45 protein-coding genes and 1 pseudogene are annotated in these 45,953 nt (G+C 35.1%); 21 read left to right on the plus strand and 25 right to left on the minus strand.

All coding sequences use genetic code 11. The features are described 5' to 3' along the window. Positions 1-487 precede the first annotated feature (487 nt). The 10 genes from ACU1LP_RS12795 to ACU1LP_RS12840 all read left to right on the plus strand — a co-directional run bounded on the left by ACU1LP_RS12795 (position 488) and on the right by ACU1LP_RS12840 (position 9,897). Positions 488-733: a ribbon-helix-helix domain-containing protein gene (locus ACU1LP_RS12795; RefSeq protein WP_445731575.1), complete on the plus strand. Its 246-nt coding sequence runs from the start codon at positions 488-490 to the stop codon at positions 731-733. After that, positions 730-1,062 (plus strand): type II toxin-antitoxin system PemK/MazF family toxin, encoded by a 333-nt coding sequence (locus tag ACU1LP_RS12800; RefSeq protein ID WP_445734185.1) that lies wholly within the window; start codon positions 730-732, stop codon positions 1,060-1,062. Before ACU1LP_RS12795 ends, ACU1LP_RS12800 begins: the two co-directional genes overlap by 4 nt. Before the next feature lie 147 nt (positions 1,063-1,209). Beyond that, positions 1,210-2,283 carry an oxygen-dependent tRNA uridine(34) hydroxylase TrhO gene (gene trhO, locus ACU1LP_RS12805; RefSeq protein ID WP_445734186.1) on the plus strand — a complete coding sequence of 358 codons (1,074 nt, stop codon included), beginning with the start codon at positions 1,210-1,212 and terminating at the stop codon, positions 2,281-2,283. 8 nt (positions 2,284-2,291) lie between these two features. Then, the gene (locus ACU1LP_RS12810) at positions 2,292-3,536 is read left to right on the plus strand and encodes a peptidase U32 family protein (RefSeq protein WP_445734189.1); all 1,245 of its coding nucleotides are present in this window, start codon (positions 2,292-2,294) and stop codon (positions 3,534-3,536) included. Further along, entirely contained in the window at positions 3,536-3,766 is a 231-nt protein-coding gene (locus ACU1LP_RS12815) for a ferredoxin (RefSeq protein WP_445731578.1), read from the plus strand. Before ACU1LP_RS12810 ends, ACU1LP_RS12815 begins: the two co-directional genes overlap by 1 nt. Positions 3,767-3,989: 223 nt before the next feature. Further along, positions 3,990-5,240, plus strand: coding sequence for a PSP1 domain-containing protein (locus ACU1LP_RS12820; protein WP_445731579.1), 1,251 nt, complete (start codon positions 3,990-3,992; stop codon positions 5,238-5,240). A gap of 1 nt (position 5,241) precedes the next feature. Then, positions 5,242-5,721 (plus strand): gliding motility lipoprotein GldH, encoded by a 480-nt coding sequence (locus ACU1LP_RS12825; protein ID WP_445731580.1) that lies wholly within the window; start codon positions 5,242-5,244, stop codon positions 5,719-5,721. 75 nt (positions 5,722-5,796) lie between these two features. Next, complete coding sequence (locus ACU1LP_RS12830; protein WP_445734188.1) at positions 5,797-8,124, plus strand: penicillin-binding protein 1A; 2,328 nt, start codon at positions 5,797-5,799, stop codon at positions 8,122-8,124. A 315-nt stretch (positions 8,125-8,439) separates the two neighbouring features. Further along, on the plus strand, positions 8,440-9,150 hold the full coding sequence (locus ACU1LP_RS12835) for a CoA transferase subunit A (RefSeq protein ID WP_445732555.1): 711 nt from the start codon (positions 8,440-8,442) through the stop codon (positions 9,148-9,150). Between the two features lie 93 nt (positions 9,151-9,243). After that, positions 9,244-9,897: a CoA transferase subunit B gene (locus ACU1LP_RS12840; RefSeq protein WP_445732556.1), complete on the plus strand. Its 654-nt coding sequence runs from the start codon at positions 9,244-9,246 to the stop codon at positions 9,895-9,897. A gap of 303 nt (positions 9,898-10,200) precedes the next feature. Here the strand turns inward: ACU1LP_RS12840 and ACU1LP_RS12845 are convergent, their stop codons facing one another. After that, the gene (locus tag ACU1LP_RS12845; protein ID WP_445734719.1) at positions 10,201-11,892 is read right to left on the minus strand and encodes an ABC transporter ATP-binding protein; all 1,692 of its coding nucleotides are present in this window, start codon (positions 11,890-11,892) and stop codon (positions 10,201-10,203) included. Between the two features lie 61 nt (positions 11,893-11,953). Next, the gene (locus tag ACU1LP_RS12850) at positions 11,954-13,108 is read right to left on the minus strand and encodes an OmpA family protein (RefSeq protein ID WP_445736442.1); all 1,155 of its coding nucleotides are present in this window, start codon (positions 13,106-13,108) and stop codon (positions 11,954-11,956) included. Between the two features lie 221 nt (positions 13,109-13,329). On the opposite strand from ACU1LP_RS12850, the gene ACU1LP_RS12855 reads away from it, so the two are divergent. The 5 genes from ACU1LP_RS12855 to ACU1LP_RS12875 all read left to right on the plus strand — a co-directional run bounded on the left by ACU1LP_RS12855 (position 13,330) and on the right by ACU1LP_RS12875 (position 17,941). Then, positions 13,330-14,319, plus strand: coding sequence for a hypothetical protein (locus ACU1LP_RS12855; RefSeq protein ID WP_445736443.1), 990 nt, complete (start codon positions 13,330-13,332; stop codon positions 14,317-14,319). Positions 14,320-14,322: 3 nt separating this feature from the next. Next, positions 14,323-14,769: a hypothetical protein gene (locus ACU1LP_RS12860; protein ID WP_445736444.1), complete on the plus strand. Its 447-nt coding sequence runs from the start codon at positions 14,323-14,325 to the stop codon at positions 14,767-14,769. Between the two features lie 142 nt (positions 14,770-14,911). Beyond that, positions 14,912-15,250: a hypothetical protein gene (locus tag ACU1LP_RS12865; RefSeq protein WP_445736445.1), complete on the plus strand. Its 339-nt coding sequence runs from the start codon at positions 14,912-14,914 to the stop codon at positions 15,248-15,250. 68 nt (positions 15,251-15,318) lie between these two features. Continuing rightward, positions 15,319-17,682, plus strand: a complete 2,364-nt coding sequence (locus ACU1LP_RS12870) for an outer membrane beta-barrel protein (protein WP_445734759.1) — start codon at positions 15,319-15,321, stop codon at positions 17,680-17,682. Positions 17,683-17,701: 19 nt separating this feature from the next. Then, a complete protein-coding gene (locus ACU1LP_RS12875; protein WP_445734760.1) occupies positions 17,702-17,941 on the plus strand; it encodes a hypothetical protein in 240 nt (79 codons plus the stop codon). Between the two features lie 70 nt (positions 17,942-18,011). On the opposite strand, the gene ACU1LP_RS12880 is transcribed toward ACU1LP_RS12875, so the two are convergent. The 14 genes and pseudogenes from ACU1LP_RS12880 to hemA form a co-directional block, all read right to left on the minus strand. Next, a complete protein-coding gene (locus tag ACU1LP_RS12880; protein ID WP_445736446.1) occupies positions 18,012-18,725 on the minus strand; it encodes a 3'-5' exonuclease in 714 nt (237 codons plus the stop codon). Further along, entirely contained in the window at positions 18,722-19,867 is a 1,146-nt protein-coding gene (locus ACU1LP_RS12885; protein WP_445736447.1) for a serine hydrolase domain-containing protein, read from the minus strand. Before ACU1LP_RS12885 ends, ACU1LP_RS12880 begins: the two co-directional genes overlap by 4 nt. Before the next feature lie 75 nt (positions 19,868-19,942). Next, positions 19,943-20,416: a methylated-DNA--[protein]-cysteine S-methyltransferase gene (locus ACU1LP_RS12890; protein ID WP_445736448.1), complete on the minus strand. Its 474-nt coding sequence runs from the start codon at positions 20,414-20,416 to the stop codon at positions 19,943-19,945. 45 nt (positions 20,417-20,461) lie between these two features. Next, on the minus strand, positions 20,462-21,751 hold the full coding sequence (locus tag ACU1LP_RS12895) for a serine hydrolase domain-containing protein (protein WP_445736449.1): 1,290 nt from the start codon (positions 21,749-21,751) through the stop codon (positions 20,462-20,464). A gap of 28 nt (positions 21,752-21,779) precedes the next feature. Continuing rightward, positions 21,780-22,769 carry a porphobilinogen synthase gene (gene hemB, locus ACU1LP_RS12900; RefSeq protein WP_445736450.1) on the minus strand — a complete coding sequence of 330 codons (990 nt, stop codon included), beginning with the start codon at positions 22,767-22,769 and terminating at the stop codon, positions 21,780-21,782. Positions 22,770-22,826: 57 nt separating this feature from the next. Continuing rightward, a complete protein-coding gene (hemF, locus tag ACU1LP_RS12905; protein WP_445736456.1) occupies positions 22,827-23,729 on the minus strand; it encodes an oxygen-dependent coproporphyrinogen oxidase in 903 nt (300 codons plus the stop codon). 243 nt (positions 23,730-23,972) lie between these two features. After that, positions 23,973-24,326 (minus strand): annotated as a pseudogene (locus ACU1LP_RS12910) (transposase); the annotation flags it as partial. A 46-nt stretch (positions 24,327-24,372) separates the two neighbouring features. Then, positions 24,373-25,113: an EI24 domain-containing protein gene (locus ACU1LP_RS12915; protein WP_445736451.1), complete on the minus strand. Its 741-nt coding sequence runs from the start codon at positions 25,111-25,113 to the stop codon at positions 24,373-24,375. A gap of 124 nt (positions 25,114-25,237) precedes the next feature. Continuing rightward, positions 25,238-26,269 (minus strand): uroporphyrinogen decarboxylase, encoded by a 1,032-nt coding sequence (gene hemE, locus ACU1LP_RS12920; protein WP_445736452.1) that lies wholly within the window; start codon positions 26,267-26,269, stop codon positions 25,238-25,240. 122 nt (positions 26,270-26,391) lie between these two features. Next, a complete protein-coding gene (locus tag ACU1LP_RS12925) occupies positions 26,392-27,108 on the minus strand; it encodes a potassium channel family protein (protein ID WP_445731859.1) in 717 nt (238 codons plus the stop codon). A gap of 10 nt (positions 27,109-27,118) precedes the next feature. After that, positions 27,119-28,861 (minus strand): TrkH family potassium uptake protein, encoded by a 1,743-nt coding sequence (locus ACU1LP_RS12930; RefSeq protein ID WP_445731858.1) that lies wholly within the window; start codon positions 28,859-28,861, stop codon positions 27,119-27,121. Positions 28,862-28,972: 111 nt separating this feature from the next. Beyond that, positions 28,973-29,434: a GNAT family N-acetyltransferase gene (locus tag ACU1LP_RS12935; RefSeq protein WP_445736453.1), complete on the minus strand. Its 462-nt coding sequence runs from the start codon at positions 29,432-29,434 to the stop codon at positions 28,973-28,975. A 39-nt stretch (positions 29,435-29,473) separates the two neighbouring features. Then, a complete protein-coding gene (hemC, locus tag ACU1LP_RS12940) occupies positions 29,474-31,051 on the minus strand; it encodes a hydroxymethylbilane synthase (protein WP_445731856.1) in 1,578 nt (525 codons plus the stop codon). After that, positions 31,044-32,303 carry a glutamyl-tRNA reductase gene (gene hemA / locus ACU1LP_RS12945; RefSeq protein ID WP_445731855.1) on the minus strand — a complete coding sequence of 420 codons (1,260 nt, stop codon included), beginning with the start codon at positions 32,301-32,303 and terminating at the stop codon, positions 31,044-31,046. Before hemA ends, hemC begins: the two co-directional genes overlap by 8 nt. A 184-nt stretch (positions 32,304-32,487) precedes the next feature. On the opposite strand from hemA, the gene ACU1LP_RS12950 reads away from it, so the two are divergent. The 5 genes from ACU1LP_RS12950 to ACU1LP_RS12970 all read left to right on the plus strand — a co-directional run bounded on the left by ACU1LP_RS12950 (position 32,488) and on the right by ACU1LP_RS12970 (position 35,735). Next, positions 32,488-33,393 carry a helix-turn-helix transcriptional regulator gene (locus ACU1LP_RS12950; protein WP_445731854.1) on the plus strand — a complete coding sequence of 302 codons (906 nt, stop codon included), beginning with the start codon at positions 32,488-32,490 and terminating at the stop codon, positions 33,391-33,393. 147 nt (positions 33,394-33,540) lie between these two features. Next, positions 33,541-33,984, plus strand: coding sequence for a DUF4199 domain-containing protein (locus ACU1LP_RS12955; RefSeq protein ID WP_445733691.1), 444 nt, complete (start codon positions 33,541-33,543; stop codon positions 33,982-33,984). 86 nt (positions 33,985-34,070) lie between these two features. Further along, entirely contained in the window at positions 34,071-34,862 is a 792-nt protein-coding gene (gene rplU, locus ACU1LP_RS12960) for a 50S ribosomal protein L21 (RefSeq protein ID WP_445733690.1), read from the plus strand. A gap of 29 nt (positions 34,863-34,891) precedes the next feature. After that, a complete protein-coding gene (gene rpmA / locus ACU1LP_RS12965; protein ID WP_445731851.1) occupies positions 34,892-35,152 on the plus strand; it encodes a 50S ribosomal protein L27 in 261 nt (86 codons plus the stop codon). A gap of 310 nt (positions 35,153-35,462) precedes the next feature. Further along, positions 35,463-35,735: a hypothetical protein gene (locus ACU1LP_RS12970; protein WP_445731850.1), complete on the plus strand. Its 273-nt coding sequence runs from the start codon at positions 35,463-35,465 to the stop codon at positions 35,733-35,735. Here the strand turns inward: ACU1LP_RS12970 and ACU1LP_RS12975 are convergent, their stop codons facing one another. Together ACU1LP_RS12975 and ACU1LP_RS12980 are read right to left on the minus strand one after the other, a co-directional pair. Then, entirely contained in the window at positions 35,736-36,200 is a 465-nt protein-coding gene (locus ACU1LP_RS12975; protein WP_445731860.1) for a very short patch repair endonuclease, read from the minus strand. A gap of 68 nt (positions 36,201-36,268) precedes the next feature. Next, a complete protein-coding gene (locus tag ACU1LP_RS12980) occupies positions 36,269-36,625 on the minus strand; it encodes a hypothetical protein (protein WP_445731849.1) in 357 nt (118 codons plus the stop codon). Between the two features lie 169 nt (positions 36,626-36,794). On the opposite strand from ACU1LP_RS12980, the gene ACU1LP_RS12985 reads away from it, so the two are divergent. Next, positions 36,795-37,346, plus strand: a complete 552-nt coding sequence (locus ACU1LP_RS12985) for a CvpA family protein (RefSeq protein WP_445731848.1) — start codon at positions 36,795-36,797, stop codon at positions 37,344-37,346. Positions 37,347-37,363: 17 nt separating this feature from the next. On the opposite strand, the gene ACU1LP_RS12990 is transcribed toward ACU1LP_RS12985, so the two are convergent. The 7 genes from ACU1LP_RS12990 to ACU1LP_RS13020 form a co-directional block, all read right to left on the minus strand. Beyond that, positions 37,364-37,990, minus strand: a complete 627-nt coding sequence (locus ACU1LP_RS12990; RefSeq protein WP_445731847.1) for a carbonic anhydrase — start codon at positions 37,988-37,990, stop codon at positions 37,364-37,366. A 35-nt stretch (positions 37,991-38,025) separates the two neighbouring features. Then, positions 38,026-38,775 (minus strand): tetratricopeptide repeat protein, encoded by a 750-nt coding sequence (locus ACU1LP_RS12995; protein WP_445731846.1) that lies wholly within the window; start codon positions 38,773-38,775, stop codon positions 38,026-38,028. Between the two features lies 1 nt (position 38,776). Further along, positions 38,777-40,534 (minus strand): BatD family protein, encoded by a 1,758-nt coding sequence (locus ACU1LP_RS13000; protein ID WP_445736454.1) that lies wholly within the window; start codon positions 40,532-40,534, stop codon positions 38,777-38,779. 83 nt (positions 40,535-40,617) lie between these two features. Continuing rightward, a complete protein-coding gene (locus ACU1LP_RS13005; RefSeq protein WP_445731844.1) occupies positions 40,618-41,460 on the minus strand; it encodes a tetratricopeptide repeat protein in 843 nt (280 codons plus the stop codon). Positions 41,461-41,918: 458 nt separating this feature from the next. Beyond that, a complete protein-coding gene (locus ACU1LP_RS13010; protein ID WP_445731843.1) occupies positions 41,919-42,956 on the minus strand; it encodes a vWA domain-containing protein in 1,038 nt (345 codons plus the stop codon). 177 nt (positions 42,957-43,133) lie between these two features. Continuing rightward, positions 43,134-44,141, minus strand: a complete 1,008-nt coding sequence (locus ACU1LP_RS13015; protein WP_445736455.1) for a vWA domain-containing protein — start codon at positions 44,139-44,141, stop codon at positions 43,134-43,136. Continuing rightward, complete coding sequence (locus ACU1LP_RS13020; protein WP_445733693.1) at positions 44,141-45,802, minus strand: BatD family protein; 1,662 nt, start codon at positions 45,800-45,802, stop codon at positions 44,141-44,143. The genes ACU1LP_RS13015 and ACU1LP_RS13020 overlap by 1 nt, the downstream gene beginning before the upstream one ends. Between the last annotated feature and the right edge of the window lie 151 nt (positions 45,803-45,953).

Here is a 45,953-nt window from a genome sequence, read left to right on the forward strand (position 1 = left end):
GAAAGTGAAAAGTCTTTAAAGCACTGGTTTTACTGACTTTTCAACTTTCTTTTCAACATTCGCTTGCGGATTTAAGGATCTACTAAATAATAGTGGGAAGATTTTGCTATGAAATGAGCTGTTTCCATTCTTGATTGTTATCAAAATGATTTATGGCGAATTGCATCTGACGAAAAATATAAATATTATAATCAGATGAAACTATCTTAAGTATACTTTTAAAAGTAGACTAACTCAAACTATTCTAGGAAAGCACTTATTGTTTAATAGGTGCTTTTTTTGTACATTGATTTCCACAAATTCATTATTGTTCCACCTCTACAACCGTCCTTTCATGTTGTTTCTTCAAACTAAACAATATGTTCGTAAAGTCTAAAATTTTATAAGGAACTAATAAAAACAGTTATGAGTAAAATTTATAAAATTCTGGATTTTAAATTAGGTTCAATTTCCAATATCTTTTATATTTCCAAAAAACAAATATAAAATGGCAACATTTACATCTAGCTTACCAGACAGTCTTCTTGAAAATTTATCAAAGACAGCAAAAGAGTTAAAAATGCCCAAAAATAAAATAATTGAGAAGGCGTTGGAATTTTATTTGGACGAACTTAAAAGAGCCCAATACATTAAGTCTTTTAAACGTGCATCGAAAGATGAAGAAACAATGGCAATAGCTGAGGAAGGAATGGCAGATTATTTTAGAATGCTGCAAGAATATGACGAAGAATGAAGCAGGGAGAAATTTGGAGTGTATATTTCGATCCAATAATTGGAAGTGAACATGGAGGAAACAGACCAGCTGTAATTATGAGTGGTAATGCAATGAATCAGCATTTGCGTGTAATAATTGTTTGTCCTATAACATCATCTATCCGAAATTATCAAGGTAACCCTATTATAGAAGCCGATGAAAACAATGGTCTTTCTTCCCCAAGTGAGATTATGGTTTTTCATATTAGGTCAATTTCCAAAGAAAGATTCAAAAAGAAAATAGGTTTTATTTCCAATGATAACGTAATAAAAATTAAAGAAACATTGGGCGATCTACTTCGTTTTTAAAAAAACAGCTCCACTTTTTTTTAATTTCAATCACAAATTAGTTTATTCAAGTTTCTCAAAAATCGTACTTTTGCACTTTAGTTTCATTTTTCCTTCCCTTTGGGAAGGTTAGGATGGGCTTCTTTAACCTTAAAACATTCGTATAGCATGCAACTGTACAATAAATTAAGCGCAAAAGAAAGAGCCACATTGATCGATCAAACAGGAAAAAGTCGATTAACACTTTCTTTTTACCAATACGCCAACATTGGCAATCCGCAAATTTTTAGGGACCATTTATTCCTCACTTGGAACGCATTGGACGTTTTAGGCAGAATTTATGTAGCCCATGAAGGTATTAACGGGCAACTTTCGTTACCTGCCGACCGCTTTAACGAATTCAAAGCACATTTGGATAGCATCGGTTTTTTAAAGCACATCCGATTGAACATTGCTGTTGAGCAAGACAATAAATCGTTTTTAAAACTGAAAGTAAAAGTGCGCCATAAAATTGTAGCCGATGGTTTAAATGATGATACGTTTGATGTTACCAATAAAGGCATTCATTTAGGTGCTGAACAATTCAATGATTTTATTGAAGATGAAAACACTGTTTTGGTGGATATGCGCAACCACTATGAAAGCGAAATTGGCCATTTTAAAAATGCGATAACGCCCGATGTTGACACGTTTCGAGATTCTTTGGATATTATTGAAGCAGATTTAAAAGACCATAAAGAAGATAAAAATCTGGTCATGTATTGCACCGGCGGCATTCGATGCGAAAAGGCCAGCGCCTATTTTAAACACAAAGGATTTAAAAATGTGTACCAACTTGAAGGAGGCATCATTGAATATACCAGGCAAGTAAACGAACAAAACCTAGAAAACAAATTCTTGGGAAAAAACTTTGTTTTTGACGACCGTAGAGCCGAAAAAATAAGTGATGATATTATAGCGCAATGCCACCAATGTGGAGACCCTTTTGATATACATACCAATTGTGCCAACGAAGCATGCCACCTATTATTCATCCAATGTCCAAAATGTAAAGAAGCCATGGATAACTGCTGTTCTTCAACTTGCATGGAAATAAACAGATTGCCTTACGAGGAGCAAAAAGAACTTAGAAAAGGACAAGGTAACAGCAACGACATCTTTAAAAAAGGACGTGCCGACCATCTTCCCCATAAAAAAGATTTAAGGAACATTTTTGAAGTTTTTCAATCTAAAAAACAGTAATGGGTATGATGCAGAAAATTGAATTAATGGCACCTGCCGGAAATTTTGAATCCATGCAAGCCGCTTTGGATAATGGCGCCAATTCCATCTATTTTGGGGTTGAACAATTAAATATGCGAGCTCGTGCTTCCATAAATTTCACTTTAGATGATTTGGAAGAAATTTCAAAACGTTGTAAAGCCAAAAATGCAAGAACCTATTTAACACTTAACACCATCATTTACGACCATGATTTATCTCTTGTAAAAACTTTAATAAATAAAGCGAAAGAAGCCGATATTACTGCGGTAATCGCCATGGATCAGGCGGTTATTATGGCGGCGAGAGAGGTTGGTATGGAAGTGCATATTTCCACCCAAATAAACATTACCAACATAGAAACCGTTAAGTTTTATGCTTTGTTTGCAGACACGATGGTGTTGAGCAGGGAGTTGAGTTTAAGACAGGTAAAAAAGATAACCGAGCTTATTGAAAAAGAACAAATAAAAGGCCCATCGGGGAATCTAATTGAAATTGAAATTTTTGGTCACGGGGCACTTTGTATGGCGGTTTCTGGGAAATGTTATATGAGTTTACATGCGTATAATTCTTCAGCAAATAGAGGTGCTTGCAAACAAAATTGCAGAAAAAAATATACGGTTATCGAGCAGGAAACGGGGTTTGAAATGGCCATTGATAATGAATATATCATGTCTCCCAAAGATTTATGCACCATCGATATTTTAGACCAAGTAGCCGATGCAGGTATTAAGGTTTTAAAAATTGAAGGTCGCGGACGCGCGCCGGAATATGTTGCCAAAGTTATTAAGTGTTATCGCGAAGCTATTGATAGTTTGCACAACGACACCTATCAAAAAGACCAAGTAATTACTTGGATGCAAGAACTCGAAAAAGTGTACAACCGCGGTTTTTGGAACGGGTATTATTTAGGGCAGAAGTTAGGTGAATGGAGCAATGGCTCGGGGTCGCACGCCACACAAAAAAAGGTGTACATCGGCAAAGGCACACACTTTTTCCCAAAACCTCAAATAGGAGAATTTAAAATTGAAGCCTTCGATATTGCCATTGGCGACACCATTTTAATTACGGGCCCAACCACAGGGGCAAAAGAAATTGAAGTGCATGATATGATGGTAAACGACCAAAAATCAAGCAAAGGCACCAAAGACGATTTGGTAACCATTCCACTTGGTTTTAGAATCCGTCCTTCAGACAAATTATATAAAATGGTCGAAAATAAAGTAGAAGCTTAATGGTAGTTATCACGTTGCAACGCAATAAATGTATTGGGTGTAATTACTGTGTGGAGTTGGCGCCCAATCAATTTCAAATGTCTAAGAAAGATGGAAAATCGGTATTGCTTCATTCCAAGGACAAGAAAGGGTTTTTTACTTTAAAATCGAACGAAGAACATATTTTTGACGATTGCGATAAGGCTTCAAAAGCATGTCCTGTAAAAATAATAAGTGTAAAATCTGTTTGAAACATGATTGAAGGATGGGATTTCTTAAAGTTATAACGATAATTAGTCATCTATTTTAAAGTAAGCATAATAATCTTATCTTTACCTCGAGAAGTTTTTTTGAAATATAATTTTAAAAATCCTATCAAATGGTCATTCTCGAGAACGCGGGAATCTAAAAAAACAATTATAAACCTCCTTCCGATAAAATCTCGGTTTTAATCGGAATCAATATATAAAACTTATGGCTTGTAACAGTTGTTCAACTGGTAAAGACGGTCAACCTAAAGGATGTAAAAATAATGGCACTTGCGGAACGGATAGTTGTAACAAACTAACGGTTTTCGATTGGTTGGCCAATATGTCGCTTCCAAACGGGGAAAAACCGTTTAATTGGGTTGAAGTCCGCTTTAAAAACGGCAGAAAAGAATACTACCTAAACTCTGAAAACTTAACGTTGAGTATGGGCGATGTAGTAGCTACACAAGCACCATCGGGCCATGATATTGGAATGGTTACCCTTGCGGGGGAATTGGTACGCGTTCAAATGAAGCGCAAAAACATCTCAGAAACACCCGAGGAAATTCTTAAAATTTACCGAAAAGCAAGTCAGAAAGATATTGATATTTGGAGTGAAGCCCGCGACAAAGAAGAACCTATGAAGGTTAAAGCGCGACAGTTTGCCATAGATCTTAAATTGGAAATGAAAATTTCTGATATCGAATTTCAAGGCGACGGCAGTAAGGCAACCTTTTATTATACAGCTGAGGAACGCGTGGATTTTCGCGAACTCATCAAGGTGTTTGCCCGCGAGTTTAGAACGCGCATCGAAATGAAACAAGTTGGATTTCGTCAAGAAGCCTCCAGACTTGGCGGTATTGGGTCGTGTGGGCGCGAATTATGTTGCTCTACTTGGTTGACGGATTTCCGTTCAGTAAGTACTTCGGCAGCACGTTATCAGCAATTATCATTAAATCCGTTAAAATTGGCGGGTCAATGCGGAAAATTAAAATGTTGTTTAAACTATGAGCTGGATAGTTATTTAGACGCCTTAAAAAGTTTCCCGAAAACAGAAATTAAACTTCAAACGGAAAAAGGAACCGCGGTATGCCAAAAAACGGATATTTTTAAAGGGCATTTATGGTATGCCTATGAAGGAGAATGGGCAAACTGGCATAAAATTACCACCGAACAAGCCAATGAAATTATCAGCTTAAACAAGAAGAACCAGAAGGTTGTTAGTTTGGAAGAATATGCGCTGGAAGTTACCGAGGATACTAAAACAGAATTTGAAAACGTTGTAGGACAAGATAGTTTAACACGTTTTGATAGTCCAAAACCCCGTAATAAACGTAAAAACAATAAACGCAAGAATAATAAAGACCATAAAAACACGGCCCCTGACCATAATACCAACCAAGGTGCTAAAAAAAACAATAATAGAAACAAAAACAACAGGAAAAAACCCCATAACCCCAAAAAGATTGAGAAATAGTGTGCCAATAGTTTTATTGATAATTTCCTTTGTGTTTACTTCTTGTGATCCAAATCGCGTTTTCGATGAATATCAATCGGTTCCTGGTACATGGCATAAGGATTCTGTAATCAGCTTTAAAGTAAAACCACCCGATTCGACCAATGCCTACAATCTGTTTGTCAATCTAAGAAACACCAACGCCTACAAATACAATAATTTGTTCTTAATTGTAAACATGCATTTTCCTCACGGAAAAACCATAACAGACACTTTGGAGTATAAAATGGCCGATCCCTCGGGGAAACTTTTAGGCACTGGAATGAGCGATATGAAAGAAAACAAACTTTGGTATAAAGAAAACGTTGTTTTTAAGGAAAAAGGAGAGTATATAGTTAACATTCAACAAGCCATGCGGGAAAACGGTAAAGTTAATGGCGTGGTCGAGTTGGAAGGCATAACCGATGTAGGCTTTAGAGTAGAAAGACCCAACAAAAAATAACACCTAACCTTACTTAACTTTAAATACTTTAGGCACTTAAAACTTGAGGCACTTAAAACTTAATAAAATTGAAACATGGCATCAAAAAAACAAACAGCAACCCAAGATTTCTCAAAATACGTCCGTTGGTTTTGGATGGCATTTGTAGGAGGCATTCTATTTATAATATTATTGTTTGTATTGGCGTCTTGGGGTGTTTTTGGTGAAATGCCAGACCATACACAGTTGGAAAATCTTAAATCAAATTTGGCAACAGAAATTATTTCTTCAGACGGAAAAACCCTTGGCAAATTTTATTTAAACGATAACAGAACCCCTTTAAGCTATGAAGAGTTGCCCAAAAACTTAGTGGATGCCTTAATTGCTACTGAGGATGCACGTTTTTACGAACATTCTGGTGTTGATGCTTTTGGAACATTACGGGCTGCTGTTTTTTTTGGAAAAAAAGGAGGTGCAAGTACCATATCACAACAATTGGCTAAACAATTATTCCATAGAAGAGAAAATGCAAATATTGTTGAGAAGCTTTCCCAAAAAGTCAGGGAATGGATCATTGCCATACGCTTAGAACGCCAATATACCAAAGAAGAAATCATTGCGCAATATTTCAATATTTATGATTTTTTAAATAATGCCGATGGCATACGAAGTGCCGCTAGGATTTATTTTGGAAAGGAACCTAAAGATTTAGAGTTAAAAGAATCTGCCATGTTGGTGGGGATGTTTAAAAACTCGTCCTTGTTCAATCCTAGAAAACGCCCAGAACTTACCAGGGAACGCAGAAACGTAGTTTTGGCGCAAATGGAAAAATATGATTTTATAGATAAGAAAGTAAAAGATTCCCTTCAAAAAACAGAACTGGATTTAAATTACAATCCCGAATCGCATCGCGAAGGCATCGCCACCTATTTTAGGACGTATTTGGACGGTTTTATGAAAGATTGGATAAAAAACAATCCGAAACCTGATGGCACAAAATGGAATTTATATAACGACGGTTTAAAAGTGTACACCACTATCGATTCAAGAATGCAACTCTACGCTGAAAATGCTGTAGAGCAACACATGGCACGCTTGCAAGCCGAATTTTTTAAGCAAAATACCCCACAAAGAAATCCTACCGCCCCATTCATTGATTTATCTCCAGAGGAAATTAAAGTCTTGCTTAAAGGCGCCATGAAACAATCAGAACGTTGGAGAAAGATGAAATACGACTTGAATAAATCTGAGAAAGAGATTGAAGCATCCTTTCACAAACCGACAGAAATGGCCATTTTCGCATACAGAAAAGGAAAAGCTACCGAAATTGATACCATTTTGAAACCTATTGATTCCATCCGGTATTACAAAACGTTTTTACGTACGGGCATGATGGCCATGGAACCGCAAACAGGCCATGTAAAAGCATGGGTTGGAGGCATCAATTACCGGCATTTTCAGTACGATATGGTCAAACAGGGTAGGCGCCAAGTGGGATCTACTTTTAAGCCCTTTGTTTATGCCGCTGCTATAGACCAACTGCACTATTCGCCTTGCGATGTATTTCCAGATACGCCATTTTGTATTGAGGCCAATAAGTATGGGAATCCAGATGATTGGTGTCCAAAAAACTCTGATGGTAAATATGGAGGTACCCGAACTTTAAAAAATGCCTTAGCAAATTCTGTGAACACCGTTACCGCAAGATTGATGGATAAAGTAGGGCCAAAAACCGTGATAGATTTAGTAAAAAAACTGGGTGTGGAATCCCCTATTCCCGAAGTGCCCTCTATAGCTTTGGGAACCGCAGATTTAAGTGTGTACGAAATGGTGGGTGCCTACGCAGCGTTTGCCAATAAAGGGGTTTACACAAAACCCGTTATGGTAACAACCATTGAAGATAAAAACGGCACGGTGCTATATCAATTTAAACCAGAAACACACGATGTTATTGGCGAGGAACCCGCTTATGTTACCATAAAATTACTTCAAGGTGTTGTGGAATCTGGTTCAGGTGCCAGATTAAGAAGAACCGGACCGCCCGATCAGTTTTATAAAGATATCATCACAGGCTATCCGTATGGCTTTACAAATCCCATAGCCGGAAAAACAGGAACCACACAAAACCAAAGTGATGGTTGGTTTATGGGCATGGTACCTAATTTGGTTACGGGTGTTTGGGTAGGTGCCGAAGATCGGTCCGCACATTTTAGATCCATTTTGTATGGTCAAGGTGCATCAATGGCATTGCCCATTTGGGGTGTTTTCATGAAAAGTTGTTATAATGATAAGACCTTAAATGTTTCTACGGAAAATTTTGAAGCACCAACCAACCTTTCCATTAATGTAGATTGCTCAACAGGTTCAGGCAATTATGAGGATGGTAATGATTCTGGGAATGTACCCGATGATTTGACTTTTTAAAAACACTGGATTAATTATCCCTATCGCTTTAAAAAAAGTGTTTTTGGACAAGGATAATTATAGTAAACAACATAAATTACTCAAATCTAAATGCCAAACGCCACGTTCCCCTCCAAGGAGGGGAATGCTTCTCGTTTAGTGTTCAATTTTTTAGAATCTTTCGTGAGAAGTTTTGAATTGATGCGTTGCAATTATTTTTTGAACTTAAATTTTTTTAAAAACCCGATTAGTTTATAAGCACCACCAAAACAATAAGTTTCGTTAATTGTTATTTGTCCATTTATTGCTTATTTTTAAAGAAGAAAAACAATAGTAATGATCAATAAAAAAGTAACTGGCGTTGAAGAAGCCCTTAAAGGTGTTCAAAACAACATGGCCTTAATGCTTGGTGGCTTTGGGCTTAGCGGCATTCCCGAAAATGCGATTGCTCAATTAGTAAAACTGGGTGTAAAGGGTTTGACCTGCATTTCCAACAATGCCGGGGTGGACGATTTTGGATTGGGTTTACTGCTCCAAAAACGCCAGATAAAAAAAATGGTGTCGTCTTATGTTGGTGAAAATGATGAATTTGAACGCCAGATGCTTTCAGGGGAATTGGATGTGGAGTTAATTCCACAAGGTACTTTAGCTGAACGTTGTAGAGCGGCACAAGCAGGTTTTCCAGCCATATACACACCCGCAGGATATGGAACCGAGGTCGCCATTGGAAAAGAAACCCGTGAGTTTGATGGTAAAATGTATGTGCTGGAACATGCTTTTAAAGCTGATTTTGCTTTTGTAAAAGCCTGGAAAGGCGATGCAGCAGGTAATTTAATCTTTAAAGGAACTGCCAGAAATTTTAATCCCGTTATGTGTGGCGCCGCTAAAATTACGGTGGCTGAGGTTGAGGAATTAGTACCTTTAGGAAGTTTAGACCCCAACCAAATTCATATTCCCGGTATTTTTGTACAGCGTATTTTCCAAGGCAAACACTATGAAAAGCGCATTGAGCAACGAACGGTAAGACAAAAGGAGTTAAAAAGTTAAAAGTACTTGAAGTGCCTAAAGTTGAAGTTCTCTTTTTCATTTTAGGCAAACTTTAGGCACTTTTTACTTTAGGCACTTAAAAACTAAAAAAAAATGTTAGACAAAACAGGCATAGCAAAACGAATTGCCCAAGAAGTTAAAAACGGTTATTATGTGAACTTAGGCATAGGCATCCCAACTTTGGTTGCCAACTATGTACGCAACGATATCGAGGTGGAGTTTCAAAGTGAAAATGGCGTTTTGGGCATGGGACCATTTCCTTTTGAAGGCGAAGAAGATGCCGATATTATTAACGCTGGCAAACAAACCATTACCACCTTGCCTGGTGCCAGTTTTTTTGACTCCGCCATGAGTTTTTCAATGATTAGAGGACAGCATGTTGATTTAACCATTTTAGGTGCCATGGAAGTGTCCGAAAATGGTGATATCGCCAATTGGAAGATACCCGGACGCATGGTAAAAGGTATGGGAGGCGCTATGGATTTGGTAGCCAGTGCCGAAAATATCATCGTCGCTATGATGCACACCAATAAAGCGGGAGAATCAAAATTATTAAAACGTTGTACATTGCCATTAACAGGTGTTGGTTGTGTAAAAAAAATCGTGACCAATTTAGCGGTGATAGAAGTTACCGATAAAGGTTTTAAATTGTTGGAACGCGCTCCGGGAATTTCGGTAGAAGACATTAAAAAAGCCACTGAAGGGACATTAATCATTGAAGGAAATATTCCAGAAATGGGCTTGTAGTAATACATCAACCCTATTGAAAAGGAAAACGTAATCGATGAAATGTTAAAAGTAATTACATTTCATCGATTTTTTTATGTTTTTAACCGATATATTGAAAATTTATTTCATATTAGCAGTCCCCAAATAAACCAAACCAAATTAATAGATTTCCCCAGATCTACCATAAACTTGAGACTTATGAATTTAGCAACAAATCTACCTGAAGAACCTACATTTAATGACAGTAAATTCAAAGAAACCATGCGCGAGAATTTACGTTTTATCAAAAGTTTAATGTATTTAACTAAAAAATTATTTATGCTATAATCCTTTGGGAATAGCGTCAATTAATTTTTTGGTATAGACGGTTTTGGGCGAGCTGTATATAACATCGGCATCGTCCAATTCCTCTATTTTTCCTTTATTCATTACCAATAACTGATCACTCATATATTTTACCACAGCCAAATCGTGGGATATAAAAATATAGGTAAAACCAAAAGTTTCTTTTAAGTTATTCAGCAAGTTTAAAACCTGAGCTTGGACCGATATATCCAATGCAGAAACCGATTCGTCGCACACAATAAGTTTTGGTTGTAACGCAATGGTTCTGGCAATACCAATCCGTTGGCGTTGGCCGCCGGAAAATTCATGTGGGTAGCGGTTAAAATAATCTTCGGATAAGCCTACTTTGTTTAAAATTTCAATCGTTTTTTCTTTGCGTTCTTCATCAGAATTATAGAGCTTATGCACTATCATGGGTTCCATAATAGCTTCCCCAACAGGAATTCTAGGATTTAATGACGAATATGGGTCTTGAAAAATAATTTGAATGTCTTTTCGGAGTTTTTTAATTTCAGAATTTGAAAGTTTCGTAATATCTACTCCTTGGTATAAAATTTGTCCCGCTGTTGCTTTATCCAATTGAAGAATGGCGTTCCCTAAAGTGGATTTTCCACAACCAGATTCACCTACCAACCCCAACGTTTCACCTTCGTACAATTTAAAACTGACGTCATTTACCGCTTTAAAAGATTGAGGTTTTGAAAACCAACCTGATTTGGAAATATATTCCTTTTCAACATTTATCACTTCCAATAAAGGCGGTTTGCTGTATAATTCTTTGTGCTTTTGTTCGCGCTCTTCCGAAGTTATGATATCTGTTTTGGTTGTATCATTCAAATAATCTTGAATGGTTGGGAGCGTTTTTAATCGTGTTTTTAAAGAAGGGCGCGAATTGATCAGTGCTTTGGTATAGATGTGTTGAGGTGATTTGAAAATGGTTGAAACCGTACCTTGTTCCACAATCTCACCTTTATACATCACCAAAACTTGGTTTGCTATTTCAGAGATTAAAGACAAATCGTGTGTAATAAAAATAATACTCATTTTAGTTTCAACTTGCAACTCTTTAAGCAGTTGAATAATGTTTTTTTGCACGGTAACATCCAATGCCGTGGTAGGTTCATCAGCAATTAAAATATCGGGTTTGCAGCTAATGGCCATGGCTATCATAACCCGTTGTTTTTGTCCGCCCGAAATTTCATGAGGATACGCATTATAAACACGCTCTACATCAGGAAGTTTTACTTTTTCAAAAAGCGAAAGTGTTTCCACCTTTGCGGCTTGTTTGGATAACTTGGTGTGTTGCAATAATATTTCCTGTACCTGTTTGCCGCAGGTCATGGACGGATTTAAAGAACTCATAGGTTCTTGAAAAATCATCGCTATTTTTTTACCTCGAATTTTCTGAAACGCTTTTGAAGTTAATGTTGTTAAATCTTCTTCATTATAAAAGATATTTCCTGATGCTATTTTTGAAATTTTCTTAGGAAGAAGACCTAAAATAGCCAGTGAAGAAACTGATTTTCCAGAACCAGATTCGCCCACAATACCTAATATTTCATTTTGATATAAATGATAGGAAATGTTTCGGATAACTTCAGATTCTTTCTTGTTTGAAAAAAAACTGATTGCTAGGTTTTCTATTTTAAGTATTACGGTATTCAGCATAAGTAAATATAGCTACTTTATAAATTTTTATTAAGTAAAAAAAATAATAAAATACAACCTTTTATTTTCTTATAATTAATGAAATATCTGCTCGACGCGCTTCTTCATCGGTGGTTGCTTCATAATCAACACCGTGATAAACAGTTAAAATCCTTGTAGGATGTATGCCTTTTTTAATTAAACCTAGCTTAATAGCTTCCGTTCGCTGCATTGATAAATTCTGATTGTATATAGGATTTCCTTTTTTACTAGCAAACCCTTTTACCAAAACGTCAATTTTATCATTTTCTTTTAAAATATTTACTAAACCTAGTAAATTTTTGCTTTGTACTGGATCAATGGTTTTAGAATTATTTTGAAAATACAATTGCATTTTATAATCACTATATTTTTTTAAAAGCGCGGTATTAATTGATGAACCAGTTTTTTTTAGGTTTATTTCTTGTTGTAAAGCGTTTAATTTATTTTCAATACTTGCTAAATTATCGTTATAGTTTTCTTTCGGTAATTCTAAGTTTGAACTCTTGTTTAATAAAGTGTAAATAGAATCTAATTTAAACCTAAGTTGTTGGCTATAAGCTTTATCCTCGTTATTGGCCCTTACATTTTTTGATGCTTCATTTGCTCTGTATCGGTTTTCTGCTAGAGGTGTTACAATAATTTTTGGAGTATTATCATTCTGTTCTCTTACAAGATTCCTTAATTTGTCAATTTCATAATGTAAATCTTCAACTTCATTATTTAAAGCTGAATTATTAGTAGTAACTGCTGATGGATAATATTTTACTGTGTTGACTCTATTAAATTGATTTTTTAAATAGGCTATTTCTCTTTTTAAATCGTCTATTTCATAATTGTAATTTTGTTTATTGTCAACTGTATCTTCCAAAATAATTTTTGACGAATTTTTTTTATTCTGTTCACTTATATACATCTCCAATGTATCAATTTCATTTTGCAAATCTTCAACTTCAATATCTGGAACAGAATTATTATTAGTAGCCAATGGATTGGATTTAAACGAGCTTGATTTATTAAGTTGGTTTCTTAAATATGCTATTTCACTTTTTAAATTATCTATTTGATTTGTATTGTCGATTTTATTATTATAAACGTATTCAATTCGGTTTTCTTTAAGGCTATTTTGGGTAGCTAATTGTCGCTGTTTAGCATCAACTATTATAGCTGTAATGGAGTTTAAATCTTCCTGAGACATTCTTATAACACTTTTGTTTTGTGCGAAAACAGTAAATGAAATAAGGCTTACTAGTAGTACCAAATACTTATTCATAATTATTTTAATTTTAAATTAATGATAGTCTTTATAATTAAGACTTGAAAAATGTTGTTTGGTCACTTTTTAAAAAAGAAGTGACTTTTTTAAAAAGTTACCGTCCTAATAGTAGTTAATCTTTTTAATAATTAATTATCCACAATATGAAAACAAATTTTATCTTATTAAGCTTTTTTGCATTAGTAACCCTTAATTGTACTAATGGAGAAAAAAATGCAGATCAATCTTTAGTTAAAGATACTGCCGAAACACAAACTACTTTACAAACCAAAAACCAAGATTCAATTAATTATTATAATTCAAAACTTGGTTTATTGCGTAACGAAAAAGATAGTAAAACACAACTTATTAACAAGGTGTCTAAGCAAAGAGATTCTATGCAAATGCTTTTAACACAATTAGAAACCTCATTAAAATCAATAAATGACAAAAAAATTAATCCAGGGATAGAAGGTGTAAATAGCAAGCTAGATCAATTAAAAGGACAAAAAGAAAATTTTGAAGAGCAGACTTCTCTCCAAAAGAAAGAAGTAGCTCTAGCAACAAAAAAAATAGAAATTTTAAAAGAAGAGAAAGATGTTTACCTAGAACAAAAGAAAGCACTCTATGACAAAGGAGCACACCCATCTGCATTTATAGTGGTAGACTCATTATTAAACGGTATTAATTCTAAAATACTTATTCAAAATGATGTGGTTAAAAACATTAATAGAAATGTTGCGGATGCTGAAGAACAAATAATAAGAATAACAGGACAAAGAGATGTTTTAAGTAAGAAAATTAGAAATAATTATGATACTCAACTTATTTTAAGTGAATTTAATGCTGATGAAAAAAATAGATTAGAAACTCAATTAGCTAAAGTTAACGAGAATTTGAATGCTTTATTAGCAGAAGCTTCAAGTTTAGATACCGATTATAAATTACTGGCTTCAAAAACATCTCAATTTAGTACTATTGAAACCAATACTACTAATGATTCATTAAGTGAAAATGATAATAACTCTGAAGAAAACAAATCGGGCAAAACATCTATCGCATTAGTTACAATAATTGTACTTGGAGCTTTAATGGCATTATTCTACATTATAGGAAAAAGAAGAAAAAACAAGAAAACTAACGTAAAAAAATAAAAAATGGCAACACCAAAAAAAAGTACTAAAGTAGCAGCTAAAGAGAACACCAAAAAAGGTTTTTTTAAATCATTGATAGAAAATGTTGCAGAAAAATTAGATCATGTATCAGAAAATGTTGCGGAAGGCGCATCATTCGTAACTGAAAAAGTTAAAGAAACTACGGCTAAAGCTTATGTTGCTGGAGCAGAATTAGTTGAAGATGCAAATGAAAAGATTCATCAATTTACCGATAAACAATCATTAAATAAAGAAAAGCACAGGCTAGAAGATGCTCAATCTGAGCTAACTTCAAAGTTTGGGAAATTAACGCTTGAACATTATTTAAAAAACGATTCGTTGCACAAAACTTTTTTGAATACAAAAGCGGTAGAAACTCTAGTTCTAGAGTACAAGGCTAATGAAAAACAAATAAAAAATGTGGAAAAAGCTTTAAAAAAACTGGAATAAAAATACATTAAGCATTCATTTTTAATTAATAAAACTACGAGCATAATGCCTTAAGTAAATTATTACATGGATGTTCAAAAGGATTTTTAAAAACCCCGTAAGCGTTAAGGCAGTTTATAAAAACAAACAAATAACATAACACATGAAATACATCATAATATACATTTACATAGCAATTAATGTCTTTTTATTAATATTAAACTGGAATTTATTTTCTACATCTATTAATATTGATTTAGGGTTTGGAGTATTTTACATGCCGCCATTAATTTTAGTTCAAGTTATTGGGTTAGCAGCAATAATACTATTTGCAATACATGACGGTGTTAAAGATTTAAAACGTGAGCGAATAATTTCAGATCTTCAAAATACCATTACAAGTTTAGAGAAAGATTCCATAATAAACAATCTTAAAGACGCTTTACATAGCAAAACGGAGTCTAATAATGATAAAATTATCAAAGCAGAAATTATAGAATAATAACTGTAAGTAATTATAAATAAAATCCAGAGTTTTAAAATAGTTTGGATTTCAATCTAAAAAATATTATGAAAAAAATAAATATAGTTAAACTCATTTTACTACTTATATCAACCATTTCTTTTGGTCAAGTAAAAGATATTAGTGTAACATTATCACCAGCGGCAGAGTATACACTTTGGGACGATATGTCTGGTTTAGAAGACGGAGTATTAATTGGAGGAAAAGTGGGTTTCGGTTTTGGCGAATATATAGAGTTAAGAGCAACTTATATGCAAGCTTTAGATTTGAAAACAAATTTTAAAGATTTTGGATTAGTAAATTACTCTGATGCTTTATTTACTGCAAGAGATGTTAAACTAACTCGTATCGGAGGCGAGTTCAAAGCAAATTTTGGAACTAAAACAAAATTAAACCCTTATTTTACTTTAGGTACAGGTGTGCAAACCATACAATTAGAAAGCCAAAACGAGCAAGAGCAAATATTTGCCACTGCCGGTTTAGGTGCTAAATTTAATATAGGGAAACGTGCTGTTTTTGCACTTGAAGCGAAAAACACCATGTATAATTTTAATGCTGGTTCTCGTTTACTAACAGATGCCGATAAAACAACTTTTGGCGTTACAAATGCCGATTTTAGTGTACAACGTTTAAGCAACTGGTCTGCCATGGCATCTTTACAATTTTATTTAGGTGGACGCAAACCTGGAAGTTTAACAGAATTAGATAAAGCGTATTTAAAAAGTTTCTCAAGTGGTTTTAGCGGTATAAGACTTGTGCTAGAGCCTGGTTTAGCAAATATTACATTTGATAATGATTCTAATTTTAGAGACACTTGGATGCTAGGAGGCTATTTTGGTTTAGACTTTAATGAGTATATTGGGTTAAGAGGGTTTTATTATAAATCTTCAAAAGACGAACAGATTTCTACAGATTTCGACGAACTTTCTATGTACGGAATGGAGTTTAGAGCACGTTTAAACGATGGAAACGGGGTTGTGCCATATTTAGTGTTGGGTGGAGGCTATTTAAATACTACCAACGATTATTTAGGTAAAGATGGTTTGCCTGTTGATGGAAGTTATTTTGCATCAGGTGGTTTAGGGTTAAATATTCCATTAGCAAAAGGACTTCTCGTTTATGGAGGTGTTAGAGCGTTATTGACATCTGATTCAGATGAAGTTAATATTCAAAATCCAGACCAAATTCAAACACATATTATGTATAATTTTGGGATAAAAATAGCCTTAGGGAAAAAAGCTAAATCTCCAACTTCCGTTTATAACGAAAATTTAAACGATGCTTTAAATGAACAACAAGCTTTAAATGATGAAAAAATCGCAAAATTAAAAACTCAATACAAAGATAAAATTGCGCAATTAGAAACAGACCTAAATACAGCTTACGAAAGTAAGGATATTGATAAAGCTGTTGAAATTTTAGAAGAGAAAAAAGCAACAACAGAAGCTTTAAAAGAAGTTGAAGCGGTAGAAGTGGTGGCATCAAAAGCGAAAGTTGCTCCACAAAATAATGGTGCTGAAAAGAAAATAATTCAATCAACGCCTGCAACAAACATGAAGCAAGTTGACGAAAATGAGCCGTTAGTACAAATGACTCCTCAAGAATTTGAATTGCTAATACAGCGTATTTTAAACGAAGTTGAAAGCAATCCGTTAGCTCCTGATTTTCAAAAAAAATCGATTCGCAGCGAAAACGACGAACAAATTTTTCTTTTAAATAAAAGAGTAGAAAAATTAGAAAAACTACTTCTTCAAATCAATAACGGTCAATTAAATAATAGACAAAGCAATAGTACAAGTAGGGAAACATTAGACAGCCAACAAAGTGATAACCTATCACTTCAAATTCTTGAAAAATTAGACGAGTTAAACAAAAAGATTGATAGTAATTCTAATAAAATTGAAGCACGCCAATTGGAAAAAAATCCACAATCAATGAATATAAAACCAGTAGGAGTGGATACTGAATTGAACAATGCAAAGTATGTTTCAAACGAATCGGAAGATAATGAAGAAATAAATCCGTTGCTAACTTTTCAAGACGCCTCTTTTTTTGCTGGTTTTATGTTTGGAGATGAAACGGCTCCTGTTGCTGGCGTACGATTAAACTATGGTATTGAAAATTCTAAAATATTATTTGTGCCAGAATTGTTTTTCGGATTTTCCAATCCAACCTTATTTGGGCTTTCAGGAAATGGAATTATACCAATAAACATTAATAATACCACATTAAAGCCTTATGCAGGAGCTGGCGCAGGCTTTATAAGTTTTGATGGTAACACAAAATTTAACACGAACATTATTTTAGGCACTTATGCGAATGTATTGAATGGAAAGTTTTTTGTGGATTTTACTACTCGTAATTTGTTAGATTATAATCAACTTTCAGTAGGCTATACTTTTAAATTATAAACAATAAATTATTAAAAAAATGGAAAAATCGAATTCAGAAATACAAGAAGATTTTTTAAAAAAAATAGAAGATATTAAAAACTCTTGTGAAAGTTTAGTAGAAAAAGTTGGACATTTACAGGTAGATTTATTTAATCATCCTGATAAAGATTTAGAAAAAGCTTTAGATAAATTAAATAATGATTTTTCTAATAATCACGAATTTCTTACAGAGTTATGTCAAACTCATGAAGCTAAAGTAGAAGCTTTAAAAGAATAAAAATATTAATTACCAACATTTTATAGTGATTTAAAATATTTTAGAGGTCTGTAAAATGTTGGTAATTTTATTATATATGAATAATTTCGTCGTCAGTTAAAAGTGCGTCACCACGTAATCTTAAAAATATTTGAGCAACGGCTATGGTGTCTTTTTCGCAGTAAATAATAATACGGTCTATTTCATTTTCTTCGTAATAAACCCGATACACTTCACTGCCATCAATATCGTCTTTTGGTGATGGAATTCCTAAAACATTGGTTAATAATTTTAATGAGGTATAGCTCTTATAATCGCCAAATTTCCACAGTTCTAAAGTGTCCAAATGAGGTATTTCCCAAGGCTTTTTCCCGAAGAGGTTGAGTTTATAAGGCAACTCGATGTTATTAATAATCATTCTTCTAGCTATGTACGGAAAGTCAAATTCCTTACCGTTATGGGCGCAAAGTACGTGTTTGGTTTCGCTAAAATGTGAAATCAACAGGTTTTTAAAATCCTTTAAGATTTTAATTTCATTACCGTGAAATGATGTCACTCGAAAATTTCTTATGTCACCTCTAAACGTAAAGTACCCTACGGAAATACAGACTATTTTACCAAATTCTGCCCAAATACCTGCGCGTTCATAAAATTCTTCAGCGGTTTCATCTTCCTTTCTTTGGTATTTTGACTTGTGCTCCCAAAGTGCTTGTTTCGTATCGTCCAAATCAGAAAAATACTGGGTTTCTGGAACAGTTTCAATGTCCAGAAATAAAATATTCTCTAAATTGAGTTTTGATATCATTTATTCAACATCTTATAAGCCTCTTCAATATAAATCGAAATATCATCGGTAAACTGCCCAACACCTTGATCGGGCGATTTTCTATGTCCTAAGCGAACGATAATGACATTATCATCAGGTTCTACTATAACATATTGTCCCAAATGTCCGCGCATCATAAAAAAATGTTTGTTACCAATGTCTTTCATCCACCAGCCGTAACCATATTGTGGACTTTCCTTAAAACGTGGCGTGATGGATTTTGCGACAAAAGCAGAATCCAATAGTTGTTTGCCGTTCCATTTACCGTGGTCTTTATATAGTTTTCCGAAGCGCGCAAAGTCTCTGGCGTTACTGGAAATACAACAGAATGCTTTTGCTAATCGGTGTTCCTTATCATCCAATTGCCAAAGGGCATCGTCGGTAGCACCCATGGGCTGCCAAAAACTTTCCGATAAATAAGTTGCCAAAGGTTTTCCTGTTGCTTTTTGAATGATCATCCCCAACAATTGTGTATTCCCACTTAAATATTCAAACTCTTTTCCAGGCGTTTTTACCATTTTTTGGTTTAACATGGTTTGGGCCAAATTGGAATCATAATTGGCTCTTGCGGTTATTGAAAATGGCCCTGTATAATCTTCAACCCATTCCAAGCCAGAAGCCATAGACGCTAAGTCACCAACCGTGGTTTTGGTATAAGCATATTCTGGATAAAAATCGCTTATGGGTTGGTCTAAACTTTTAATATAGCCATCCATAATCGCTTTACCGAGTAGCGAAGTAGTGATGCTTTTTGCCATTGAAAACGAATTGGTTTTTGAGTTTTTATCAAAATTATCGTAATAGTTTTCAAACCAAATACTATCGTTTTTTATAATAACGTATGCAATGGTGCCCCAATCTTTATTGACTTTAGAAAGCCTTTCGGTTTCTTCAACCGTATTGTAGGCTTTGTGCAATGGACAAGGGTCGGTACTAGTGCCTTTTTTTATGGTATCGTTTTCAAAATACGGATAATCATCAATAAAAGCCGTATTGTGGCCTGTGAAATACACAACGCGAACACCCTTTAAAATGTAGCCATAATCAAAAATATATAGTAATGCAACAAGGGCAGCTATTACGATTACGAACCATTTAAGGAATTTTTTTAAGAATTTCATTTCATCTCATTTAGTTGAAATAAATATAGGAAATATTTTATGTATTTCTACTTTCGACTGATTGGAATAATAAAACTAAAAAAGAGATTGCTGTTTGTATGGATTTTCATGTTCCAACAACCATTGTTTACGGTGCAAACCGCCTGCATAACCAGTTAAACTGCCATCGCTACCAATAACACGATGGCATGGAACGATTATCCATAACGGATTTTTACCATTGGCATTGGCAACGGCGCGTATTGCTTTTACATCTCCCAATTGTTTTGACAAATCTAAATAAGACATGGTTTTTCCGTAAGGAATTTGCTCCAGTTGTTTCCAGACTTGCTTTTGGAAATTGGTACCTTCAGGATTTAGATTTAGGTCGAATTGGGTGCGTTTACCTTCAAAATATTCGTTAAGCTGAATGACACAATCTTCTAATTCAACAGGAATAATATAAGTGATTTTTTCTTCGGAATTGAAAACAATTACCGAGGCAATTCCTTCTTCATCACCAATAATTTTAGTGAATCCTAAAGGTGATTTGATGATGCATTCTTTCATGAAAAGGATAAATTTAGAAGACTAAATTACAGAATAATTTAAGATTTAATCTTTTTTTGAAGCCGAATAAAATACCTGCATTAAAGAAGGGCGAATATGCAAATTATAAATATTCCGATTTTCTCGAGTTGGATACACTCGATTTGAAAGAAAAATAAACACTAATTCGTTTTCCGGATCTGCCCAAACAAATGTGCCTGTAAAACCAGAATGACCAAAGCTTTTGCTGCTTGCCTCTGGTGCAGGATAAGCACTTTCAATGCTTAAAGTATCATTACCAATTAAAGGTTTGTCAAACCCTAAACCGCGATGATTATTATTTTCAGGATATTGTATTTTAATAAACTCATTAACGGTTGATTCTTTCAAGTATCGTTTTCCGTTAAACGTTCCTTTTTGACTATACATTTGCATCATTTTTGCCAAATCCATTGCAGAACCAAATAATCCAGCATTTCCAGAAACGCCTCCCAATAATGCTGCATTTTCATCATGAACCCAGTTTTTTGTAAGGTCTTTTCTGAAAACAGTATCAACCTCTGTGGGTATGATATTTTTTTCAAAGCCTTTTAAAAAAGGTAAATATCCTAGTGTTTCACAACCTAGCGGTGTGTAAAAATTGTTTCGTAAATATGTTTCGTATGAGGTTCCTGTTATATTTTCTATGAGTTGAGGATAGATTAATGAAGCTAATCCTGAATATAAATAAACTTTATTTTGATTGACTTTTGACTGACTGATTTTTCTGAAAACTTTGTTTTTAAATCGTTTATTAATATAAATATTTGAATAGGCTTGTTTTGAAAAGCGATTGTTTTTATAAGTTCTAACAAATCGTTTTTTTAATTTATCGTTTTTAACAACCTCATTTAAAAACACTATATACGGCTGTAAACCAGATTGATGTGCTAAAAGTTCTCGAAGAGTAATATTTTTTTTATCTTTTCGATGTCGCCAAGGTTTCCAATAATAGCTAAAAGGCTTGTCGAGCTCTAGTTTTCCTTCTTCATACAGTTTCATTAAAGCGGGTAACGGTCCAATTATTTTTGTTACCGAAGCCAAATCATAAATTGCTTCTAAATCAACTTTTTGAATGCTATCATAAGTATGGTAGCCATAAGCTTGGTGAAAAATAACCTTGCCTTGTTTAGCAACTAAAAGTTGACTTCCAGGAAAAGCGTGTTCTATAATCCCTCTGTGCATTATAGAATCTACTTTAGCTTGGATGTATTTAGAATCTAACCCAACAGATTCTGGAGTTTCATATTGTAATTGTGCATGTATTGCTTGAGAAAAGATAAGACAGCAAAAAGCTTGAAATAAATTTTTAAACATATTCTCGAATTACAAATTATCCTGAAAGTTAAGAAATTAATTTCACAACATCCTTCGCAAAGTAACTTGCTATAATATCTGCACCAGCACGTTTAATGGCTGTAATTTGTTCCATCATAACCGCATCGTGGTCTAACCAACCTTTTTCGGCAGCCGCTTTTAACATGGCATATTCTCCTGAAACCTGATACACCGCAACTGGAACATCCACGGCATTTTTTATGTCTCGAACAATATCCAAATAACACAAACCTGGTTTTACCATGACGATATCGGCACCTTCATCAATATCCATTTCGGTTTCACGAATGGCTTCAAAACGGTTGGCATAATCCATTTGATAGGTTTTTTTATCCTTAGGGATATCAATCATATCAACAGGTGCGGAATCTAGTGCATCACGAAAAGGCCCATAAAATGCTGAAGCATATTTAGCCGAATAACTCATAATACCTGTGTTAATGAATCCTTCTTCTTCTAAAGCTTCACGAATGGTTAGTATGCGACCATCCATCATATCGCTTGGTGCTACAAAATTGGCACCTGCTTTGGCATGGGAAATGCTCATTTCTGCTAAAATATTGGCAGTTTCATCATTTAAAATAATACCCTTTTCAATAATACCATCATGTCCGTAAACTGAATAGGGGTCTAAAGCTACATCCGTCATTACCAACATATCTGGGCAGGCGTTTTTTACGGTTTTTATGGCGCGTTGCATCAATCCGTTTGGGTTTAAGGCTTCAGTCCCTTTGTTATCTTTTAAGTTATCAGGTACTTTTACAAATAGCAACACCGATTTTAATCCCAACTTCCAAAGTTCTTTTACTTCGTTTTCCAATAAATCCAAGCTGTAACGGTAGTAATTTGGCATCGACGGGATTTCATCTTTTATACCTTTTCCCTCCACCACAAAAAGTGGTACTAAAAAATCGTTTGGTGTGATGATGGTTTCTCTAACTAAACTTCTTATGGATTCGTTGGTTCTTAATCGTCGGTTTCTTCTTAAAGGATACATGATTTTTCGTTTTACAGACCTGTCAGGTTTTCAAAACCTGACAGGTCTTAGTTTTTTCTAAACCCAATCTACAGGATTTTTTAATACTTCAATCAATTTTTCTTCGGCACTTCCAGCTTCTGGTTGATGGTCGTAAACCCATTGCACATGTGGTGGCAAACTCATTAAAATACTTTCTATACGTCCGTTTGTTTTAAGTCCAAATAAGGTGCCTTTATCATGCACCAAATTGAATTCTACATAACGCCCACGACGAATTTCCTGCCAGTCTCTTTGTTCTTTTGAATAGGGTAAATTACGTCGTTTTTCAACAATAGGCACATAACACTCCAAAAAACTATTGCCCACTTCCGTTACAAAATTATACCAGTTTTCCATACTCATGTCTTCTGAAGCCTTACAATAATCGAAAAACAAACCGCCAATACCACGCGCTTCGTTTCTATGAGCATTCCAAAAATACTCGTCGCATTTAGCTTTGTAGGTTTTATAGAATTCTGGATTGTGCTTATCGCATGCCGTTTTACAAGTTTGATGAAAGTGTTTCGCATCGTCCTCAAATAGGTAATAAGGCGTTAAATCTTGTCCGCCACCAAACCATTGGTCAACAATAGTTCCGTCTTTATCATACATTTCAAAGTAACGCCAATTAGCATGTACAGTGGGCAACATCGGGTTTTTAGGATGTAGCACTAAGCTTAATCCACAGGCAAAAAAATCAGCATCCTCAACACCAAAGTATTTTTGCATGCTATCGGGCAATTTACCATGAACACCAGAAATATTTACACCACCTTTTTCAAATACATTGCCGTTTTCAATGACTCGGGTGCGACCACCGCCACCTTCTGGTCGTTCCCATATATCTTCTTTGAATTGAGCTTTTCCATCTACAGCTTCAAGTTTTGATGTGATGGTGTCTTGTAACGTTTGGATATAGGAATAGAATTTATCTTTGATGGTCTTTGGTTTTTCTTGATTACTAAGACCTGTCAGGTTTTGAAAACCTGACAGGTCTGATTTGTGTACATATTTAAAATTATCTATGTCACCAAACAAATTTAAAATATAATTTTTTTCTTTTGAAATAAAGTTGACATTTCCCATTAAGTAGGAATGGTAAGATGAAAATTTATAATCTTCAAAATGATCAACAACATGGTGATTTTCAGAGTTTTGGTGATTTTCAGGGTTTTTATGAATATAAATCACTAAGTTTTTTAAATACGCTTCATCAGTAATTCTTATTCTTTTATAAGGCCTTTCAAATAGTGTTCCCGTTCTATTTTGTTGTTTATTGAATGCCTTTGCGTAAGCATTAAAAAGGTTTGAAAAAGCTTGAGTTACCAATGATTCATCTTCAATTATTCTAACAATGAGATGAAAATGATTGTTCATTAAGCAATAGGCTAAAACATCAGCTTTTTTATCCAAATGTTTTTTTATTAAACTCAAGAAATAAGACATATTATCTTCATTTTGAAAAATAACATCACTGTTTATTCCTCGATTGAAGATGTGATAATAATGATCTTTTTCTATTTTTTCTAAACTCATTTTTGTTGAAACTTTTTGTTAAGACCTGACAGGTTTTTAAAACCTGTCAGGTCTGCTTCGAGTTGATAGCTTCAACCGTTTTTGTTGTAGCCGCAGTTACCGAAAGTGGCAATACTAATATAACACCAATAATTGGAATTAATAGGAACAACATAAATACGATGCCATTGCCAATGGCTAAACCACGATGTTTTTTAACAAATTGTACACTTTCATGGTATTTAAAATGGCGCTCTAAAGTATAATCCATATTACCGAAGCCTGCATAATAGGCTTGTACAAAAAACAATAATATGGTTGAAATAATGCCAATTACAGGTATAAAACCTAAAAGTAAAATAGGAATGGTTAAAAGCAGTTCTATACCTAAATTTCTAACATTTATACGAATACCTCGCCAAAGTTGTTGGGAAAAAGAGGTGGTTCTGTGGGCATGTGTTTTACCAACTAAATGGGTTTCGATTTTTTCGGAAACCGGACTCATAAATGGAGCAGATAGCGCCATAATGATGTGTTTATAAAGCATAATACCAATAAGCACAATAAACAAACCACCAATAATATTGCCTATGGTGGTAAAGGTTTCTTTACCCCATTGCCAAACCCAAATTTTTGAGATGTAGTAGCCTATATTATCTGATAAACTATATGCTGAAACGCCCACTAGAATCGCAATTAAAACACTAATAAGCATAGGAATTGCAAAGTACTTCCAGAGCTTTAATTTTGATATTAAACTAAAGGCTCCGAAATAGGCTTGTATTCCTAAGGCTATGTTTTTAACCATTCCTCTCCTTAATCCTCTCCTTAGGAGAGGAAACTGTTATGTTTATAAATAAGATTGTTTTAATTTCGATTTCAAAAAGTTTCTCTCAATGATATCGAGTATGAGTTTCTCCCCTTTGGGGAGATTAAGTGGGGCTTTTATATTCCTTTACCGCATCAACAAACGCCTTAGCATTTTCTAACGGAATGTTAGGTAAAATACCATGGCCAAGGTTTACTATGTATTTGTCTTTACCAAATTCGTTTATCATTTGATGAACCATTTTTTTGATTTCGGCTGGGGGCGATAATAATCGTGACGGATCAAAATTTCCTTGCAGCGTGATGTTTCCGCCTGTTAAATAACGGGCATTTTTTGCTGAACACGTCCAGTCGATACCTAACGCGGAAGCACCAGATTTCGCCATATCGCCCAAAGCAAACCAGCAGCCTTTTCCAAAAGCAATTACCGGGGCATCATTTTTTAATGCATCGATAATTTGTTGGATATATTGCCATGAAAATTCCTGATAATCTACGGGAGAAAGCATGCCTCCCCACGAATCGAACACCTGCACCGCATTACATCCTGCTTTTACTTTTTCCTTTAAATAGGCAATAGTGGTATCAGTGATTTTTTGCAACAATTTATGCGCAGCCACGGGGTTGGTAAAACAAAATTCCTTGGCTTTATCAAAATTTTTACTGCCTTGACCTTGCACGCAATAGCAAAGAATGGTCCACGGAGACCCTGCAAAACCAATTAGCGGAATATCATCATTTAACAATTCTTTAGTGGCTTTTATGGCTTGATATACATAGCCTAACGCCTCTTTAACATCGGGCACGATCACATTCTCCACATCTTTTGAAGTACGAATGGGGTTTGGAAGGTACGGGCCAAAATTGGGTTTCATTTGCACCTCAATGTTCATGGCCTGCGGAATCACCAAAATATCACTGAATAAAATAGCCGCATCCATGCCATATCTTCGGATGGGCTGTACCGTAATTTCACTGGCAATTTCTGGTGTTTGGCAACGTGTAAAAAAGTCGTATTTAGCTTTTATCTCCATGAATTCGGGTAAATAGCGTCCTGCTTGGCGCATCATCCACACGGGGGGGCGTTCCACAGTTTCTCCTTTTAATGCTCTTAAAAATAAATCGTTCTTTATCATATCTTTTGTCATTCCTGCGTAGGCAGGAATCTTTTTAATTATTCAACTCATTTGAAATTTTTCAACTGGTAACAAAATGATTGATTTTCGCTTCCATCCAAAAAATGTAAATCAGTTCATTTCTAAATATTCTTTTTTCTTAAATCATATTCTTCTTCACCCATACAATAGTTTTCTATGTCCTTATTATTCCCATAAACCACTAAAATATCATTATTTTGAATAACGGTTTCGGGTGAAGTGCGACCTATGGTTTGTTTAACAATGGTTTTTTTTCCTATTAAATTCTTTTTTTCAATTTCGCGGATAATGGTAATTAAGGTTAAATGGTATCGGTCTATGGAATCTAATTCCTTAAGTGTTTTATTGTAAAATTCCTTTTTAGCTTTTACTTCAGAAATGGTGTGGTTGTCATCTATCTGATAATTTTCCAAAGTAGACTTAAAGTTGATCTGCTTGGTAAGGCGGTCTGCCGAGTCTTGTTCTGGATGTACAATACTATTGATTCCCATAGCTTCCAGAACCGTATCGTGTATAGGTGATAGTGCCCGACTTATAATTTTAACATCGCATATTTTTTTAATGATAGCGGCGGTAATAATGGCGGCGCCTTCGTTTTCGCCAATGGCAACAATTACTTTGTCGGCATCTTTTAAGGGCACCGCTTCATAAGCCAATTCATTGGTGGAATCCATACAAATGGCATGCGAAATTTTATCTTTTACAAGATTAATTTTGTCCATTTGCTTATCAATAGCTATCACTTCATTGCCAGTTTCAGTCAAACTCACACATAAGGACATTCCAAAATTTCCAAGTCCGAAAACAATTATTTTCATCTTTTACAATTTAATTTATCAAAATATTTTCTTTTGGGTACTCATAAAACTGGTGGTTTACTTGGCGTAATAGACCAATCATTAAATTGAGCATTCCAATTCTGCCTATAAACATAACGGCTATAATAATATATTTGCTGGTTTCAGCAAGTGTTGGGGTAAAATTCAAACTTAACCCAACGGTACTAAAAGCCGAAAAACACTCAAAAACCACGGTTAACAACGGGGTCCCTTTCGGTTCAATAATCAGTAAGGCCATAATAGCCATGCCAATTACAATTAAGGAAATGGATAAAATAGCAAAGGCCCTTGATGTGGATTCTGCTGAAAAGCGTCTTCCAAAAACCTCTATCCTGCTTTTTCCTCTGGCAATGGCAAATATGTTTAAGGTAGCCAATGCAAAGGTACTTGTTTTTATACCACCCCCGGTTGATGCTGGCGAAGCCCCAATCCACATTAAGAATATAACAAATAACAATGAAGGCACCGTCATTTGCGTATAATCCACCACATTAAAGCCCGCGGTTCTGGGCGTTACCGAACTAAAGGCTGCATTTGTTAATTTTCCAAATAACGTGCTGTGGTCCAATAAGGTATTGTTGTATTCTGAAATGAACAAGAAAACCCATCCCACAAACAGCAATATAAAGGTGGTATAAATTACTATTTTAGAATTTAAGGTAATAATAGGAACGCGCTTATGAATGAGTTTTTTATTGAAAAATTCCAGCACATACGTTTTTAAGTACTTATAAAAATTGAATATGATATGATGACCCAGACCTCCAAATACAATGAGCACCATAATGATCCATTGAAAGAAATAGTTGAAACGGATACTTTGGTCGAATAAACCAGATGAAAATATAGAAAATCCTGCGTTACAAAATGCCGAAATGGAATGAAATAAAGAAAAGAAAAATTTGTTGGGTATTGACGCATTATTTGTAATGGAAAAATAGATAAAAAGCCCTCCGATTATTTCAATGGCCAACGTAAAAACAACCACATTTAATGCCACCCTAAAGACATCTTTCAGGCCTTCATGCGCCAAAAAATCCTTGGTGTTTAAGCCTTCTTTAAACGAAGAACTTCCTCTAAAGAAAAAAGCAAAAAACGATGTAAATGTTAAGATCCCGATCCCGCCCAATTGTATAAGCACCAATATGATGGACTGACCAATAATTGTAAAATCCACACTGGTATCTACCACGGCGAGTCCTGTAACGCAAACGGCACTGGTGGAAGTGAATAGGGCATTTGTAAAACTAATGCCGTGGGGCGTAGCGCTAGGCAGCATGAGCAAGAAGGCACCAGCTATGGCTAAAATTGTAAAACTGCCCACAAATACAATGGCTGGATTAAAATAAACATCATAAATGTACCTCACAAAAACAAATAGCCTTAAAAGGAAATAAAGGATTAAGCCCCCTTCAAGAATTGGTTTTATTTTTTGTAGGATGTAATGGTAATCATGTTTAATATGGACTATGGAAACAATAAGGACCACTAAAAGTAAAACCGAGATAATAACGATGTTTACAAAAGCAACATTTTTACTTTTTTTGTACTTATATACAAAAAATTTAATCGCATTAAAAAGCAGTAAAAAAAAGGAAAGTATTATTAAACCCGTAACGTGCGGGGTGGTGAAGTTTTCGGCGAAATCGTAACCAAAATCAAATACAATAAAAAAAAGAACAATGATATCGAAAAAACGATACACATAATTGAGTAATGATTCTCTTTCCATTTTAGTAATTTAATTCATTTTAGGTAAAACATAAAAGTTATTAAGTGGAATGTTTTAAAGTTACAACGAGTTTATATGCAATGGTTGGTTGCGTATGTAAACAATCTAGAACTAGCAATTAATTAGGGTACGGTGTTGTATCCAGTTTTTTTTTTTCATTTCAATATGGTTTTTCATTTCAGATGTTTTTTCAAATCCGAGATTCCCATAAAATTTTTGAGCTTTAATATTTATCTTGAAAACTTGTAATCGAATTAGTTTTTTTTCGGAATTGGCTTTTTCAATAATTTTTTCCATAACCTCTTTTCCAATTCCTAAATTCTGAAATTCTTTTTCTATAAGTAAATTTTCTATATAGATTTCATTTTCAGTTTCTTTGAGCACTAAATATCCTATTTTTTGTTGGTTTTGCTCAATTATCTTTGTTTCAGAAGCAATAAATTTTTTTTTGTGGATTTCCTTTTGGTACGGTTCGTTCCAACCCCATATTTTTTCAACATATTCTTTTATCGATTTACTTTTAATTCGATATGTTATTTCTAAGTCCGAGTTTTTTGCGTTTCTTAAATTCAATTCAGCGTTCGATTTATCAAATTGGTTGCAATTGCCTAACTAAACATAATACTCATTCACCAACTCAATCACACTTTCCACAGTTGGTACTTTGGCAATCCTAACATCCTTAAAATATTTTTTGGCTTCTTGTGCCGTGGTTTCGCCTATACAAAATGCCTTGATTTCAGTTTTATTTTTTTGAACAAAACTTTCAACTGTAGAAGGACTGTAAAACATGGCGACTTCAACGGAAGCATCCACTTTTACGCCATCGTATTTGGTTTGATAGGCTTCAACCTCGGTTACTTTTATATTGTTTTTTTCTAAAACAGTTGGCAAATCATCCAACCTTAAATCGCTGCAAAAATAAGTAACCTCAGTACCTTCCATATAATCTACTAAATATTCTGCAAGTTTTTTAGCGTTGTTTTCAAAGTGAGTTACTTTACCAATTTTTTGTTCTACCAATCTTTTGGTACGACGACCCACACAATAAATATTTTTAAACTGAAGTTCTATGGGCGAAAAGTTGGTAAGCAACGCTTCCACCGCATTTTTACTGGTTATAATAACGTTTTGAAGCTCGTTTTTTAAGAACCGAGGATGTATTCTATTCAAACTTATTTTAATAAAATCAGCACTTTCTGCCACTACTTTCTCATGGAACAATTGGCGTTGCCCTTCGGTAAACGATTTGGTAGAATATACATTCGTCTTTTTAGTGGATTTCTTAATGGCATCCATCAAACGTTTGCCACCGCGCTCTATAACAAATTCGGCGCAAAAATTAGCAATATCGTGGTGTTCGCCAACTTTTTTAACGCGGGTCACATCAATTCTTTTAGTGCCATCCACACTCAACAAAACGCCTTTAAAGTTTATTTCTTCGTCTTTAATGTAAGCCAAAGCACCAATGGGCGCCGTACAGCCACCTTCCAATTTGTTTAAAAACTCGCGCTCAATAGTGGTGCAAATTTCGGTTTCTTCATGGTTTAATTCTTTGCATGCAGTACGCACAAATTCATCTTCCGCCAATGCGGTAATCATGATGGCGCCTTGTGCGGGTGCAGGAACCATCCAATCTAAATTAATGGCTTCTTCGGGTCGAACACCTATTCTGCCAATACCTGCCGCCGCGAAAATAGCTCCGTTCCAATCCTCATGATCTTCCAGTTTTTGTAAACGCGAATTCACATTGCCTCGTAAATCTACAATAGTATGTGTTGGGAAACGGTTGAGCCATTGGGCTCTTCTGCGTAAACTGCCAGTAGCAACAACGGCTTCCTTCGAGCCTAAAAATTCTTCATTATTTTTAAAAACCAAGGTATCGTTCACGTTACCGCGTTTTAAAACTGCGGCTTGTACAATGCCTTTTGGCAACACGGTAGGGACATCTTTTAACGAATGCACTGCAATATCAATGTCGTTGTTTAACATGGCGATATCCAAGGTGCGCGTAAAAATGCCTGTAATTCCTAATTCGTATAGGGGTTTGTCTAAAACCAAATCGCCTGTAGATTTTACAGGCACCAATTGTGTTTTATGACCTAAATTTTCGAGTAGGCTTTGTACTATTTTGGCTTGCCATAACGCTAATTCGCTATCGCGCGTACCAATTCTTATAATTTTAGACATGTATTGTTGGTTCTAACTGAAACACTTTTTTTATGAGTTCCAGACTCTCATCGGTAGAAATGCCATCGTCTTTTAAATGATGCGCAAAGTGATTCGTTATTTTTTGGATGATATTGTTGCTGATCAATTCTGCCTGGGCTTCGTTAAAATCGGCACTTTTTTTACGTTGTGTTTCCAATTCTGCCGTAGCAAAATCGTGTAACTTGTTTTTTAAGGCTTTTATGGTTGGCGCAAATTTTCGAGTTTCAAGCCAACCGTTAAATTCGGCTTTTACTTCTTCTATAATGGCTTCCGCCAACGGAATGTGTGCTTTTCTTGCCTCTAAGGTTTTATCTGTAATTTGGGATAGATGGTCTAAATGTACCAACGTAACATTATCCAATTCTTCAACATTTGAATCTACGTTTTTAGGAATCGATAAATCTAGAATTAAAAGCGGCTTAAGGGTTTGAATGATGTGTTTGTCAATGGTGGGGCGTTGCGCACCGGTGGCAACAATTAAAATATCGGATGTATGGATTTCTTCCTGTAAATTGGCGTAATCCTTAACTACCAGATTGAATTTCCCCGCAATTTGTTCTGCTTTATCTTTCGTTCTGTTAATTAAGGTAATATGTTCGTTTTTGGTATGCTTTACTAAGTTTTCGCAAGTGTTTCTACCAATTTTCCCTGTTCCGAAAAGCAAAATATTCTTGTTGGTAATGTCTTTAACCGTATTGAAAATATATTGTACCGAAGCAAAAGACACCGATGTGGCACCCGATGATATGTCGGTTTCATTTTTAATACGCTTGCTGGCTTGAATGACGGCATTTACCAAACGTTCGGTAAAATGATTTAACAAACCAAATTCCCTAGAAACACGAGTGCTCTTTTTTAACTGACTGATAATTTCAAAGTCACCAAGAATTTGACTGTCCAGACCAGAACCTACACGAAACATGTGCGCAATGGCATCACTGTTTTTATACACATAGGCTACTTTTTGAAATTCCTCAACCGTACCTCTGGTGTTATCGCAAAGTAATTGGATGAGTTGGAACGGATGTTCTGCAAAGCCGTAAATTTCGGTACGGTTGCATGTGGAGGTTACCACCAAACTTTCAATAGCATTTTCCTTGGCTTGGTTAAGCAATGCTAATTTAGCGGCTTCATCCAAACTAAAGTGCCCCCGTATGTCGGCATCGGCTTTTTTATAACTTAGGCCAATGGCATAGAAATATTTGCTTTTAGAAATGTTATATTGGTGCATTGTTGGTTTTATGATTCCGAAAGCAAATGTATATGTATGATTATTTAAAAAGTAACGCTCAAAGAACTTTTAGTATCGTTTGTGGTTTTTTAGGGCGTTTTTAATCCAAAATATGATAAATGTCATATTTTTGCAGTAAATTCAATGTGTTTTGACTAATTAATTTAGAACAAATCTAAATAAGATGATTATAAATAACGATAAAAGTTCGCAGAAAAACAACGCTATAAGTCCTTTTGAAGAAACTAAAGTAGAAGAAGGTTTTTTGGTTTTGGTTTATAAAAATGATGGAAACGAAACGCAAAGTCTTATTAAAGAAATACATAGCGATTACATCCAATTTCATTTTTGCGTTAAAGGTACCAGTAAATTTGTTTTTAACGAAGGGCGTTATGTGCTAAATATTCTTGAAGAAAACTCTTTGTTATTGTACAATCCACAACGCAATTTACCCATTAATCTTGAGGTAAACCGAAATTCTTGGATGGTTTCTGTACTGATTTCAATAAAAAAATTTCATGGATTGTTTTCGCAGGAAGCCGATTATATTTCATTTTTAAATGAAGACAACAAAGACAAAAAGTATTATAAAGACGGCAGCATAACGCCATCCATGGCCATTGTTCTCAATCAACTGATCAATTACAATCTCAATAAATCCATAAAGGATTTGTATTTTAAAGGAAAAGCCTACGAACTATTAAGTCTGTATTTTAACAGAAGCGAAGAAGCCAATATTGAGCAATGCCCGTTTTTGGTGGATGAGACCAATGTGATTAAAATTAGAAAAGCGAAAGAAATTATTGTCGCTCGAATGGCAGAACCACCAAGTTTACAAGAACTTGCAGATGAGATTGGGTTGAACCTAAAAAAGTTGAAAGAAGGGTTTAAACAAATCTATGGCGATTCGGTGTTTAGCTTTTTGCTGGATTATAAAATGGAAGTCGCTCGAAAACTTTTGGAATCGGGCGAAAACAATGTCAACGAAGTCGGATTGAAAGTGGGCTATAGTACAGCAAGCCATTTTATTGCTGCTTTTAAAAAGAAATATGGCACAACACCAAAAAAATATATTATGTCTTTGAGTTAGGTTCAAAAGTTTGTCTCGATCTTAAAATTTATATCTTCCATAATCAACCCTTACATGGATTTAATTAGGTTGAAAACTATTTTATGACCACATAAAATTATTTTATTAACTATTTTTTTACGAAATTTAAATTCATAAATTTAACAGATGAAAAAACTATCACTTCCTATTCGGTTTGGGCTTATTACAAGCGCTATATTAATTGCCTATTTTTTAATTTTAGCATTATTCCACAAGCACATCAACCCTGTTTTCAGTTTTTTTAATGCAGTTATTACGGCATTTGGGATTTTTGGAGCCGTAAGATTGAGCAAGCAGGAAAACTTGGAAGGTTTTACCTATGGCGAAGGTTTTAAAACAGGCATCATTACCGGTTTTGTTGCAGCCGTAATATTCACCATTTTTTTCTTGGTTTATGCTACCGAAATAAATCCTGATTTTTTACCGGAATTACTGCACACTATCCATGGTGATTTTAACATCGATATAGGCATGGTGACCTTTGTTGTGCTTATAATGGGGCTCGCAACCACGGTAATCGCTACACTAACCGTCATGCAATTTTTCAAAAGAAGCAAAAATATTTCCTAAAACAAATAAAACGTTTGTAGATTGATTAATTAGCAGTATATTTGCACTCATTTTTGAACAAAATTAATTAATAAACACGTTACGCTATGTACGCAATTGTAGAGATAGCAGGGCAACAATTTAAAGTTGTTAAAGACCAAAAGGTTTTTGTACACCGTTTACAAACAGAAGAAGGAAAGCAAGTGGCTTTTGACAATGTTCTTCTTATTGGTGATGGTGATACTATAACTGTAGGCGCCCCAGCTATAGACGGCGCTCAAGTAGGAGCAAAAGTCTTAAAGCACCTAAAAGGTGATAAAGTGATCGTTTTCAAAAAGAAAAGACGTAAAGGTTACCGTAAGAAAAACGGCCATCGCCAATCTTTAACTGAAATCGTAATTGAAAGCATTGCTGCTTCGGGAGCCAAAAAGGCTGCCAAAGCTGAAAACGAGGGAGCCAAAAAGGCTGCCAAAGCTGAAAACGAGGGAGCCAAAAAAGCCGAAAAACCTAATGCTGAAGAAGCAGCTCCGGTAAAAGAGGCAAAAAAAGCTGCTGCTAAACCCGCAGTTAAGAAAGACGTTGAGGTAAGTGAAAATTTGGTAACACGTGCAGAGCACCGGGCTGAAGAGGCACATATCGAAATCAACATCGATAAAATACTTCACAGTATAGGTACTGCTTTGAAAGCAGATGCTGATGATTTGAAATTGATCAACGGAATTGGTCCAGTTTACGAAGTGAAACTGAATGAGTTGGGTATTTATACCTTTGAGCAAATCAGCAAGTTGAAAGCTGCCGATAGAGAAGGTCTTTCTGCAATCGATGGAATCACTCGTGAGAAGATTGAAGCTGAAGAGTGGGTAAAACAAGCAAAAGCGTTGCTGAAAAACAAACAATAGAATTATTAACTATATAAAAACTTAAGACAATGGCTCATAAAAAAGGAGTAGGTAGTTCTAAGAATGGTAGAGAATCAGAATCAAAACGTTTAGGCGTTAAGATTTTTGGTGGTCAAGCTGCCATTGCTGGAAACATTATCGTAAGACAAAGAGGAAATACACACCACCCAGGTGAAAACGTGTACTCTTCAAAAGACCATACATTACACGCCTATGTTGATGGTGTTGTAAAATTCACTAAGAAAAAAGATGACAAATCGTATGTTTCTATAGTGCCTTTTGAAGGTTAAGAAACATATTCTTTAACTTATTAAACCCTTTCTGTTTTCAGGAAGGGTTTTTTTGTTTACTGCAAATCAGTTTCCACAAACGCTTTAGGAAACACAATCCCGAACGGATCCTTTCGGTCGATGAACGATAAAAATGATTTCTTTTTTCCGCAATTCAGCAAAACTGAAACCAACAAAATAACTTAGGATAATTTTTGGATATAACCTTTATGAAATCCGAAGGATTTTTATTGCTTTTATTGAAATAATTCACTAACTTAGACTATTGCATCTGCAATATTAAGTTTTTGTTCCATTTAAAATATTGATTATGCTACCTCCATTTAGATCTGAAATCAGAAACTCCCCAACACAGCAAACCATAAAGATATTTTTGAGTGATGAATCTTTGGATGCCCAGATTAAAAATCACTTGGAAAATTTTACGGAAATTGACCTCATCGAAATCAATGAAACCGTTGAACAAAACCACGCCAGTGAAAACCTTACCGTTTTTTTAAAGGAAACGAGTGATATTAATAGAATGAAAGCCTCTATTGATTCTAGTTTGTGGTGGTATTTTGAAGAAGATTGGGTGGATTGATTATCCTTTCCAATCCATATAAACCAGCACATCATTTATACATTTATCCAGTTCGGTTTTTATGTCGCGTTCCCAAAACCTAAAAACGGTATAATCCATATCTGTAAGTTGTTGGTTCACTTCGTGGTCGCGCTGTATGTTCCGCTCTATTTTTGGTATCCAAAATTCCCTATTGCTTTTTATGGTTTGTTTGCGTTCGTTCCAATTGTAACCATGCCAAAATTCACCATCAATAAAAACCGCTAGCCTGTACTTTTGAATGGAAATATCGGGTTTCCCCGGAAGTTTTTTATTGTTCACTCTATATCGAACGCCTTTTTTCCAGAGGGCTTTTCTAAAAATCATTTCAGGTTTGGTGTTGGTGCCACGAATTTTGCTCATTATTTTTGAACGCTTTTTCGTGGTGTAAAAACCCGATTCCTCATTAAACCGAGGGACTTTTATTTTCTCTTCGCTATAACCCATAACCCGATATGAATATAACACTCTTATTTTGACTTTTATATCAAACTAACAGCGAAGGGATAAACAAGTTAGTTAATATAATTGGTTTCCAAAAAGTAATTTACAATGGCTTCTTTCATTAAAACACTTTGTTCGCCTGCTTTTAAATGTGGCAAGGTTTCAATGGTTTTGTAATGTGGCCAACCCTCGGCATCCACAAAATCGAGTTCATAATAGCCATAAGGCGCCAACAACTTGCAAATGGCAATGTGCATTAAATCGAGCTTATGGTCTTTTTTAAATTCCCTGTCCAATTGCCCTAATTCTTGCACACCTATTAAGTAGATAATGGCATCAAGATCGAGGGGGTCTCCATCGGCAAATTGGTTGGATAGTTTTTTTACTACCAATTCCCAGCGCTCTTTTAATTGTTCGTCTCTAGACATTTTTATGTTCAAAGTTTAAAATTCCAGGTTTCAAAGTTCAAAAATCTAAAATTCGTTAATCGTTAATCGTTAATTATTCGGTTTCAAAGTTAATGAACCTTGCTATTACTTCAAGGTGTTGCTCTTTAAAAAGAAGAGAAATTAATTATATTTACCAAAATTGTTTTTTATGAATGTTTTGGACCTTGTTTTATTGGCGTTTTTAGCTTTAGGTTTTATTAGAGGTTTTTGGCGTGGACTTTTTGTTGAAATAGCGTCGCTAATAGCTTTAGTTGCTGGGGTATATGGCGCATTTCACTTTAGTCATTTTGCAACAGAATTTTTAAAGGAAAAAGTGGATTGGAATGAAAACACCATAAACATGGTCGCATTTTTTGGCACATTGATCCTAATCATTTTAGCCATTGCCTTGGCTGGAAAAGCCTTAACAAAAATGGCCGATTTTGCTGCATTGGGCTTGGTAAACAAACTATTGGGCGCACTTTTTGGCGGATTGAAAATAGCAGTCGTTTTAAGCGTGTTGCTCATTGTATTTGAAAAAATGAACAGGAACGTTCCGTTTACAACTGCAGAAGATAAAGAGGAATCGGTGCTTTATAAACCTGTAAAATCCATTATTCCGTTGATTTTTCCGAAATTAATTGTGAACGGGAAGCCTATTGGAGAAGAATTGGAGGATGAAGAAGCAAATCCACAAAATGGAATCCTTCCACAGAAATGACAAATGACGTCAAAAGGTTAATCCAAATGATAAATTTCCATGATGTCTCTTAAGTATTTCTCAAAATCTATTTTTAAATCTATCAGCTTTCCTGTGTGCACATCAAAGACCCATCCGTGCACTTTTAATCCTCGATCTCTATACGCTTTTTGAACGCTAGAAGTTTTAATTAAATTTACACATTGTTCTTTTACGTTCAATTCAACCAAACGTTCGTATCTTTTTTCTTCATTTAGAACACCATCCAGTTCCATTTTATGAATTCGGTACACGTCTCTAATGTTTCTTAACCAAGGGTTCAAAATACCTAAATCTGCCGACTGCATTGCTGCTTTTACACCGCCGCAGCCATAATGCCCACAGACTACAACATGATTGACCTTTAAATGCTCCACGGCATAAGTGACTACCGACATAGCGTTTAAATCGATGCTAATGACCATATTGGCAATGTTACGATGTACAAAAGCTTCGCCTGGACCTAGGCCCATTAATTCCTCGGCGGTAACCCGACTGTCTGAGCATCCAATAAATAAAAGCTCGGGGTTTTGCCCTTTGCCCAAATCATCAAAATAATTGGCATCAGACGCTAATTTTTCCTTGATCCACGCTTCATTATTTTCAAAAACCCTATCTAAGTCCATATCGTATTATTTCTTCTAAAGGTAACTCAAAATAATTAAAGGGCTTTAATATCTGCTGATGAAATCCAACCTGCTTTACCGTCTTGCAATTTGATTTTTTTCCAATTATTGACCGAATCCAAAACCTGAACCTTGGTGCCTTCATGCAATATAAACGATTCTTCGCTTCTGGAATTTGGTTCATTCTTTACTTTGCTCTCCTTAGCAAACACAATGGCTGGTTGGTCTTTTTTATCCAAGTTGAATTTATGGAACGCAAATAGCAGTGATACGAACATTAAAGTTAGAGCCGCTATGCTTCCCAAAAAAGCCAATCGTTTTCTTAATGAGGAATAGGCAAAATAGTAGATTAAAAACAATATCACGAAACTAAACACGAATACAATGGCTGCTTTTGCCCAACCATCAAAGGGCATGGTATTGGTGGCCCTATTTAAAATTTTAGACAATCCTGCTTCTGGAATCACACCAACCGCATCAATGGTCATGTTTTTTGCAAACGCTAAATTGTTTTTAATGTCGGCATCATTTGGTGCCAATTGCAATGCTTTTTCATAAAAATAAACGCTCGGGGCCACATTACTTAACTTATAATGGGCATTGCCTAAATTAAAGTACAGCTCTGCCGATTGGTTTTTGGTGCGCAAAATAGCTTCGTATTTATTTATGGCTTCCGCATATTTTCCTTCGTTATATAAAGCGTTTGCTTGTTCAAAAAGGGCTTTGTTTTGTGCAAACAATCCAAAACACAACAAAAACGATAGTATGTATAATATCTGCTTCATCTTAACGTGCTTGTTTATCAATTAAAGAAATGGTTTTCGCCGCTTTACTATAATCTTCTTGCATGGTTACAATATCAATGGGTGTGTAACGGGCCAATTCACAGCTTTCCAATATTTTATTAAAATCGACAATGGCTTCATTTTCTACACCTTTATTGGCCAACAGTCCATTGATTTTTTCTTTGCTTAAATCGCTGGTTTCAATATGTAATTTTGCTTTTAGATAATGATGCAATGCCTTCTCTAAAGCAATGTAGAAAGCTTCTTTTTTACCTAATGATTTTTTTGCGCTACTTAAATATTTTTTCGCTAATTTATCGGCTTTTCGTATTCTATTTCCGTAAACATCGGCATCCCTGGTCGCTTTTTTATTCCGAATGGCGATGGCCAGCGGGATGGCTAAAAAGGGCAATAACAATAAGCACCAAAACGTAGTTGTCTTAAAAAAGCTGGGTTGGTTTATGCTTGTAAAATGGGAACTGGTTTTAATAAATGCAAATTGATCTTTATTCAGCACCACGGGTTGTTTTCCATTATTAACAATACTACCAGCATTGGAATTATTTAAAGGCCCATCCAACACATCGATGATAATTTCATCGGATGCTATTTGTTTATAGGTCTCCGTTTTTAAATCGAAATATGAAAATGACACAGCAGGTATGGGATATTTACCTTTGTATTGTGGCACCACGGTATAACTATCGGTAATGCTTCCCTGCATGCCCGATAAGCTGGTGTTTATGTTTTCGTTGTGCTCGGGCTCATAAACCTCTAAAGAACTTGGTAACGTTATTTTAGGAAGCTTAAATAGCTTTAAATTACCATTGCCCCTTACACCCACTTTTAGCTGTAACGACTCTGAAGCATCCAATACTTTTTTGGACGCGGTAACATCAAAACTGAAATCGCCCACGGCTCCGGAAAAATCAATGGGTTTTCCGGCCTCTGGCAACGGTTTCACGTCAATGGTTTTGTTTCCTGCCGATACCACCTTATTAGCGCGACTCATTAAAGGGCTTCCAAAAATATCACGTCTGTTGGTAGGTACGCGCAATGCAATATCCAAACTTAAAGGTTCAATATCTAACTTCCCTGTTTTTTGTGGATACAACACCGTTTTTCTTAATACCAAGAAGCGGTATTCCTCACCATTGTAAGTCCCATTTTGAACTTTTTGCCCTTGGGTATCTATATTTTGGCTCCAGAAATCATTAAATCGTGGACTGTCTATTTCATTCCAATTCTCAACTGCAACTGTTGGCGACACGTACAACTTGTAAACCACGGTTATGGCTTCGTTTAAATACGGGTTTGTTTTTGAAATTTCTGCCACTAAATGAATACTTTCCGATGCGATATAATCCGGATTGTTGGGATCCTTTGGAATATCTACCGCAGCCGTAACTTCAATTTTAATGGGCACCGTTTTGTATATTTCGCCATCAATATGTATGGTGGCCTGTGAAATGGTGAAATTACCGCGCCCTTTTGGTGCCAAAAAATAGCTATAGGTTTTTTTAAAACTTCTAACGCCGTTGATCCAGGAATTACTAACCGATTGGTTGGGACCGCCAACAACCGTAAAATTTGAAAAATCGGGCGGACTAAAATTATCACCATCCTGGTTCATTTCAAAATCTATACGCAAACGTTCGTTTACACCAAGTTTTTCCTTACTCGCTTTGGCTTCAAACTTAACTTGCGAAGAAGCCATGCTTGTAACTAAGAATATTATTAAAATGGATATATATTTCATAATGATTTACGATTTGTGATTTACGAAGTAAGATTTTGAAATTATGTAAATCAAAAATCGTCATTCGTAAATCGTCATTCGTTTTACCAATCTTTTTCCGTTTTTATTTTAACGCCTTTTTGCTTTTCGGCATTTATTTTTTCTTGGACTTTTTGTTCTTGATTATTCATGGCTTCCAACAAATTTTTCACTTGTTGTGGCGACATTTGCCCGGGTTGGGGCTTTGGCTGTTGTGGTTGTTTCTCTTTTTCATCGCCTTCCTTACCCTGATCTTTTTTGTCATCTTTAGGGTTGCCTTTATCATCTTTCTTATCGTCGCCCTCTTTTTTATCTTTATCGCCTTCGTCCTTTTTATCTTGGTCTTTTTTGTCGTCGCCCTCTTTTTTGTCCTGATCTTTTTTATCGTCTTTCTTATCCTTGTTTTGGTCGTCTTTTTTATCGTCCTTGTTTTGGTCTTCCTGGTCTTTTTGTTGCTCTGCACAAATTTTTGCCAATCCTAAATTATAACGTGTTTCTTCATCGGATGGATTGTTTCTCAACGCATTTTTATAGGCTTCAACAGCTTCTTTACACTTTTTATTCTGCATTAAAACATTCCCAATATTATGATAGGCTTTATGCTTTTCTTCTTTTGAAGTCGATGTTTTAGCCGCTTGCTCTAATCGATACAGCGCTTCTTCAAAACTTCCTTTTTTAATATAGGAATTCCCTAAATTGTAAATACCAGCAACCGAATTTGATGTCTCTGAAATAGCTTTCCTATACTCCATTTCGGCAGAAACAAAATCTTTATCATTTATTAAGGTATTGCCTTCGTACACATAGTTATTCGCCTTTTTTTGTGCTGCCAATAACGCTTTCTTGTCTTGCTCTTGCGAAAAAGACACGGTGGCTGTTAAGGTTACTAATATTATAAGATATTTCATTTTAATATTTTTATTTACGATTTACGATGGCGTTGTCCATTAATGTTCTTAGTTCAAAAAATCGTTAATCGTTGATTGTTGTTCCTTCTTGTGCATTCAATTTTTATGGATTTTAGTTCCTATAACTAAAATATCTCATAGTATCAAAATAATTACTACTGTTAACCCCTCCGCCTATCGGCATACCGAAATAAATTCGGCACAGGCTTTCCCCTTAAAAAAGGGGAGGAATTATTGAGAGGATTATTTTTTTAATAATTTTTAATAAATTAAATTTTTGTCATGTACTCAATTTATAAATGTATAAAACCTATTAAAAGTTTACCGTTAAAGGATTTATAAAATATCTTTGAAATTATTAACGATTAACGAATGTTGATTTTTGATTGCTGAATTTCTAATTGGTACTATCATTAATATTCTTATTTCAAAAATCGTTAATCAAAAATCGTTAATCTTTACAGGTTTTCGTTAAACAGATTCAGCTTTTTCAACCATGCTGTTTTACGTTCCAATAAGAAAATATCCAACAATAATAAGAACACCGCAAAGCCTAAAAACCATTGAAATTGGTCTTTAAACTCGGCATATTGTTTGGTTTCAAACTCCTTTTTATCCATCCCATTTAAAATCTCACCAATATTTTTAACCACATCATTCGTGTTTTTTCCGTTGATATAAATTCCATTGGCTTCGGCGGCAATATTTTTTAGCGTTTCTTCATCCAAACGGGTTATAACCGTTTCACCTTGATTATCCTTTTTATAATTCAAAACAATGCCGTTTCGCTTTTCTGGTATGGGACTTCCTTTTACATCGCCCACACCAATAGTGAAAATCCGAATGCCTGCTTCACTCGCTTCTTCGGCCACTGCTGCCGCTTGTTCGCTATGGTCTTCACCATCTGAAATAATAATAAGCACCCGATTGGTCTGTTCTTCATCATCAAAATAAGTGGTTGCCAGCTTAATGGCTTCATTGATGGCGGTTCCTTGCGAGGATAGCATATCGGTATTCATGCTTTGAAGAAACATTTTAGCCGATGCATAATCGGTTGTGATGGGCAATTGCGGAAACGCTTTTCCTGCGTAAGCAATAATACCCACGCGGTCGCTTGCCAAATTATTAATGATTTGGGTTACCAATTGTTTTGCTTTTTCCAATCGGTTAGGAGCAATATCTTCAGCAAGCATACTTTTTGAAACATCCACCGCAAAAACAATATCAACACCTTCACGCTTTACGGTTTCCAGTTTTGTACCAATTTTTGGGTTTACCAAAGCAATGGCGATAGATGCGAATGCTAAACTTAACACGATGATTTTTAAAACCGATTTGAAGAGTGATGCATTCGGACTTAATTTTTTGAGCAATTGTTTGTCGGCAAACTTTCGTTGGGCTTTGTGTTTCCAAATTTGAAGCACCAAAAAGAATAGGATGATTACCGGAATAACCCCTAATACCCAAAACCATATTTTTTCGTCTAATTGATACATCTTTTTTAGTTTTCAGTCGCAGTCGCAGTCGTAGTTTTCAGTTTCTCCACTTGGGTGGTTATTTGCAACTTCCTGTTTTTATTTTTTATCCCTTTTGTTTTTCTTCCTGTCTCCCGTCTTCCGTCTATATTCTATTTTCTTTTCTCTCTTTTCTCTTTTCTTTGTTCTCTCTTCTTTTTAAACAAAACTCCTAAAAAGCGTGTTGCGCAACAGAAATTCTATGAGCAACAATAACCCAGCTAATATTACCAATGGGCGGTACTTTTCGTCATAATTGTAAAACTTAAACTCTTCTACATCTGTTTTTTCAAGTTTATTGATTTCGTTGTAAATTTCCTGTAGTTTTTTATTATCGGTCGCTCTAAAATAGATGCCTCCGGTTACCCGCGCTATTTCTTTCAATAAAACCTCATCAATTTCAACTTGAATCCGTGCATATTGAAACTCGCCATTTCTGGGGTCGATAGCCACTGGCGACAGTGCCATTCCGTTGGTTCCCAAGCCAATGGTATAGGTTTTAATACCATATTCCACAGCCAATTCGCTGGCTATTTTGGGGTCTATAAACCCTGTATTGTTAACCCCATCAGTCAATAAAATAATAACTTTGCTTTTCGCTTTACTATCTTTCAATCTGTTTACGGCGGTGGCCAACCCCATGCCAATGGCCGTTCCTCCTTCAATAATGGTGTTGTACTTAATATCCTTTAAAGAACGCAGTACAATGGATTTATCGCTCGTTACAGGCGTTCTGGTATAGCTCTCGCCAGCATATTCCACCAAGCCAATCCGGTCGTTTGGCCTGCCTTTTATAAATTCCGCAGCTACATTTTTTAAGGCTTCCAATCTATTGGGCGATAAATCTTTTGCCAGCATACTAGCCGAAACATCAATAGCCATCACAATATCAATACCGCGGGTGGTTTTGGTTTTAGAAGACACATCAACGGATTGTGGTCTTGCCAACGCCGTAATTAATAATGCCAAAGCCAATAAGCGTAAAATGAACAGCCCGTGTTTTAATTTTGGCAACAAAGAACTGGTTGTTTTAAAACCCTTTAAACTCGATATTTTAAGTTCCGCCGTTTGTTTTTTATGCTTAAAAATATACCACAGTATCGCTATTGGCAACACTAAAAGTGCCCAAAACCATTGTTTATTTACAAACTCAATACCTTCAAACATTATTCTTCTGCTTTTTTAAGTTCGACTGAATTTAAAATCCGCTCCACTATTTTGCTTGCGTACACATCATCTTTTCTCCACGACATGGAAATACTCTGAAGTACTTTATTGGTTGAAAATTGTAAAATGACATATTCCCCTTCATAAAATTTATCAGTCGAGATTATTGGGAATTTTGCCGAACCATAGGTTTTTAAGCCCTCTGCGCCGTTTGGTGTTACAAACTTCTCGTTTTTCACTAAAATATTTTGAACCCCCATGGCTTCAATTTGCTTGATCGTTTTTTCGGATGCTTGGATTAAATCTATCGGTTCTTGGGATTCTTGTTTTAGTACCGTTGTTGAAACGTTAATATTAAAAAAATCCAACAGACTTCCGTATTGAAAATTGGTAACGTCCATTTGGGCCTTAATTTCGTCCGGTAAATTAATTTCGGTACGTTTCAATACTTTGGGCGTAGAAACAGTAACCGGTGGAAATCCATACGCACTGGTTACCCATTCGCCCTCTAAAAGCTCAATACTATCATGACCAATAAGCGTGTCTTTTACATAACCAAAGCCATATTTTATAGAGAAACCAACAAAAGTTGCCACTAACAGAAAAACGCTTATCAAAACCGTGATAATAATTTTTTTGCGCTTCTTTTTACGTTCCAATTCCCCACGGTACTTTTCATCTAAAAGTTTTTCCTCTTCAGTAGGTTCAGGCAAGGCTTCTTTTACATGGTCAATCTCAATATCAATGGTGTTTCTATCTAATTTAGCAAGATCTACATCCACCGCAGATTTAGCAAATTTTACCAAATCGGCACGTTTTAAAATGCTCTCTAAATTTCTAATATCTTCATTGCTCAGTTCTACTTGGTTGCCTTCTTTGAGCAATTTCAGTCTGTTTATCAACTCATCCGTAGTGCTCTCCAAAGCGCGGTCGTACACTTTTTCATCAAGATATTTTCTAATGATAAATGTAAGTTCGGAGTAATAATCTTTTATGGCCGCAGATTCCAAATAATGACTTTCATCCAATTTTTTTAAGGCTAACTTCGCTCTGTCATACGGTGGTAACAAGGCAATTTGTTCTGCTTCGCTCAGTGGTTTTTTTCGCCAAATAAACCAATACATCAAAAACCCGATGATGCCAATTATTAGAAGCGCCATCAACAGATATTTCCACCAATCGCTTCCTTGTTTTTTAACTTCAATAATAGGTTTTATATCGAAAAGCCCTTGTTTTGTGGTATCTACAACCACATTATTCACTTCAACCTTTAAAGAATCGGTAAAAAAAGTTTTATCGCCAATAATTATTTTTTGCCTAGGGATGGTGTATTTACCAGAATCAAATTGCGTTAAACCATATTTTTTAATAAGACTGAATTTGTCTTTGTTTTTAATGGTATCAACAGCATACGATTCAATCATTTCCAACGGCGAAAATGTTTGTCCTTCAGGAAAAACCACCAAACTATTTGGCTCTGATTCCACTGAAATTTTATAAGTGATTTGCGCACCGATTTTTATTTTGGTAGAATCGATTGAGGAAGTTACTTGTGAAAAGGAGAAAAAAGATGATAGAAAAAAGAAAATAGAAAAAAGACGGCAGACGGCAGACCTCCCGATAGCTATCGGGAAACGGAAGACCGAAGGTGTTTTGCTCATAAATCGTAAATCGTACTTCATAACTCGTAAATCCCTTTATCCTCTTCTTTTAAATAAATCGTAAATCGTACTTCATAAATCGTAAATCGTACTTCATAAATCGTAAATCGTACTTCATAAATCGTAAATCGTACTTCATAAATCGTAAATC

The sequence above is a fragment of the Mariniflexile sp. genome, assembly GCF_052728615.1.

What these genes read in the sequence shown, in the direction of transcription:
- ACU1LP_RS12795 (WP_445731575.1), top strand. Translation starts at nt 488, where the DNA reads ATGGCAACATTTACATCTAGCTTACCAGACAGTCTTCTTGAAAATTTA.
- ACU1LP_RS12800 (WP_445734185.1), top strand. Translation starts at nt 730, where the DNA reads ATGAAGCAGGGAGAAATTTGGAGTGTATATTTCGATCCAATAATTGGA.
- trhO (WP_445734186.1), top strand. Translation starts at nt 1,210, where the DNA reads ATGCAACTGTACAATAAATTAAGCGCAAAAGAAAGAGCCACATTGATC.
- ACU1LP_RS12810 (WP_445734189.1), top strand. Translation starts at nt 2,292, where the DNA reads ATGCAGAAAATTGAATTAATGGCACCTGCCGGAAATTTTGAATCCATG.
- ACU1LP_RS12815 (WP_445731578.1), top strand. Translation starts at nt 3,536, where the DNA reads ATGGTAGTTATCACGTTGCAACGCAATAAATGTATTGGGTGTAATTAC.
- ACU1LP_RS12820 (WP_445731579.1), top strand. Translation starts at nt 3,990, where the DNA reads ATGGCTTGTAACAGTTGTTCAACTGGTAAAGACGGTCAACCTAAAGGA.
- ACU1LP_RS12830 (WP_445734188.1), top strand. Translation starts at nt 5,797, where the DNA reads ATGGCATCAAAAAAACAAACAGCAACCCAAGATTTCTCAAAATACGTC.
- ACU1LP_RS12835 (WP_445732555.1), top strand. Translation starts at nt 8,440, where the DNA reads ATGATCAATAAAAAAGTAACTGGCGTTGAAGAAGCCCTTAAAGGTGTT.
- ACU1LP_RS12840 (WP_445732556.1), top strand. Translation starts at nt 9,244, where the DNA reads ATGTTAGACAAAACAGGCATAGCAAAACGAATTGCCCAAGAAGTTAAA.
- ACU1LP_RS12845 (WP_445734719.1), bottom strand. Translation starts at nt 11,892, where the DNA reads ATGCTGAATACCGTAATACTTAAAATAGAAAACCTAGCAATCAGTTTT.
- ACU1LP_RS12850 (WP_445736442.1), bottom strand. Translation starts at nt 13,108, where the DNA reads ATGTCTCAGGAAGATTTAAACTCCATTACAGCTATAATAGTTGATGCT.
- ACU1LP_RS12855 (WP_445736443.1), top strand. Translation starts at nt 13,330, where the DNA reads ATGAAAACAAATTTTATCTTATTAAGCTTTTTTGCATTAGTAACCCTT.
- ACU1LP_RS12860 (WP_445736444.1), top strand. Translation starts at nt 14,323, where the DNA reads ATGGCAACACCAAAAAAAAGTACTAAAGTAGCAGCTAAAGAGAACACC.
- ACU1LP_RS12865 (WP_445736445.1), top strand. Translation starts at nt 14,912, where the DNA reads ATGAAATACATCATAATATACATTTACATAGCAATTAATGTCTTTTTA.
- ACU1LP_RS12870 (WP_445734759.1), top strand. Translation starts at nt 15,319, where the DNA reads ATGAAAAAAATAAATATAGTTAAACTCATTTTACTACTTATATCAACC.
- ACU1LP_RS12875 (WP_445734760.1), top strand. Translation starts at nt 17,702, where the DNA reads ATGGAAAAATCGAATTCAGAAATACAAGAAGATTTTTTAAAAAAAATA.
- ACU1LP_RS12880 (WP_445736446.1), bottom strand. Translation starts at nt 18,725, where the DNA reads ATGATATCAAAACTCAATTTAGAGAATATTTTATTTCTGGACATTGAA.
- ACU1LP_RS12885 (WP_445736447.1), bottom strand. Translation starts at nt 19,867, where the DNA reads ATGAAATTCTTAAAAAAATTCCTTAAATGGTTCGTAATCGTAATAGCT.
- ACU1LP_RS12890 (WP_445736448.1), bottom strand. Translation starts at nt 20,416, where the DNA reads ATGAAAGAATGCATCATCAAATCACCTTTAGGATTCACTAAAATTATT.
- ACU1LP_RS12895 (WP_445736449.1), bottom strand. Translation starts at nt 21,751, where the DNA reads ATGTTTAAAAATTTATTTCAAGCTTTTTGCTGTCTTATCTTTTCTCAA.
- hemB (WP_445736450.1), bottom strand. Translation starts at nt 22,769, where the DNA reads ATGTATCCTTTAAGAAGAAACCGACGATTAAGAACCAACGAATCCATA.
- ACU1LP_RS12915 (WP_445736451.1), bottom strand. Translation starts at nt 25,113, where the DNA reads ATGGTTAAAAACATAGCCTTAGGAATACAAGCCTATTTCGGAGCCTTT.
- hemE (WP_445736452.1), bottom strand. Translation starts at nt 26,269, where the DNA reads ATGATAAAGAACGATTTATTTTTAAGAGCATTAAAAGGAGAAACTGTG.
- ACU1LP_RS12925 (WP_445731859.1), bottom strand. Translation starts at nt 27,108, where the DNA reads ATGAAAATAATTGTTTTCGGACTTGGAAATTTTGGAATGTCCTTATGT.
- ACU1LP_RS12930 (WP_445731858.1), bottom strand. Translation starts at nt 28,861, where the DNA reads ATGGAAAGAGAATCATTACTCAATTATGTGTATCGTTTTTTCGATATC.
- hemC (WP_445731856.1), bottom strand. Translation starts at nt 31,051, where the DNA reads ATGTCTAAAATTATAAGAATTGGTACGCGCGATAGCGAATTAGCGTTA.
- hemA (WP_445731855.1), bottom strand. Translation starts at nt 32,303, where the DNA reads ATGCACCAATATAACATTTCTAAAAGCAAATATTTCTATGCCATTGGC.
- ACU1LP_RS12950 (WP_445731854.1), top strand. Translation starts at nt 32,488, where the DNA reads ATGATTATAAATAACGATAAAAGTTCGCAGAAAAACAACGCTATAAGT.
- ACU1LP_RS12955 (WP_445733691.1), top strand. Translation starts at nt 33,541, where the DNA reads ATGAAAAAACTATCACTTCCTATTCGGTTTGGGCTTATTACAAGCGCT.
- rplU (WP_445733690.1), top strand. Translation starts at nt 34,071, where the DNA reads ATGTACGCAATTGTAGAGATAGCAGGGCAACAATTTAAAGTTGTTAAA.
- rpmA (WP_445731851.1), top strand. Translation starts at nt 34,892, where the DNA reads ATGGCTCATAAAAAAGGAGTAGGTAGTTCTAAGAATGGTAGAGAATCA.
- ACU1LP_RS12970 (WP_445731850.1), top strand. Translation starts at nt 35,463, where the DNA reads ATGCTACCTCCATTTAGATCTGAAATCAGAAACTCCCCAACACAGCAA.
- ACU1LP_RS12975 (WP_445731860.1), bottom strand. Translation starts at nt 36,200, where the DNA reads ATGGGTTATAGCGAAGAGAAAATAAAAGTCCCTCGGTTTAATGAGGAA.
- ACU1LP_RS12980 (WP_445731849.1), bottom strand. Translation starts at nt 36,625, where the DNA reads ATGTCTAGAGACGAACAATTAAAAGAGCGCTGGGAATTGGTAGTAAAA.
- ACU1LP_RS12985 (WP_445731848.1), top strand. Translation starts at nt 36,795, where the DNA reads ATGAATGTTTTGGACCTTGTTTTATTGGCGTTTTTAGCTTTAGGTTTT.
- ACU1LP_RS12990 (WP_445731847.1), bottom strand. Translation starts at nt 37,990, where the DNA reads ATGGACTTAGATAGGGTTTTTGAAAATAATGAAGCGTGGATCAAGGAA.
- ACU1LP_RS12995 (WP_445731846.1), bottom strand. Translation starts at nt 38,775, where the DNA reads ATGAAGCAGATATTATACATACTATCGTTTTTGTTGTGTTTTGGATTG.
- ACU1LP_RS13000 (WP_445736454.1), bottom strand. Translation starts at nt 40,534, where the DNA reads ATGAAATATATATCCATTTTAATAATATTCTTAGTTACAAGCATGGCT.
- ACU1LP_RS13005 (WP_445731844.1), bottom strand. Translation starts at nt 41,460, where the DNA reads ATGAAATATCTTATAATATTAGTAACCTTAACAGCCACCGTGTCTTTT.
- ACU1LP_RS13010 (WP_445731843.1), bottom strand. Translation starts at nt 42,956, where the DNA reads ATGTATCAATTAGACGAAAAAATATGGTTTTGGGTATTAGGGGTTATT.
- ACU1LP_RS13015 (WP_445736455.1), bottom strand. Translation starts at nt 44,141, where the DNA reads ATGTTTGAAGGTATTGAGTTTGTAAATAAACAATGGTTTTGGGCACTT.
- ACU1LP_RS13020 (WP_445733693.1), bottom strand. Translation starts at nt 45,802, where the DNA reads ATGAGCAAAACACCTTCGGTCTTCCGTTTCCCGATAGCTATCGGGAGG.